Source organism: Thermoflexibacter ruber, assembly GCF_900113045.1.
GTDB classification, from domain to species: Bacteria; Bacteroidota; Bacteroidia; order Cytophagales; family Thermoflexibacteraceae; genus Thermoflexibacter; species Thermoflexibacter ruber.
This window is the reverse complement of record NZ_FONY01000005.1, coordinates 1-57,671: the sequence shown is the minus strand read 5'-3', so window position 1 is coordinate 57,671 and position 57,671 is coordinate 1. Positions and strand designations below refer to the sequence as shown.

Sequence of the window (57,671 nt, the reverse complement as noted above, 5' to 3'; positions counted from 1 at the left end):
TTCAAATCCAGCCTTTGTTTGACCGTAAGGGTCAGTAGCTACTCCTCCTAACTCTACGTCTAATACAACAGGCTTCGTAATATTACGTATGGTCAAATCTCCTTTTAGTATGTATTTACCGTTGCTTTTTTCTAAAGAAGAAGACTTGAAAGTCATTTGAGGGAATTTCTCAGCATTAAAAAAGTCATCAGACTTTAAGTGTGCATCACGTTGTTCATTGTTAGTATCTATGCTATCAATATCCGCAGAAAAAGAAATCTTAGCATCTGTAAAATCTTCTTTCTCCGCTTCTAATTCCGCAGAAAACTTATTAAAAGTTCCTGTAACGGTTGAGATAACCAAGTGCTTTACTTTAAACTGTACTTCCGAGTGATTTGTATCTACTGTCCACTTTGCCATAATTTTAAAAATTTATTGTTTTAACGATTAATGTTTTTACATATATCACGACGCAAAGTTATAAATAAATGTCAAAACAACAAATGTTATAACATTTATTTTTTGTTAAATTTATGTAAATATTTTTGATTTTATATTTTTCAAATGGATTTAGTGATAAGTAATCAGACAAATTGAATATATAATATTTTGTTTTACAAGCACTTAGGTCTGAATAAATATAGTTTTATAACTGCCCCATCCCAACCCTTCTCTCTTGGGAAGGGAGTCAAAATATTGATACTCACAAAGTCTTCCCCCACAAGGGAAAGATTTAGATAGAGGCAAAGGAACATTTTAATTTGTTGAATTACTTATCTAAAATAATTAATTAGTCATATCTATCGTTTTTTTTTAAAAAAACACTTCTTTGCGTATTTTTGCAAGCAATAGCTTAAAACCAATCTGAAATAAAATGATTTATGTTTCATTCCAGATTTCAAATTAATAGATTATAGATTAAAAATAAAACAATGCAAAATCTAAGTGAGCCAGAAATTCAGCGCAGACAAAAGAGAGAGGAACTAATGAAATTGGGCATTGACCCTTATCCTGCTGAACTGTACGAGGTAAACGTAACTGCCAGAGATATTCTCCAAAATTATGAGAGGCGAAAAATAGACTACAAAAACGTATCTATTGCAGGGCGATTGATGGGTTTTCGCATCATGGGTAACGCTTCTTTTGCAGAGTTGCAAGATGCGACAGGGCGTATCCAACTCTACTTTCGTAGAGATGACCTTTGCCCAACTGAAGACAAAACACTCTACAATACCGTTTTCAAGAAGCTCTTGGACATTGGAGATATTATCGGGGCAAAAGGTTTTGTTTTTACTACTCAAACAGGAGAAATTACTATTCATGTAACTGAATTTAAGCTACTTACTAAGTCGTTAAAACCCTTGCCCATAGTAAAGACTGATGAGCAGGGTAATGTATATGATGCTGTTACTGATGTAGAGTTTCGCTATCGCCAACGCTATGCTGACTTGATTATTAACCCACAGACCAAAGATATTTTTATCAAGCGGGCAAAAATTATTTCTACCATGAGGAAAATATTTGACGAAAAAGGCTGGCTCGAGGTAGAAACTCCCATTTTGCAACCTATTCATGGAGGGGCGGCGGCGCGTCCTTTCAAAACGCACCACAATACCTTGGATATGCCTTTGTATATGCGTATTGCTAATGAGCTGTATTTGAAGCGATTAATTGTAGGTGGTTTTGATGGAGTCTATGAATTTGGCAAGATGTTCCGCAACGAAGGCATGGATAGAACACACAACCCTGAGTTTACTGCTTTGGAGTTTTATGTGGCGTACAAGGATTACCATTGGATGATGGGCATTACAGAGGAAATTTTTGAAAAAGTAGCTTTAGCAGTACACGGAACTACGGAGATAAAAGTAGGAGAAAACATCATTAATTTCCATGCGCCTTTTGCCAAACTTTCTATCACAGAGGCAATCGCCAAATATACAGGAGTGGACATAGAGAACTATGATGAAACAGCCTTGCGCCAACTTTGTAGAGAATGGAAAATAGAAGTAGATGAAACGATGGGTAAGGGCAAACTCATAGACGAAATTTTTGGAGAAAAAGTAGAAGCAAACTTGATTCAGCCTACTTTTATCATAGATTATCCTGTGGAAATGTCGCCTCTGACGAAAAAACACAGAAGCAAAGCAGGTTTTGTAGAACGCTTTGAGCTTTTTGTGAATGGAAAAGAAGTAGCCAATGCTTATTCGGAATTAAATGACCCCATAGACCAAAGAGAACGCTTTGAGGAGCAACTCAAATTGGCAGAAAGGGGGGACGAGGAGGCGATGGCAATGGACGAGGATTTCTTGCGTGCTTTGGAGTACGGTATGCCGCCCACTGCGGGTATTGGCATAGGAATAGACCGCCTGACAATGCTCATGACTAACAATTCGTCTATCCAAGAAGTGCTTTTCTTCCCTCAAATGAAACCTGAACAAAAGGTGAAATTGGCTGAGGTACAGGACTATGTAAACATAGGTGTACCAGAGGAAATAATCCCTATTATTCAAAAATTAGGCTTTTTAACCATAGAGGACTTGAAAAAAGCTAACGCCAACAAACTATTCAATGACTTAGGTGGCATGAGAAAGAAAATGAAGTTAGAAGTAAAGCTACCAAGCAAAGAAGAGGTAGAAAAGTGGGTGAGTTAAGTTGTTTTTACGTATTAATAAAAAAATGAATAGCCAATGGAGTTTCTCACTCTCAAAGAAGCCGCAGAGTTTGCAAGCCGATATATCAGCAAAAATGTAACTACTTCCAACATTTCCTACTTGGTAAATTATGGCAGAATACCCAAAGCAGGAAATAATGGAACAGTTCTGATTGACAAACAAGAACTTATTAAATATTACGAAGGCTATTACGGAAGTCGTGAGTTGGATTGGAAAGATAAATTGGGCAGTGATTTGAATTGGGCTTTGAGTTTTGAACACCTGAAAGAAGCCGAAACTACCAAACACGTACACCGCTTGCACCCTTACAAAGGCAAGTATATTCCGCAGTTAGTAGAATACTTTTTAGACGACCATACAGACGAATTTAAAACCCAAACTTTTTTCAAAAAAGGCGATATTGTGCTTGACCCCTTTTGTGGCAGTGGTACAACCTTGGTACAAGCTAATGAGTTGGGCATACACGCCATTGGTGTAGATGTTTCGGCTTTTAATGCTTTGATAGGCAACGTAAAAGTTTCAAAAGTGGATTTGGCAAACCTTTATCAAGAAATAGAACAAATAAGCAAAAATCTAAAAAAATTTGTAGCCAATTCGCCACACCTTGCCTTTGAAAAAGAACTTTCCGACTTTTTAACGGAATACGATAAAAAATATTTCCCCTCACCCGAATTTAAGATTAAGGTAAGAAAAAAAGAAATTGATGAAAAAGCCTACACCGAAATACACGAAAAGGTTATGTTGGAAAAATTTAATGAGTTAGTAGGCAAATATCAAATAAAGATTAAGCAAGACCAACAGCATACTTTTTTAGGCAAGTGGTATTTGCAAACGGTTCGTAACGAAATTGATTTTGTATTTGAACAAATCAAAAACGTACAAAACCCACATACCAAAAAAGTGCTTACCGTGATTTTGAGCCGTACTATTCGCAGTTGCAGGGCAACCACTCACGCAGATTTGGCGACTTTGGTAGAACCCGTAACTACTACTTACTACTGTGCCAAGCACGGAAAAATTTGCAAACCTTTGTTTTCAATAGTTTCTTGGTGGGAAAGGTATTGCAAAGACACTATTCAACGATTTGCAGAATTTTTAAAATTGCGGACTAATACGTTTCAATATTGCCTAAATGGTAATTCGGAAACAATAGACATTTTTGCAGAATTAGAAAACAAATTTCCTGCATTTTACGAATTAGCCCAAAAACAAAAAATAAAAGGTATTTTTTCAAGTCCGCCGTATGTCGGTTTAATTGACTACCACGAACAGCACGCCTACGCCTATGATTTGTTTGGTTTTGAAAGAAAAGACGAGCAAGAGATAGGCTCTATGGCAAAAAAACAAACGAAACAAGCCCAACAAGATTACGCAAAAGGCATTGCCAACGTGCTAAATAACTGCAAAAGATTTTTGGCTGATGATTACGATATTTTTTTAGTGGCAAACGATAAAAATAATCTATATCCACAAATTGCAGAAATGGCAGGTATGCAAATTGTCAATCAATACAAACGTCCTGTTCTGAACAGAACAGAAAAAGATAAAGGAGCGTATTCGGAAATTATTTTTCATTTGAAAGCAAAATGAAATTATGGCACTTAGTAATCTAACAAAACAACAAATTGCTACACAAGTCATCAGAACTTTATATAGTCAGTTTGAGAAATTTCCTGAAGATGTTAGTAGCAACCGAAATGCTCCATTTCACGAGGCATTTGTAAATGCTTTTTCGGACAAATTAGATGGCAAAGTGTCATCTATTCCTACGCTTATTAGTTTGAGCAGTTGGTTACACGGCTTAAACACAAGTTTGGGGCAATCATTCTTTGAAAACACCGCTCAAATTCTTTGTGGAGGCGAAAAAAAAGAATTTACTACTGGTAAAAGAAATAATTTGCACATTGAACAAAGCCAAAAAGATGCTATTTCACAAATCATCACTGATTTAAGCAATGGCAATCAAAATCCATCTTTGCTAAGAGAAAATTACTTAATTTTTCAGAAACCAATTATTAGCAATTTAGTAGAAGGCACAGACTTTACGGCTGATGTGTTTTTTGAAAATAATATAGAGATAGTGTGCATAGAAATAAAAACAGTAAAGCCTAACAAAGGTGTTTTCAAAGTAGAAAAGCAAAAAATTTTAGAGGCAAAAGCTGCATTGAAACTTAAATATCCAAGCAAAGCCATAAAATACTTTTTAGCATTTCCCTTCGACCCTTTGAGTGATACGCCTTGTGGATACGACAAAAAACGTTTTATGGAATACAGTGTGGGTTTTACCAAATATTTTGACGAGGCAGAGATTTTATTGTCAGGCGAATTTTGGGATTTTCTTTCAGGAGTTACAGGCACTATGGAAGTAATCTTAGAAATCATCAATACGATTGCTTCCCCCAATTTTATGAAGGAATATGACTTTTTAAGTGAGCCTCAAAATAGAGTTACCCAAAGGCAAAACTACTTGATTTTGTTAGAAAAATGGTATTTATTTGAAGAATACAATTTTCTCAGTCAAGAGGGGCAACTCAAAGCAAAATTGACAAATAAAAAATTGCAAAATCTATACAATCAGGCTTGTTTTAAAGATGGGGAATATAAATGGCAAAGAGTACAAAGCTTATTGACGTTATTATAGATAAAAAATGCATTGGGAATGAATAAATTGCAATTCATCTGATAACACGTGAAAAGAGGAATATCAGTTATTCATGCTGTTATCACATGAATTACAAAGAAGAAAAAAACATAATTTACTTAACCAATAAACAAAATGTTAGATAAAAACGGTATTGCAAAGCGAATAGCCAAAGAAGTCAAAGACGGCTATTATGTGAATTTAGGTATAGGTATTCCTACCTTAGTGGCTAACTATATTCCTGAGGGCATGAATGTAGTGTTACAATCAGAGAATGGGTTGCTCGGTATGGGACCTTTCCCTACGGAGGAGGAGGTAGATGCTGACCTCATCAATGCGGGCAAGCAGACAATTACCATGACGAAGGGAGCAAGTCTTTTTAGTTCGGCAGACAGTTTTGCCATGATTCGCGGTGGACACATAGACCTCACTATTTTGGGAGCGATGGAAGTATCTGAAAATGGGGACATTGCCAATTGGAAGATTCCCAATAAAATGGTCAAAGGCATGGGTGGGGCAATGGACTTGGTTGCTTCTGCTAAAAATATTATCGTGGCTATGCAACACAAAAGCAAAGATGGGCAGTCCAAACTCTTGAAAAAATGTACCTTGCCTATTACAGGCTTGAACTGTGTAAAAAAAATAGTAACAGACATGGCAGTTTTGGACGTACTGCCCGAAGGAGGTTTTAAACTCTTGGAAAGAGCCAAAGGCGTTTCCGTAGAAGAAATCATTGCTTCTACCGAAGGGAAACTCATCGTAAAAGGCGAAATTCCAGAGATAGAGATATGAGATTACCTATTCTTTCACTATTTTCTTAATCAAACTGTTCTTTTCTGTTTGGATTTCTACCCAGTATATTCCCGTAGCTTGTCCTTTAAGGTTGATTTTGAGTTCTTTGGGCGAAATCATGCTGTATGAATTGCTCATGCTTCGCCCAAGAGCATCATAGATTTTGATGCTAAGGATTTTTTCTTTTTTAGATTGCAGGTAAAAAATCTCTTGCGAAGGATTAGGAAAGAGTACCATGCTATTTTGCAAATCCGTTTCCTCTATACCTGTAATGGTAATGCTCTCATTTCTGGAAATACTGACACAACCTTGTCTATCAGTTACTCTTACAAAGTAAGTACCTGATTCTTTGGCAATAATACTTTTGCTAATTTCATTGGGCAATAAGTTGCCATTTAAAAACCACTCGAAACTGTTTAGAAGTCTATCAGAAATTGCTTCTAATACATCTCCATTTTTGCTGATATTGACGACGTACTCAGGGGAAACGGTAACTATCACTTCATCAGAGGTATAGGTACATCCGTCAGGACTAATGCTTTGCACCCTGTATCTTCCTTCATCTTTGACGGCAAGGCTTGCTTGGTTGGCATTGCCAATTTTAATGCCGTTGAGTAACCATTGGAAAGTTACATTAGCCTCAGTGGTAGAAGCCAAAAGCCGAGTATTAATAGATTCCCTTCCACAAAATAGGGTTGCTCCTTCTATTTGTATTTTGGGCTTGTTGCCTGCGTTTAAAGCACTGCAATCTGCTAATAATACATAGTTTTCACTTTGTAGAATCAAATCAGGCACTAAGTTATTGCGGACTTGTACTGTGTAAATCCCTGCATCAGTTGCTCTTATGCCTTGAATAGAAAAATTGACATTGACCGCATTGGCTATAGAATTATCGTTTTTAAACCATTGATAGCGATTAGCTGTACCAGAGGTTTGTAGAGTGAAAATAACATTTTGACCTATCTGTGTCAAAATTTCCTGAAATGTGCCTATTTTGCCTTGTGGAGCATAGGCAATCTTAATAGGCTTGCTTGTCCACCATATACGCAAGGGTTCTAAACTGCCAAACTCGAGCAGATTATTATAAATACTGAATTGGCGAAGTGCGTCTAAGTTCAGTAAATCCACAGAAAGTGTCTTAATAAAGTTATTATGAGCAAGCAAGATTTCTAAGGCTTTTAAGCTACTGATTCCCAAAGGCATTGCACTTAATTCATTATTGGAAATATCCAAAAATTTTAATTTCTGTAAATTAGCAAACCCATTTGGTAAACTTTTTAAATTATTGTTTTGCAAGTTCAGGATTTCCAAGTTTGTCAAATTGTTTATCTCCTCAGGTAGTTCTGTGAGTTCATTGTCATTTAAAAATAAGTTTTTCAGATTTGTTAAATTACCTATTCCTTTCTCTATTTTATTTAACTTGTTGTAAGAGAGCCACAAAGTAACTAAACTTTTGATATTAAAAATATTGGGATTGAGCGTACCTTCTAATTGATTGCTGCTCAAGTCCAAGTATTCTAACTCAGTAAGCAAAGCCAAAGAAGGAGGCAACAAGCCCGAAATCTGGTTTTGGGAAAGATTCAAAATTCTAAGTTTAGATATGATGTTATTTCCTACTACAAAAACGTCAGGGATACTACCTTTCAAGTTATTGTTTATCAAGTTAATACCCACAACATTCCCTTTTTCAAATACTAATCCTTCCCAAGTAGCTACTTGCTTGGTAAAATCCCATTTTTTTGTCCAATTTTCTATCCCTAAACCTTGTGCAAATTTCACTAAAATTAAAGAGTCGGTAGGATTGACCGCTAAGGGACGTACTGTAAGATTGACAGTTCCACGCCTAAGCGTTAGTAGAGGGGCTTGAGGGTTAGTTATCAAGCAAGTATATGCTCCTTCTGCTTCTAAACCAATTTTAGAAAGTCGCAAATACGAGGTGCTTGCTGTGGGGTTGTTGCCAATAGGTACACCGTCTTTGTACCATTGGTAGCGATTGTTTGCCCCTTCTATTTTACTATCAAAATTTACATTGCTTCTTTCAAGTGCAGTTGTGTCTTTAGTTTCCAATACATCAAACTGGGGAGAATAATTAACGGCAAAAAAGACCCCAAGAGAGAAGAAACGCTCAAAAGATGTAAACTGATAAAAATTGTCTTGAATGAGTAAGAGTGTTAAAAATTTGAGTTTCAAAATGCTTTCAGGAATCCTACCTTTCAAATTTAACCTACTCAAATTGAGTACGGTAACTCTCCCGCCTTTGACGGTAACTCTCTCCCATTTGCTCAAAGGTTTGCTTGGGTCCCAAGGTATGCCTGTTACTTCTCTATACACCTCTGCCAGAGCCAAAGAGTCGTCTGGGTGCAAGCCATAAACTACCTTGATTTTCACTTTTTGGGTAAAAATACTTGTGCATTTACTTGTTGTATTTTGTGCGATGATTTCATAAGTAGCATCTCTGTCAAGTACTTCGGTAGTAAGAGTAAGTGTTCCGCCAGACGAAACGATAGGTTCTTTGATTAAAAGTTGAGAGCTTACATTTCTTAATTGATAGCTTATATTAGGCTGTGAGTTGATAATACCTATACTTGCTGAGGTATTAGGAGAAATCTCAGGCAAATTGATAGAAAGTGAAAGCGTATTGTCGGGCAAAGGCAATTTTTCTAATACACCTGAAAAGCTAAAAGGCGGAGAAACACAACTTAGCAAAGGTAGAGAAATCCTCACTGCATTTCCAACAGCAATACCTCCTTCCAAACCGTCAATGATGATTTGGTTATTGGCATTGATGGGGACAAGCGCGAAGTCAAAAGTACCATCATTATTTATATCTACATTGGCGGCTTGTCCTGCACTGCCTGCAGAAACTGCAATAATGATTTTGCCATCAGGTTTGTCGCAACGTGTGGGGTTCACCAAAGTAACACTTTGAATATCAGGAGGAATGTAAATACCCGTAGTAGGTAAATTGAAAGTAGTCAAGAAGTAATCGGAGGTACAGCCAGAAGTGTGCGTAATAGTAGGGTCATCAACCAAGGTGCCGGGCGGCACTTCTAAGGTCATGATGCCACTTGTCATTGTGCCAGAGGTGGTAAATCCTCCACCTAAGTCCACAGAATAAGTGCCGTCAGGTGCATTGGAGGCAGTGAAACGGACAAAAGCCCTTAAACCTGTACAAGTGGCATAGCTTACATCGGTTACTGAAGTAATGACAGGTTTGCAGTTACCTACTGCTTGAGAAAATTCAGAGGTATTATTAGTGGCTAAGTTAGTAGCTGTAACAGTAATCAAACTTCCCAAAGGTGCAGTAATAGGCACATCAAAATTAGGGCTTGTGAAATTATTGCCTGTAACTGTAACATTGGTAAAACCTAAGTAGTTTTGCCCTTCGCCGTAGCCACTTGGGTCTGCGACAGTATTAGAGAAAAATTCTAAGCGATAGTTGCCGTCTGTGGTATTTAAGCCAAAATTTATAAATCGCAGATTGCTTCCTATGGGGAAAACTTCAACAAAAGTGGGGAAGTTTTGCAAATCGTTTTCCCCTACGTCTAAGTCGTTGGTATCGTTAAAAGTTACGCCATCTGCCCCAAGGTCTATGCCTAACTGTCCATTGTTAAAAATACGATTGCCTAAAATAGGGTTATTGGCACTTCCTGCTCCCGTAATCGCTACTCCATAACCACTTGGGTCAGTGCTATTGGCTAAAATATTTCCTGCCCCTGCTACAGTTCCCCCTATGGTGTTGTTGCTTGCGCCTCCATCTATTCTGACCGCTCCTAAGCTATTTCCCAAGGCGGTTGTCCCATTGGCAGCAATACCAATATAGTTGCCTTGTATGCTATTTCCATTTGCATTTGTTCCTTGCAGTAAAATACCATTAAAAAAGTTGGAAGAAATCACATTTCTTGCACTTGCCAACGTTCCTCCAATCAGGTTATTCGGACTATCTATGTATATCCCTCCTGCTTGGTTGGCGATACCTGCCGAGCCACTGCTATTTGTACCGATATAGTTGCCTTGTATGATGTTATTACTTGCACCAGAAACAAGACGAATCCCAAAATTAAAATTCCCTGAAATAATATTTCTTGCGCCCGCAGTATTGCCTCCTATGATGTTATTGCTTGCAGTTGTGCCTTCAATGTATATGCCTGCCCCTCCATTAGCAAGAGCAGCAGTCCCACTTGCATTTGTGCCTATTAAATTTCCTTGAATGATATTGTTATTGAGTGGGAAAGAACCTCTAATAAGTATGCCAGAAGAACCATTCCCAGAAATTAGGTTTCCTGCCCCTACACTTGTTCCTCCTATTGTATTGCTATTAGCATCATATAAATCAATTCCCAAACCATTAGGCAGACTTGCTGTTCCGTTTCTATTCGTTCCAATATAATTGCCTTGAATGATGCTTCCTGATACTCCAGCACCAACAAGACAGACGACTGCTCCACCATTCCCAGAAATTAGGTTGCGAAACTCAGGAGCAAACCCGCCTACAATAGTATTGTTACCCAGTGCCATTCCGTAGCTATTGGGCTTGCTGGCTAAACCGCTTACATCTGTGCCAATAAAACAGCCTTGCACCGCACAATTTGGACTATTGAATATGATACCATAGCCGTTTGCTAAATTATTAATTACTAAGCCTTTGATAACACTATTAGGTGCATTTAAAGCAAAACCAAAGAAAGCACTTGAATTTGAGAAGTCCACTTCTATTCTCAACTTTGCATTATTTCCTACTGCCAAATTATTAGAAGTAGAACCTACTTGTGAGTAACCGTCAATTACTACTTGGTCGGTGAGAGTAGGCAAGGGAGAGATAGGTTTAATAGAAAAATAATCTCCACTGACTACATAGCCCGCATCAGTATTAGGAATGTCGAACTTGATAGTATCTAAACCTACATTGAAGTTGGCAAACTCCATAGCATTTCGCAAAGAGCCAGCCCCAGAATCATTGGTGTTAGTAACGATATTTTGTGGTGTGTTAGTATTGACGTGCTGAATTTGTGCGGCAAACTCTGAGGTATTGTTAGTAGAAAGATTGGTTGCAGTAGCAGTGATATAGTAGCCATTAGGGACAATTTTGTTGGGAATAGTAATATCAAAAATAGTATCTCCATTGGCATCGGTAGAAAAAGTAGCTGTTCCTAAATAAATTTTGCCTTGCCTTTCATTTACAGGGTTAGCAAAAAACTCCACCGCAAAAGTAGAAGAAGGTGTACTATTGAAAGTGCCTTGAATTTGAGTGTCGAAAGTGCCTATAGGGGCGAAAGAAGCAGAGAGGTTTGGATAGTTTTGTAGGGCATTTGCTCCTGTATCGGTGTCTTGGGGGTCGTTAGGGGTAATGCCGTCTGCACTATCTCCAGCTAAGTCTATTCCAGAGTTTTGGTTAGCAAAAATACTGTTTTGAGCAATGAGATTTCCTGAAAAAACGCTAAGTGCATTTCTTTTAGAAAGATTAATCCCATCGCCTAAGTTGTAAGCAATCACGTTTCCTTCATTAGGAGCGATACCCCCAATGCTATTATTGACAATAGTATTGGCAAGGTTAAAATCACTAATGCTTATACCATTTCCATTATTGGGTAAAGCCAGATTCCCTGAAACATCAGTGCCTATGTAATTTCCTTTGATTGCATTATTGCTGGAGTTTCCACTACTTAGGGCTATAATGCTTATACCTGCTGATTGATTCCCAGAAATAATATTTCGTTCATTGATGGTACTTCCGCCAATGATATTGTTACTGCTATTAGAAATAAAAATGCCTTCTAAAGCATTTCCTAAGGTAGATGTGCCTGTAGCAACCGTTCCGATGTAGTTCCCTTTAACTTGGGTAGCAGAAGTTTGGTTAATAAAGATTCCTCTTTGTGTATTCCCAGAAATTACATTTCCTGCCGCAGCCACTGTTCCGCCAATGGTATTATTAGTTCCCGCTCCATTCAAAAGTATTCCATTGAAACCGTTAGCAAGAGCATTACTTCCTGTAGCATCTGTACCTATATAATTACCTGCGATTTGATTGTTAGAAGTACTTATACTGCTGATACTAATGCCATTCTGTGTATTTCCTGAAATAATATTCCTTGCGCTTGCTACTGTTCCACCAATGAGGTTATTACTTGCTCCATTTTCTATCAAAATACCTGATGAATTGGGGATTGCAGCTGTACCGACTACATTAGTACCAATGTAGTTGCCCTGAATAGTATTATCATTGGAAGTAAATATGCGAATACCGCAGATACTACTCCCTGAAATGATGTTTCCTGCCCCTGCTGTTGTACCTCCTACAGTTGTATTGGAAGATCCATTTAAGGAAATCCCTACAGTAGCACCAGAGATAGCCGCCGTTCCGCTTGCATTTGTACCTATGTAATTTCCTTGAATTAAATTATTCGTAGCATCAGCAGCAAAAATACCTATGTTGGCGTTTGGATTGCCTGAAATGAGATTTCCTGCACCAGCTACAGTACCTCCAATGATATTGTTAGGACTAAAAACAGAAATCCCTGTATTGTTACCAATTGCTGCTGTTCCACTTGCATTTGTACCTATGTAATTTCCTTGAATTTGATTGAGTTGCGTTGCAATATCTTGGATAAAAATACCCGAATTGGAATTTCCTGAAATCAAGTTTCTGTCTGCTGCACTGGTTCCGCCAATGACATTATTGCTTGAGCCTTGCTGAATTAAAATACCTATGTTGTTGGGAATAGAGGCTGTCCCGCTTGCATTTGTTCCCAAATAGTTATTCTTTACTGTGCAGTTTGAGGAGTTTTGTAAGACTAAGGCATTTTGATTTACCCCTCCGATAACGTTTCTTTCTACTGCTGATGTCCCTCCAATAATGCTCCCATTTCCATTACTTATCCAAAGCCCATGCTGGGCAGGGCTAATATCTGCTGTTCCATTTCTATTGATACCAATGTAGTTCCCTTTAATGATATTATCAGTACTTTGTATGCGTATTTCCGCACTTGTGCCATAGCCGCCATTCCCACTGATGATATTTCTTTCTTGAATATCGTTTATGCCATCTCCATTCGTTCCTATTAAGTTGCTGTTGGCATTAGTATTTATCCAAATACCTATTTGGTCATTAGGGACGGAAATAGCTCCTGTAATATCTGTGCCTATATAACAGCCATAAATCCAGTTATTCATATTCGTAGGCACGCTGGCAAAAATACCGATGCCTACATCATTGCCCCCACCGCCACTATTAAAATTATTGATGACTAACCCTCTGATTTCACAATCAGTAGCTTGGATATTTAAACCAAAACTATTACTTAAGTTTACCCCATTTATTTCTATGAGAGGAGTACCACTGAAACCTGTTTGCGACCAGCCGTCTATAATAAGGGTTTCCGTAATCACAGGCAAAAAAGAAAGTGGTCGGATAGACCAATAGGGGGTAGGTGCAGCAAAATAATTAGGGTCGACAATAGGAATGCCAAAAGCAATGGTCTGTGTTCCTGCGAAGGCATTGGCTTCCTCAATAGCAGCTCGAAGCGTACAAGTAATTCCATTTCCACAAATACCATCGCCCAAAACACCTCCAAGTGCTACATCACCTTGGTCGCCTGTGCTATTGACAACAAAAACTGAAGGTACCACATTAACATTAATGGCAAATTCAGAGGTATTATTAGCAGTTAAGTCGGTAGCTGTAGCGGAAATGTATAATCCTGCGGGCAGTACAGCAGGGTGCGTATAATTAAAATTAACTGAACCTGTACCATCAGTAGTTACATTGATAAAGCCTAAATAGTTTTCACCGCCTCCATTTCCAGAGAGATTGGGGGTTACACTTGAAAAAAACTCTATTCTATAATTTCTTGTTGCTTGGCTATTGAGAACGCCTGCAATTATAGTATTGGTCGCCCCTGCAATTGCAGAAGCAAGTGTGGGGAAGTTTTGTCCTTGATTAGGTAAAATACGTGGGTTGGGTCCGTTGGTAGTAACCCCGTCAGCATTTATATCAATGCCAATTCCTGTTCCTGTATTAGCATAAATTAAATTTCCAAGAATTCTATTTCCTATTGAGGCAGGGTTGTTTAAGCTAATACTTGTAAAACAATTAGTTATTTCACACCTATCCGCTAAAGCTATTCCCCCAATAGTGGTGTTAGTCGTTTGTGGGATACTAATACCAATATAACCATTGTCAATAACGCAACTCCGAATCGTAGAGCCTGTGGCATTGCCAAAATCCCCTACCAAAATACCAATATCACCTACTCCCGTTCCCCAGTTGGTTATTCTGATACCTTGAATAGTTGAGTTTGCCGCAGTAGCATCATTTAAAATAAGCCCATGCCCTGTCCCATTGGCATTCAAGATAATAGGTAAAACGGCATTGTTTCCTGTAGTAGAAGTATTAGCCACATAACCTGTTTGCGAAGTACCGTCTAAGTTGATAGGAGTAGTAAAACTTGGCAAAATAGAAGCTAAGGTAATCGTCCAATGTGGGGCTACATAGTTGGGGTCAGCAATAGGAATATTAAAACTAATAGTTTGCGCTCCTCCGTTAAAGTTTGCACTTCGGATAGCTTGCCGAAGCGAGCCAAAGCCGTCATCTTGAGTATTAGTAACTACGGTAGGCAAAACGCCATTAAACTCAAAAGCCCCTGCATCTAACTGCCCTATACGAGATGCTCCTCTTTGGTCGATAGCTGGAGGCAGACTGGGCATATTTACTCCTGCGTTAATCGCTGGACTCCCTCCAAGCAAGGCGTGAGTTTGGACAAAACTACCATTATCAGCCAAAGCAGCGAGCCATACCACAGGAAAACCTGCCAAAACACTCCCTCCTTGGTTGGTAGCCGTACCTGCACCTGCAATATTTGTCCCATTGGCAAATATACAGTTTTGATAGTTCATGACGGGAGTACCTATCCCAAAAGTAAATCCTGCTGTAGCATTATTAGCTATAGTACAGTTTATTAAATTAAGTGTACCTGTTTCCCACAATATTCCATTCACTCCATTTCCACTAATGGTAGAATTTGTAATCGAGCAGTTATCTGTGGCTGTAGTATTAATGCCATTGCCTCCATTGCCAGAGATTGTACTATTATTGATAGTAAAAGTTGCTCCACCTACAGCAAATACTCCACTTCCTGCATTGTTTCTCACAGTGCATCTATTCATTACAAGGGAAGTTCCTGTATTAGTAACCAAAATAGCACTACTATTCACCGCTGATTGATTATTTTCAATAGTGCAAGTATTTAACGTAACTGCACTGCCCGGTATGCCTAAAATAGCCCCACCACCTGTAGCAGTAGCAAAACCATTGGTAATTCTCAAATTATTGGCAGTGAAGTTGGCATTAGCTGCTAGCTCAAAAATACGAAAATTGGGACCTGCACCTCTGCTAATAGTTGCGCCATTGCCGTTGATAGTCAATGTACCATCGAGTAAAATAATAGGAAGCCCATTGTCCCCAGAGGCTCCAGTATTGTTTACAACTGTCAAGGTATAAGTTCCCCCCACTGCTAAGTTGATAATACTATTTCCTCCATCTGTATTAGCTGAGTTGATAGCTGTAATTAGCCCTGCAACATCTCCGTTAGCTACATTGTAGGTTTGTGCCTGAACATTTAGAGAAAGTAATACAACGATAAAAAATAAGCTATATCTAAAAAAAATACGCATAAGTAAGTGAGTAATTATTATTGCTTTAGTGGGTACGATAGAAAGTCTTTTTTTGTTGGGCGATGAACAGTAATTGATTAACAAATTTATGAAAATTCTTTTTTAAAACGAATGATACAGATAACAAAATTTTCAACTTGGTTATTTCTTATTAGGTAAATTCTTTTTTAAGTTTTTTGTGTAGAATGCAACTCTTCTTTTTTTCTTGTGTCTTTCAACCAAAAATTTAAACACATTATTTCAATATGAAAAAACATTTAATCTTATATTTGATGATTGTGCTTAGCATAGCATTAATTAGTCAGTCAGTTTTTGCCCAAAAGACTGAGGAAAGAAAACTTGAAGCTTTCAAAACTGTAAAAATTGGAGGTAGCTTCAATGTAACGCTCCAAGAAGGGAATACTGAAAGTGTAAAAATTACAGCTTCAGGAATTGACTTAGACGACATTATTACTGAAAACGAAGGTAGCACACTCAACATTCGTATTCGCAATGATAAATGGAATTCAAGGAATAATTATAACTATACAGTAGATATAGTACTAACTTACAAGAACTTAGAAAAAATAAACTCGAGTGGTTCTTCTCGCATCAGCACCAAATCCACTATCAAAAGTGAAGATTTTGAATTAGCCCTTTCGGGTTCTGGTAAGTTTAAAGGCGCATTAGCAACACAAAGGTTAAACGTTTCTTTGAGTGGTTCAGGAGATATAGAAATTACAGGAAATACCAAAGAACAAAGTATTAGTATCTCTGGTTCTGGCGATGTGCAAGCAATAGACTTGAAATCTTCTTTCACTAAAATAAATATTTCTGGTTCTGGTAATGCTAAGGTACATGCAAGCGAAGAACTCGATGCCAGAGTTTCTGGCTCTGGGGATATTCGTTTTGCGGGTAATCCACAAAAACAAATCTTTAAAAGCAGTGGCTCTGGCTCTATCAAGAAAGTGAATTAAACTTTGGGTTTAGCTTTCCAAGCCACCAGGTACTTTATTAATAAGAAAATAGATATTCGCTAACTCTTGAATACTAACAAAATAAAAACCTTTGCAAAAAAATTGCAAAGGTTTTTCTACTTGCAGTAGCGAGGGGGGGGCTCGAACCCCCGACCTCAGCATTATGAGTGCTGCGCTCTAGCCAGCTGAGCTACCTCGCCAAGTAAGGCTACTTTTTAAAAACTTTGCCAAAGCTATTCACTTTGGCAGAATTTTTAGCAGAGGGAGAGGGATTCGAACCCCCGGACCTGTTACAGTCAACGGTTTTCAAGACCGCCGCTTTAAACCGCTCAGCCATCCCTCTATGATGTATGTTGATTGGTTAAAATCGTTAATTGCGGTGCAAAGGTAAGTAGTTTTTACGAAATCGCAAAACTATTTTTAAAAAAAATATTCATTTGGATACATAAGAGTTGATGCACCTTTTAGGCTTGATGAGTAAAATATTGATTTACAGTTTTCTTATTTCAAAATACTTTACTTTATTTGCGGTTTAGAAATTTTGTAGCATTGGCAATTTATGGAGTTAGTTGTATTTTACTCATTTGCAGCTTTGGTCTTTTTTTCTGCTATTTTTATTTTATTTACCAAGAATGTAATCTATGCAGCTTTTACGCTCTTGCTTACTTTTGTTGGCATTGCAGGAATTTATGTTTTTCTAATGGCTGATGTAGTAGCAGTTACACAAGTCATGGTTTATGTAGGTGGCATACTGATTTTGCTCATTTTTGGAGTAATGTTTACCAATAAGTTACAAAATGGCAAAATCTTAACCTCTCACCAATATCCTTTGATAGCTGGCTTGCTGGGAGTTGGTGTTTTTGTTTTACTTATCTCATTGATTTTCAAGACTGATTTCCAAAGTTTAGCTTGGATTCAAGAAATTACGCATCAGACACACAAAAATAACCACCCTGCCTCTACCATAGAACCAATAGGGCTGCAATTGATGACTCATCAGGTATTGGCTTTGGAAGTAGTGGGGGTTTTGCTCTTGCTTGCCTTAGTCGGAACTGCCTTAATAGCAGGGAGAAAAGTATGATTTTAACAGATTGGCATAATTTTTAGAAACTTATATTGTATAAATCTCGTTTTTTATTTATCTTGCGTTTGCCCTATAGTTTAATATGAATTCGGTGATGAAAGTAACCCCTTTAGATATTCGCAAAAAGTCTTTTGACAAAGTAACCTTTGGCGGCTACGACAAAGAAGACGTAAATGCTTTTTTACAAGCTATGTCCGTAGCATGGGAGAATATGACTGTCAAAAATGAAGATTTGGAGCGAAGATTAGCCGAAGCCCTCAACGAACTTAATCGCCTTCGCCAAATTGAAGCCTCTTTACTCACTACTTTAAAAGATTTAGAGCAGAGCAACCATGTTTTAAGAGAACAAGCCCAAAAGGAAGCCTATTTGATACTTCAGGAGGGTCAAGTAAAAGCCAATCAGATTATAGAGGAAGCAAAAACACAAGCCAAAATAGTAACTCGCGAAGCCAACCAGTTGGCTTATAATTCTTTGGCTCAGATGAGAGAAGAATTGAGGAAACTGGATTACAGCTACAGGCTGATAGAGAAGCAAAAAGAAAAACTCACTTCACAGATGACGGATTTCTTGAAAGATACGCTTGGGAAAATTACACAAATAGATACCTACAAGCGTACCGTTTTTTACGAAGAAGAAATAAAGAAAGCCAATGAGTTCATGCAAAGAAATAATGAGCAAACCAAGCAAACCCTACAAAATTTAGATAAAAACTATCCCAATTCTCAAAAGAAAACAGAAAGCAACATAAATGAGCTTTCTGAACCTCCTGCCTATGTAAATGGAGTAAATGGCTCTCACTTTGCACAGCAAAGTGCTATCAATATCTCAGAAAATCAAGACTTGGCTTCTTTTTTCGATAGCTTGTAAACTATTTTTCCTTTCTGTACTCTATCGCTTCTTTGACAAAACGCACAAAAAGTGGGTGTGGGTTGGCTACTGTACTTTTTAATTCAGGGTGAAACTGTACCCCTACAAAGTATCGATGATTTTTTAACTCCATAATCTCCACCAATTGGGTAGTGGGGTTGATACCAGAGGCAATCATACCTGCCTGCTCAAATTGAGTTAAATAATTGTTATTGAACTCGTAACGGTGTCTGTGGCGTTCTTGGATTTCTTTTTTCTTGTAAATGCTCCATGCCAAAGAATCTTTTTTTAACTCACAAGGGTACGCACCCAGACGCATCGTTCCACCCTTCATTGTGATTTTCTTTTGGTCTTCCATCATGTCTATTACAGGGTGCGGTGCTTCTTTGTTCATTTCCGTAGAGTTTGCCCCTTCTAAGTGAAGGACATTCCTTGCAAAATCTATCACTGCACATTGCATTCCTAAGCAGATGCCAAAAAATGGAATATTTTTTTCCCTTGCGAAACCTACTGCTCTAATTTTTCCTTCAATTCCTCTATCGCCAAAACCGGGAGCGACCAGTATGCCGTCCATGTCCCCCAATCTGCTATCCACTTCGTCTATGCTAATCAGTTCTTCGGAACGAATAAAACTAAGGTTTACTTTACATTCGTTTTCTGCTCCTGCATGAACAAATGCCTCAGAAATAGACTTATATGCGTCGGGAAGTTCTACATACTTGCCCACTAAGGCAATATTTACCTCATTAGTAGGGTTTTTTAGTTTCCCTAAAAATTGCTTCCAATCCTCTATATTTAACGTTTGATTCTTAGGGAGTTGCAGTTTTTCTAATACTATCTCGTCCAGCCTTTCCCTACGCATTAGCAAAGGGACATCATAAATGCTTTCTGCATCAATAGACTCAATTACTGAATTGATGTCCACATTACAAAATAGAGCTAATTTTCTGCGAATATCATAAGGTAGCGGATACTCAGTGCGGCAAACTAAAATTTGAGGTTGGATTCCCTCTTCCAAGAGTTTTTTTACAGAGTGCTGAGTAGGTTTAGTTTTTAGTTCTCCTGCTTTTTTTAGGTAAGGAATCAAAGTGAGGTGAATCACAATGACATTTTCAGGACCTAAGTCCCAACGAGCCTGACGTACTGCTTCTATGAAAGGCAAAGATTCTATATCGCCCACGCAACCACCTATTTCTGTAATGATGATGTCATATTTTCCTGTTTGCCCAAGAGCAAAAAAGTTGCGTTTAATCTCATCAGTAATATGAGGGATAACCTGCACTGTCTTTCCCAAATATGCACCTTCTCTTTCCTTCATAATCACGTTGTAATAGATTCTCCCTGTGGTTACGTTGTTGGCTTGGGAAGTAGGAATATTGAGAAAACGCTCGTAATGCCCTAAGTCTAAATCAGTTTCTGCACCATCATCGGTTACATAGCACTCTCCATGCTCGTAGGGGTTCAAGGTGCCGGGGTCGACATTGATATAGGGGTCAAACTTTTGGATAGTTACAGAGAAACCTCTTGCTTGCAACAATTTTGCCAAAGAAGCAGAAACAATGCCTTTGCCCAAGGAAGAGGTAACTCCTCCTGTAACGAAAATATATTTAGTATTAGCCACGATTTAGATGCAGTTTAAAGATGCTCAAAAAATTTGGGTGCAAATCTACTTAAAAAAATATGCTTTACAAAGGGTAACAATATTATTTGCCAGAGGATTATACTGAGATAAAAATTGATTTACAAAAAATATTCTTATAAAACTTTGCTAATCAAAATATTAAAACTTGTTTCCTTAGTCAGTATGCTTTATAAGCCCATCAGAGAAAAATCTTTCTGCCTAATTGCATTAAAAATCTGGTAAAAATTTATATTTGCAACGCCAAAATCGTGCATATTTGCTAAACAGTTCATGTAGCATTGAAAAAAACAACATCATGGGTAAAATTATCGCTATTGCCAACCAAAAGGGTGGAGTAGGAAAAACAACAACTGCAATCAACTTGGGCGCAAGTTTAGCCGCCTTAGAATATAAAACCTTAGTGGTAGATGCTGACCCACAAGCAAATTCTACTTCTGGCTTGGGCATGAACCCCAAAGAAGTACGTAAAAGTATTTATGACTGCATGATTAATCAGACCAATGTCAAGGAGGTCATTGTACCAAGCTCTTTTGATTACTTAGATATTATTCCTTCGCATATAGATTTGGTAGGAGCTGAGATAGAGATGATTAACATTAAAAACCGCGAGGAACGCATGAGGGAAGCCCTTGGTACAGTCAAAAACGAATACGATTTTATCTTAGTGGACTGCTCGCCCTCTTTGGGTTTGGTTACGGTCAATGCTTTGACTGCTTCCGATTCGGTAATAGTACCTGTGCAGTGCGAATATTTTGCTTTGGAAGGTTTGGGTAAGTTATTGAATACCATTAAGATTATTCAAAGCAGACTGAATACAGAGTTGGAAATAGAGGGAATTTTACTAACCATGTACGATGCAAGGCTTAGGTTGGCAAACCAAGTAGTAGAGGAAGTAAATACACACTTTAAAGACTTGGTATTCAAGACTATTATCCCAAGAAATATTCGTCTAAGTGAATCTCCAAGTTTCGGACTTCCTGCCATTGCTCATGATGCAGAAAGCAAGGGTACGCAAAGTTACTTGAACTTAGCCCAAGAGATTTTGGACAAAAACGGAATTGCAAAATAAGTAAAAAATAAAAATGGCTGACGAGAAAAAAACACCACAGTTGAAGAAACGTGCTATGGGCAGAGGCTTAGATGCACTTCTAAGCGATAACAGGACAGTACTTACAGAGGAAGGCGTTTCCAAAGAGTTAGAAGAATTGAGGCACTTAGCTACGCAGTTTAGCCTAATTCCTGTGGACAAAATAGAGGTTAATCCTTTTCAGCCTCGTACTAACTTCGATATAGAAGCCTTAAAAGAACTTTCTGAATCTATTAAGGTACAAGGCATTATCCAACCCATTACAGTTAGGCAATTAGACGAAGACACCTACCAACTCATCTCTGGGGAGCGTCGCCTGAAAGCCTCCAAGATGGCAGGTTTGACGGAAATTCCTGCTTATATTCGCACAGGCAACGACCAACAAATGTTGGAAATGGCACTGATTGAAAATATCCAACGCGAAGAACTCAACCCTGTGGAAGTAGCTCTGAGTTATCAAAGACTTATAGCAGAATGCAACTTGAAACAAGAGGAGTTAGGCGATAGGGTAGGGAAGAAGCGTACTACGGTGAATAATTACCTGCGCTTGCTCAAACTCCCTCCCGATATTCAAGCAGGTCTTCGGGACGGCAAAGTAAGCATGGGACACGCTCGCGCGCTTATCAACATAGACAGTGTGGATATCCAACTCTCTATTTATAAGCGAATTATAGAGGAAGACCTCTCTGTAAGAAAGGTGGAAGATTTGGTTAGGGAATTAGCAGATAGAGAGGAGAAAAAGCCCAATTCACAAAAAAAGCCTGCGGACTATGCCCTTTTGCAACTCCAATCTAAGTTGTCAAGTCGCTTTGGTACAAAGGTACAAATTAAAAAAGGCGCGGATAATAAAGGCGAAATCAAAATTCCTTTTGTTTCTGAGGAAGATTTGAATAGAATTTTAGAAATGCTTGCCTAAGTTCATCTTTACTTTTTATGAAAAGATTAACTGATTAAGTGTTTCCACAAAATATCAAACACTGTCGAGGAATTTATATGCCGCTCTGATAACAAGTCATTTCTTTTAGAAATTAAGAGTGGTCTATCTCCCTCATTTTCAGGAATTCTGCCGTGCGAACCCTTGACCAAAGTAGCGTCTAAGGGGATAATGTCCATCAACATTCTGAACCCTAACTTCTTTTTTAGCAATTTCCCTGCTACTACCAAAGGCAGAAGTTTGATTTTAGGGTTAGCAAACATTTCTACGGGGTCATAGCCCGGTTTTTTGTGAATATCTACGATGCGAGCAAAATCAGGGGCTTTTTTATCATCTAACCAATAATAGTAAGTAAACCATGAATCCTTGTCAGCGACTACTACAAAATCGCCTGAACGAGAATGATTTAAGCCAAATTCTGCCTTGCTCTTTTCGCCTAAAATCAGTTCTATCCCTACAGTATTTTCTAAAATGGCTCTGACCTTATTTAGTTCGTTTTTATCATTGACGTAAACATGGGCTATTTGGTGGTCGGCTACGGCAAAGGCTTTGCTTGCTCCTGCATCTAAGAGTTCTAAACCTCTTTCCTGTCTGATAGCCAAATAATTATGCTGTCTTAAAATTCTATTCAAGTGAATAGGGTGGTTCACATCAGTAATGCCGTATTCTGAAAGCACTACGACCTGTGTCGCTCTTTTTTCGTAAAAAGTAATCAAATCTTGGCAAACTTGGTCTATTTCTCTCAAATCTTTTGGGATAGAAGGGTGCTGAGTACCATGTCTTTGGAAATTATAATCTAAGTGAGGGAGGTAAATCAAAGTCAAAGTAGGGCTATGCCATTCTTCTACCAATTTGGAGGCTTCTGCTATCCATTGGCTTGATTTGATAGACGTTCTGGGACCCCAAAAATCAAATAAAGGGAATATACCCAATTTTTCTTGTAATTTATCTCTCAAATCTGCGGGAAAAGAATAACAATCTGGCATTTTTCGTCCGTCTGCCAAGTATTGCGGACGGGGGGTAACGCTATAATCTACCGTAGAGTACATATTGTACCACCAAAATAGGTTAGCACAGGTAAATGACCTATCTATTTTTTTTGCCTTTTCCCAAATTTTTTCTGCTTGAACTAACTTATTAGATTGTCGCCAAAACTTGATTTCACACTCCTCCTCAAAATACCAGCCATTACCCACAATACCATGCTCATTAGGGTATTTGCCCGTGAGATAAGTAGCTTGTAAAGAGCAAGTTACCGCAGGAAGTACAGGGTTGATAGAGGAAAGAGAGCCTTGTTTTGCCCATTGATGGAGGAAGGGAGTATTTTCCCCAATCAGCGAAGGAGTAAGCCCTACGACATTGATAACAACTGTTTTTTTCATAGTTCCTTATTTATGCAAAATTATATTTTCCACTTCATAAAACTTGCAACCTGTTTGTAAGAAATTTTGAAAATATTGGCTCAAAATATGCTTTTAAACAGTAAATTAGTCCGTATTTTTACGAGTTTTCTATTAATCACTTTAACAAGGTAGATAAAACTATGAAACTATTACGTTACGCGCTGTTGCTCTTATTTATTTTTTGCTTGGCGGCTAACATTTTTGCTCAAAAAACTGATGCCAAGAAGGAAAAAGAAGAGCGTAAAAAGTGGAAGGAAAAAAAGAGCAAGGTAGAACCTTTGCAGTACAGAGATATGCTCAAAGAAATAGATGAACTCAAGGCGGAAAATGAAGCCTTGAAACGACAGAATGCAAGTATGCAGGCTGGTTTTGATGACAAAGAAGCACTGAAAGCAAGCCTACAAAAGCAAATAGACGAATTGAAAAAAGGAGGAGCAAATACGACAGTAAAAACAGAACCCAACGAAGTAGATGCTTCTTTCAAATCTAAAGGAGTGATTTTCAGAGTACAAGTAGGAGCATACCGCAAAATAGACCTTTCTCGCTTCAAAGACAATAACCGCAATTTTGGTATCTTACAAGATGGCGATATTTTAAAATACGAGTTAGGCTCTTTTAACAATCCCAAAGAGGCTTATGCTTTTAAAAAGTACTTGATGAAAATAGGCGTGCCAAGTCCTTGGGTAGTAGCTTACAAAGACGGACAACGCATGACTGAGGATATTCGCACCATTCTGAAAAGTGTAGGGATTACCGATGCCGACTTGGAAACAGATTTGTTTAAAGAATAGGCGTTTGAGTTATAAGTAATGAGTTGTTTGAACTAACTATTCAGCTATTTAACTATCAAGCTATTCCAACTATCAAAACCATTTAACTATTTAAGAAACATGAAAACAAAAATATTTTTAATATTAATCTTTATTTTTTGCATCGACTTGGGTGCGTTTGCTCAAAAGAAAAAGCCAAGCGCAGAAGAAAAAGCCGCAGAGAAAGAGTGGAAAAGAAAGCTCAAAGACCTTGACCCCTTGCAATACAGGGACTTGGTGAATGAACTAAATAGATTGCGCGGAGAAAATGCAGGTTTGAAGGGTAAACTTAGAACCGTAGGTAAGGATATGACCGACAAAGATACAGAAATAGCTAAATTGCAAAATGAGTATGATTCTATCAGTAATGCCATAAACCAAGCCAAGAAAAATGAGGCAAACAATGGTACAAACCCTGAGTATGCCAAAGGGACGTGGTACAGAGTGCAAGTAGGTGTAAAAAATAGGATTGATATTTCCGAAGTAGGGGGAGATGCCAAAAATCTTATCATAGAAAAGGATAGCGATAATATTTACAAATATACCTTAGGGCATTTCAAAGATTATTGGGAAGCAGATGAGTTTAAAAAAGCCCTTCGCACTATCATGGGCTTGGACAAAAGGAAAGAAGAAGACCGAGAAATATGGACGGTTATCTACAAGGATAATGAAAGGGCAAGTATGAAAGACCGTTTGGAATTGGAATCTGGCGCACCTAAGGGAGATAATTAGGAATATGAAAAATATTTTTACCAAAATAAAGAGGCTGTCCAAAAAAGACAGCCTCTTTTTCTCATATCATTACTTAGCGGGTTCTCCTTCGCTATTGAGTTCTACCACATCGTACCCCAAAGTACCAAGTCTTTCACCAAATACATTTTTATCTCCCACAATCACAATTACCATTTTGTCAAAAGGCAAATGTTTTTTAGCCAAAGTGTTGATTTCCTCTTTGGTAATCGACTTGACAATAGCATTTTGTTTTTCAGTGTAGTTGTTAGCTAAATCGTACTCGATAATTCTACCTAAGAAAGCAGCTTTTTGGAAACCTGTTTCAAAGTTGCGAGCTTCTGACTGCCCTATAGATTTACGCATGAACTCCAACTCAGCATCGGTAATTCCTTTCTCGGCGTAGTTTTTAATTTCTTTCATAAACTCTACTACTGCACTGTCGCTTGCTGTAACCTTGATACCCCCTGAGGCAGTAAAGCGTGTGTCCATTTTATCTCCTGAGAAACCACTTCTTGCTCCATACGTCCAGCCTTTGTCTTCGCGCAAGTTGAGGTTGATGCGGCTGTTAAATGCCCCGCCTAAGACATAGTTGGTCAATACTGTTTTGTAATATTCTCCTGTAGCATCGTACTTCAGCGTATTATTTACATAACCAATTCTAATTTCTGACTGAGCGGCTTTCTCCTTGTGTACTAAGTAGATTTTAGTTTTTTCTATGGCTTTTGCCGCAGGAATAGTTGGCATTTTTATCTCTTTTTTAGCCCATTTTTCTAAGAAAGAAAGTTTAGGCAAAATTTCTTGTTGAGTAATGTCGCCTACGATTACTACATTGCTCACCGAAGGAGAGAAATAGTTAGTATAAAAACTCTTTACATCATCTAAAGTAATTTGTCCAACAGTCTGTTCCGTTCCTGATAGAGGCATCGCTTTGATATGGTCTTTGCCGTATAATAGCTTGGAATACACCGTATTGGCAATGAAGGTAGGCTGGGTCTGCTGATTTTTAATGCCTGCTATGGCTTGCTTTTTCAATCTTTCAAAATCTGCTTGGTCAAACTTAGGTCTGAACAGTTTTTCTTCCAATAAAGTCAAGGTCTTTTCTAAGTTTTTCTTCAGAGTAAAGACTTGTACACTGATTTCGTCCTCGCCAGCTCCGAAGGAAATATTGCTGCCTAACTTATCCAACTCTGAACTAATGGCTTCAGAAGAATAGTTTTGTGTACTTTCATTGAGCATCTGAGCTGTCATGTTAGCTACTCCTGCTTTAGTCATGTCATTAATGGAGTGCAGATGACCTCCTTTGATGCTCATTCTTAGGGTAACAGTAGGAATCTCATCGTTTTGGGTGCCTATTAACTTCATACCATTAGCAAAGTCTTTTTTCCACATATCTGGTACTTTGACTACAGGATTAGTACCGCTTGCAGGTCTTTTGCTTCTGTCAAAATCATCTTTAGGTTTGTTGTATCTCAACCCTTCATAGCCATAATTAGGGGCTTTGTAGATAGAAGTATCTATGGTGTAGTTGTCCTCTGCGGCCACATCTCGGGCATCTTTGGGATAAATGCTCAAAATCACCGCTCCCTTGCCTTTAATATATTGGTTATACACGCGCAAGACATCTTCTTTTTGCAAGTTTTGCACTTCTGCCAATCTTTTTCCTATTTGGTTCGGAGATTTGAAGAAAGTTTGGAAATAAGCCAACTGAGAAACTTTACCCGATACACTTTGCAAGCCATTGATAATTGAAGACTCTTCGCTTGCCTTGAATCGCTGTAATGCCTCATCAGAAACACCTCTTTTCTCAAATTCTTCAAAAGACTCACGCATTATTTTTTCCAGATCTGCCAACTTTTGTCCGGGGAAAGGTACAAACATTGCTGTAAACTCTCCTGCTAATTCAGAAGTGCTATTAAAAAGATTTGCTTGTGCCGCTTTTTGTGTTTTAGTAAATTTTTCAAAGAAAATAGAGTTGCGTCCTTGCCCAATAATTTCAGCTAAGCAACTTAGTGCAGTAGCGTCAGGGTGAGTAGAAGGCACGGTAGGGAAAACTACTCTCAGCATAGGAAAGCGAATGTAGTTGTCTTGATAAGAAACATAGCGGTCTTTATCCAAAGTTACCCAAGGTAATTTCATGTCTTGTACCTCAGGACCTCTTGGGATAGAGCCAAAGTATTTTTCTACCAATTTAATTACTTCTTTGGGGTTTACATCGCCCCCTACGGTCAGTACGGCGTTGTTAGGTCCATACCAACGCAAGAAAAAATTTTTCAAATCATTTACATCTACTCTGTCTAAGTCCTCCACATAGCCAATAGTTAGCCAAGAATAAGGATGTCCATAAGGATATAAATTTTTTGCAGAGTATTCTCCTGCTAATCCATAAGGACGATTGTCATAGTTTTGTCCTCTCTCATTTTTTACTGTGGCACGCTGTATTTCAAACTTCTTTTGGGTAACAGCATCTAATAAAAAACCCATTCTATCGGCTTCTAACCACAAAGCTACTTCTAATTGGTTAGCTGGCAGCGTTTCAAAGTAATTGGTTCTGTCGCGGTTAGTTGTTCCGTTTAGCGTGCCTCCAGACTCGGTAACAATTTTGAAATGTTCTTCATCAGCCACATTGTCAGAGCCTTGAAACATCATGTGTTCAAAAAAGTGGGCAAAGCCAGATTTTTTAATCTCTTCTCTCGCCGAGCCTACGTGATAGGTTACGTCCACGTGTACGATGGGGTCAGAGTGGTCTTCGTGAATCACTACCGTCAAGCCATTAGATAGTTCATACTTTTCATAAGGAATGACAATTTCATTGCCTTTTTTGCTTACTTTTTCTACTAATTTGCTTTGTGCCAAGGCAACAGACGCAAAGCAACAAGCTAATACAAGAAAGAATAAATTTTTTTTCATATTCAGTGTTGTTTTAAATGAAAAATGTGCGTCAAAGTTAAAAAACTTCAAATAGCAATCATTCTTTTGAACTTGTTAAATTATTTGAAAAGTGATAAGTTCTTAGGTTTTTCATCTATGAAATGTATTCATAGGTTTAATCAGAGATGAATCATTACATTTTACTCAAAATATACTATACATTTTATCAATAAAATTTTAGGTACTTCATCTAATTTTTAGGTAGTTTCGCTTATCTTTGACCGATAAACCTAAAATCCTTCAATGCCTTATGTTACGACAAATCTTATATATTTTTTTTGTTGTTATTCTACTATCTACTTGCTTTTCACCAACTTTTGCGCAAAATGATTACAAACTGCGCCTCCAAACAGGGGAGTGGAGCATCAAAGCTAACTCTATAGAGTTTTTGAAAAGCAAAGCAATCAAAGATAAACAACTGAAAAGCAAGTCTTTGGAAAAAAAATATCCACTTGTAGTTCAGTTTGAAAAACTGCCGACAGAGGCACAAAGGAAAAAAATCAAAGCAAGTGGCGTTGAGTTGATAGACTACCTGCCTGATTATGCCTTTACTGCCCTTGTTCCTACCCAACTTTCTGAAAAGCAAAAGCAAGAATTACAAATCAGGGCTTTTGTAGAGCTACCTCTTAATGCAAAAGTTGCCCCCGAACTCATAGGTAAATTTATTCCTGAGTATGCTAAAATGGGGAAAGATTTAGTAAGCGTAGATATTTCTCTGCTTTCTGCTGAGGGGATAGATGAAGTAGCCGAGGAAATTAAAAAACTCAAAGGAGTAGTTCGAGAAAAAAGTGGATTTTTTAAACTCATTACTGCTTATTTGCCTCAAAGTCAATTGTATAACCTTGCCCAATCACCTTGGGTGCAGTTTATTAGCATGACAGAAAGTCCCTTAGAAATTCATAACAATAGGGTAAGCCGCAACCGACACACTGCCAATATTTTAGGCAATGCTCCGAGAAATCTCTTGGGCAATGGCGTAATTGTAGGGATTTGGGACGGAATTTTAAGACCTCATGTGGACTTGGGAAATAGAGTGGTCAATAAAGAAATTTATACTGACCTCACTGACCCCAACGAAACTGACCATGGCAATCACGTAGCTGGAACATTGGCTGGCTCAGGTTTTATCAATCCTGCCAATCAAGGCATTGCACCCAAAGCTACTTTATATTCTTATAGCTTTGGCGACAATAACCCCAATAGAATCAACTCTAATAGGACGGTAGAAACTGAGGTTTTGAACGCAATAGATGAATTTAACCCTTCTAACGGTGTAGTTATTACACAAAACTCTTTCGGACCCTCTATTAGTGCTTGCGAAGGACTGTCCAATTATCCTGCCAGAGCAAGGAGGAGAGATATGTTAGCAAGAGCCTATCCCTTTCTTACTCAGTGCGTTTCCGCAGGAAATTCTCAATCGGCTTGTGCAGGTGGCTTTACTACGATTACTGATGTTACCAAAAATGCCATTATTGTAGGCAATGTAGATGCTTTAGACAATATTTCCGCTACAAGTAGCTTCGGACCTGCAAGGGACGGAAGAATTAAGCCTGACATTGCCGCCATTGGAGAAAATGTAACTTCTTTAAGTTTTGAAAATCAGTATTCTAACAAAAGTGGGACTTCTATGGCAACACCAAGTGTATCGGGCGTAGCTGCTTTGCTCTATGAAAGGTACAGGCAGTTGCATAGTAATACCAATCCTACTTCAGACCTTGTGAAAGCCTTGCTTTGCAATAATGCAGACGACATAGGCAATGCTCTCCCTGACTACAAAACAGGTTTTGGCAGACTCAACGGCATCAATGCCATAAAAGCCTTAGAGGAAAATCGTTTTGAACAGAGAGCAATTACGCAGGGACAAAGCATTAGCCGTACTATCACTGTGGCACCTAATACGGCAGAATTGAAAATCATGCTTACTTGGATAGACCCCGAAGCCTTGCATAATACCCCTATTGCTTTGGTTAATAACCTGAACTTACAAGTAATAGCCCCTGACGGAACAGTTTTTCACCCTTGGGTATTAAACCCTAACAATCCTAATGCTTTGGCTACAAGGCAGATAGATAATGTCAATAATATAGAACAAGTAACTATTACCAACCCTACAGCAGGAAATTATACCATTACGGTCATAGGGGCAGCTGTACCATTGGGAGCGCAAAACTATGCAATTACTTGGACAGTCAATCCTTTTTATAGAGAAATTACCTATCCGCAAGCGGGTGATATTCTCCGCCCAAATATCACACAAACAGTGTATTGGCAACAAGCGGGAGCAAGCGGGGCGCAGTTAGTGGAATACTCCTTAGATGGTGGGGGAACTTGGACGGCTATTGGAACAGTAAATACTCCTGCTACAGCTATTAACTGGCTCACTCCAAACATCAACCCTAACGACCAAGTTCGCTTACGAGTAAGTGGGGCTTTTTCACCTAATATTGTAGCTGAAACAGGGAATTTTAAGATTGTACGCACACCTGCCACTTTTAATATTACGGGTTGTGGAAATGTTCAGCTTTCTTGGGCGGCAGTACCAGGTGCCACTGCTTATGATGTTTTTGAAATAGATAGTAACAACGGGAATTTGATTCCTTTACCAAACTCCCCTACAAGCAGTACTTTTATTACTGACACGCGAAATCTACAAGTTGGGAAAACGTATTGGTACACAGTCAGAACACGCTCAGGGTCAATCGTTGGCGAGCAGGCGATTGCTTTGAACTATACAGTTACACAAAACACCAACCAAATAGTTACCAATGGCAATGACAGTGGGCAAGGTTCTCTTAGAGAGGCGATTGCAAGGGCTTGTCCTGCTTCTACTATTACTTTTGCTCCTCATGTCAAGGAGGTTTTGTTAAATTCTTCTTTATGGATAGAAAAAGACTTAACGATTGATGGTGGCTCAGGCAGCAATACCGTTGTTATCAAAAGAAATAGCACAGAACCTTTCAGATTGTTTAGAGTTACCAAAGGTACGCAAAACCTTGCTATCAATAATATAGTAGTGAATATGAATAATTTAACCCTCCAAAATGGAGGGGTGGCAGATTTTGGAGGAGCTATTTTGAATACAGGAACGCTAACTTTAAGAAACTGTTTTATTCTGAATAATATCTCAGGAGGTACGGGGGGAGCTATCCAAAATGGCTTTGAAACTCGAGGTGGGACTATGACCTTGATTAATTGTGTATTAGCTTTTAATACCTCCAATCCTGAGAACGGGGCTACTATCCAAAATGGCTTTTTTGTTGCCGCTAATCTTATCCTGCAAAACTGCACAATTACTGATAATACTGCCGCAAGCGATAGGGTTGGTATTAGAAACTTAGCAAGTAATCTGACTCTGCAAAACACCATTATCAATCACGAAGGAAGTATTAGTAATGTTTTTGGTGGAGTAATTACTTCGCAAGGTGGAAATATCACTTTGGGAAATAGCCCTTTTACTATGCAAGCCTCTGATTTACAAAATACTGACCCTCGTTTACTACTTTTTATACCTGCTTATTGTAGCCCTGCGATTAATACAGGGGTCGGAGTTTTTCCTGCCACAGATGCCTTGGGCAGTAGTAGAATAGGCATAGGCGACAGAGGTGCGGTTGAGTTTACAGGGCAAGCACCTGCTACACAAAATTTTATTGTGCAAAACGGCAACGACACTGGGGCAGGTTCGCTAAGAGAGGCTATTACTTGCGCTCCCGAAAATGCTAATATCACTTTTGCTTCTACAGTCAGTAAGGTCATGCTCAATACCGCTGAGCTACCTGTTCGTAGGAGTGTAAATATCTCAGGTTTAGGTCAGGTAAGTATCCAAAGAGAAGCTGAGAGAGATTTTAGGATTTTTAATATAGAAAACAGTAGTATCAACCCTGTTAAAATCAGTGGCTTAACAATTTCCAACGGTTCACTCTCTCCTCTGGCAAACTCTACTTCTAACTCGAGTGGAGGTGGCATTAGGCTTTCAAAAGGCAGACTGACTTTAGAAAATGTGCGTATCCAACAAAATCAAGCTCCTTTAGGTGGTGGAATCGCTGTAGCCGCTAATACCCAATTAGAAATAAACAATTCATTCATTATCAATAATAAATCTAATGCTAACAATGATAATACAACGCGCTTTGGGCAAATAGGAGGCGGACTTTGGATAGAGGGAAATGGGAATACTAATCTAATTAATACGGTGGTAGCGAACAATTTAGCCTCTAATGCAGGAGCAGGAATCTACAATGCAGGAACGCTAAGTTTGACGAATGTAACTCTTGCTAATAATAAAACTAATCCTCAACCTTCTCAGGGTGAGGAGAATAACAATGCCTCTGCCTTGAATTTGGCGATTAATTCTAATACAACTTTGCAGAATACAATTTTAGCGAATCCAGATTTAGCAGGTGGGAATCTTTCTGTGGCAACAAGTTTACTTTTTACAAGTCGTGGGGGCAACCTTAGTAGCGACCGCACAACTATAGATTTTTTGAAAGAAAATACTGACCAAAATCAAAGCAAGCCGCTCTTTATCAATGCGGAAGCCAATAATTTTGAACTGCTTTGCTATGATGGCAGTGGAGCGAATCCTGCAGTAGGCAAGGGGGTAAAAGGGAACAATGCACCCGATATAGACATTTTGGGTAGAAAACGCCAAAAAATAGACATAGGGGCTTATAGCTTACAAGCCTGCCCTATTAATGCTCCTTTCGTTTTTGCACAAGCGGGAAACAAGGAAGTCTTACTCTTATGGCAAAGCAATAAAGAACCTTTGAGTTTTGCGTATGAAATCTATGCTTTTACGGCTGACAAACCTGCTGAACTCATAGGTACTACGCAATATAATTCCGCTCTTGTCAGTAACCTGAAGAATGGAACTACTTATTATTTCTACGTAGTAGCTATCAGCGACTTTGGCAATAGCCCAAGAAGCAATACCGTAACTGCCAGACCTTCTGTGATTTTAGGAGTTGATAATGAAGAATTTAACAAAAAATTATTGATTTTCCCCAATCCTACTAAAGATGAAATTACCCTTGCCTTAGAAGATGAAAATTTAGGGAAAGCAATTACCTTACAACTCACTAATTTGGCAGGTCAAACGGTAATACAAAGAAGCATTGCCATACAAGACAGTTCTCAATTTACAGAAAAACTCAGCCTATCTGCCTTGTCTTCAGGGGTTTATATTTTAAGCATTATGACTGAGAAAGGGATATATGTCAAAAAGATAGAGAAGTGGTAAAATTTGTAAAAAAAGTTTAAAATTTTTGGTTAGAAAATTTCCTTGCTTTCCTCTTAGTTACAAAATTAAAATTTATAAGAGGAAAGCCAATGGAGAAATACCTTACATACCTGACGGAAGATTTCGCCGCAGATGAGTCTTTTCAGCGATGGGTTTTCAAAGAAAGTAAAGACGCAGACATATTTTGGGAAAATTTTTTAGAAAAATACCCTGAAAAACAAACCCAAATTGAGGAAGCTACTGCTTTATTGCGTTCACTTTTACCCAATAAGAATGCTGAGAAATATGCTCAAGAAACCCAAGAGGCGATTGCAAGGCTGCAGATGAGCCTTCGCAAACAAAAGCAACCTATACTTACAATTACAAGAAATACCGAAAAACGCAAAGTCTTTGCCTTATCCTCGCAAGCGAGAAGAATAGCGGCGGGATTACTTGTATTATTTACGCTGAGTGCCTTAGCTTATTTCTTCATTTCCAATTATTTAGGAAATGTAACCTATCAGACTGCTTACGGAGAAACGCAAAGCATTACCCTGCCAGATGGCTCAAAAGTTACGCTAAACAGTAATTCTACTTTGACCTTTGCTAAAAATTGGGAACAGGGAAAAAGTAGAGAGGTTTGGCTTAATGGAGAAGCTTTTTTCGAAGTAGAGAAACAAGCAAATGAGGTAAACAAGGGTTTGGTAAAGTTTACGGTTCACTCTGCCAATGTGGACGTAGAGGTAGTAGGAACGCAATTTAACGTATGGAATCGCCAGAATCAAGTAGCAGTTGTTCTCAACGAGGGAAAAGTAAAACTCAATATCAAAGGAGAGAACAAGCCAACGCAAACCGTAGAAATGCTCCCTAATGAAATCGTAGAAGTGTTTGCTGATAAGCAAACCTTCACTAAGAAAAAAGTGAAAACCGAACTTTATACTTCTTGGAAAGCTCAGGAGTTTGTTTTTGAGAATACCCCTCTTGCGGAGATTGCTCTGAAGATAGAGGAAGTTTATGGCTTAAAGGTCAGGTTCCAAGATAAGAAAATGGCGAAAGAAACCTTAACAGGGGTTATTCCTTGCAAGAACGAAACCCTATTTTTTGAAGTGCTATCTACCGCTTTGGATATAAAAATAGAAAAAAGGGACAAAGAAGTTATTTTTTCTCGGAAAAGATAGCTGTTGAAGTCCTTTTTCTGACTATCACATGATTTTTTAATTATAAACTAAACAGTGTGTAAATATGAAAACGAAATTACTTTACAAAACCAATTGGAGATTTTATTATTTTATCACGGCGTTTGCACTCCTATTGCAGACGAGTTTGCAAGCACAAACCTTGGCACGTCGCCAAGATGACCTTTCTCTCCGCTATCAAGTAGGAGATTTGAAAAAAGAAAACGTACAAAGTCTGAAAAATGTACTTAAAAATTTAGAAAGCAAGTACAATGTTCGCTTTGTTTATGCAGGGACGGTAAAAGCAGATAAACTTACTGTAACGACTATTCCGCAAAGCGATAAAATAGAGCAAGTATTAGAAAACCTGCTTGTGCCTTTGGGCTTGCGTTATCAACAGATGGAAAGCCAACTCTTTATTATTACGCCCGAAAAACCCAAAGAGAACATAAAGGAAATTCCTAATACAGCCTCTTCGGTTTTTACTCCTTTGGAAATAAGCACCTTGCCTTTGCTAAATGCAGGTATAAAGAGGGAGTTATTGAGAATAGAAAAACGTATTACGGGTACAGTAACGTCAGCGGAAGACAATAGCCCTATTCCCGGAGTAAACATTGTTGCCAAAGGAACAAATGTAGGTACTATTACTGATTCCGAAGGTAAATATTCCCTCTCTGTACCTGATAACACGACTACTTTGGTTTTCTCTTATGTGGGTTTTGCTACTCAAGAGGTAGAAATTGGAAATCGCACTACTATTGATGTCAAAATGGCTTTAGATGTGAAAACCTTGCAGGATATAGTAGTCATTGGGTATGGGGAACGAGATAAAAAGGATTTGACGGGAGCAGTATCTGTGGTTGGGGCAGAAGATATAGCTAAAAGTGTAGCGATGCAGCCAGAGTTATCTATGCAAGGGAGAATGGCAGGGGTGTTTGTATCTACACCCGGCGGCAACCCTAATGCACGTCCACAAGTGCGTATTCGTGGAGTAAGTACCTTTGGCTATGCAGAACCCTTGTATGTAGTTGATGGAATTCCTCTTACTGAGTTTGGTGATGGCGTAAGCGGTGGCTTAATAGGAGATATTCGCGGCAATGTGAACGTACTAAACTTGATAAATCCTAACGATATTGAATCTATTTCTGTATTGAAAGATGCTTCTGCTGCCGCTATCTACGGAGTTCGTGCTTCCAATGGAGTAATTTTAATCACTACAAAGCGAGGAAAATCAGGCAGACCTAAAGTAGAATTTAACGCTTCTCGTGGGGTGCAGAATATTCCAAAGAAATTTGATATGCTTGATGTGAACCAATATACTCGCCTATATCAAGAGGCTTATGCCAATAACCCTGATGAAGCTAAGAACCTTCCGCCAGAGTTTAACCCTCAAAGTCCAGCATTTTTAGGCAATAGACCTACAGTAGATTGGCAGACACCACTTATCCAAAGAAATGCCATCACAGAAGACTATAGTGCCAAAGTATATGGAGGCAATGATGCGACGACTTACTATGTATCTGCTGGTTATGGAAGAACCCAAAGCACCTTAGTTCAGAACGACATGGAGCGTTATTCTTTTGCAACCAATGTGAAAAGCAATATTTCTAAAATATTTGAAGTAGGAGCTACCTACCGCTTAGGTTACATTAATGCTTTAGACAATACGCGTACCGATTTAGGATATGTGTCAAGAACTTCGCCTTGGCAGCAAATTTTTGACCCTACTCACCCCACAGGTTTCGCTCCCTCCATTAGCGCAAGGTTTAGACCTAATCCTGAGTTAGGGCAAAATACACAAAGACCTTTGTTCTTACTCCCTATTCCTGCCCAAGTCTTTGATGGTGACCCTACACTACTTTGGGGTGTAGAAACGAACAATAATGTTTTCGCTCAACAAGCACTCAATGATACCCGCTATAATATGTTGAGGAATATGGGAACAGCCTATTTGCAAATGGAGCCTGTAAAAGGATTGAAATTTAGAGGTACATTCAGTGCTGACTGGTATTACAATAAAAGAAACGATTGGAATGACTTTAACAATTATTTGTTCTCGCAAACGCCAGGCAATCCCTACTCTGGTAATGACGGTACATCAAAAGGAGGATATGGAGAAAGACATACAAGAAATACTAATTTTGTGAAAGAGTTTAGTGTTTCTTACAACAAATCTTTTGGAGACCATAGCTTTGATGTGATTTTGAATGCCATGGACCAAGAATATAAGTATGACTTTTTGCAGGCTTCTTCTGGACAGATACCATTTTCTGACCCTCTGTTCAGAAACATCAATAACCTTCCTCCTTTCTCTAATGCAGGCTCTTTCCGCAACATCAATAGGCTACAAGGTTACATGGGTAGAGTTAGCTACAAATATGCCGACAAATACTATGCAGATGTTACTGTACGTAGGGACGGAAGCTCTCGCTTTGCACCAGGGTACAAGTGGGGTACTTTCCCTTCCTTTGCTTTGGCATGGAGAATTAGCCGAGAAGACTTTATGAAAGACCTGACTTTCATCAATGACTTAAAACTAAGAGGGGGTTGGGGGCAGTTAGGAAATCAAGAAACGGCTTCATTTGCTTTCTTGTCCAGTGTTTCCACTACGCCTGACTATGCTACAGGCTCTGGGGCTGGTAATGCAGTAGGAAATTTGCGATTTGGGGTAAGATTGCCTGATTTTCCTGTAGTAGATTTATCTTGGGAGGTGGCAAGCACCACCAATGTAGGGTTTGACGGTGTTTTCTTAAATAATAAGATTACAGCAACCGTTGAATATTACAGTAGATTGACCTCAGGTATCTTGCAAGGCTCACAACTTCCTGCAAGCGTAGGAAATGAAAATCAACCTATTCTTAATATTGCTTCTGTAAGAAATAGCGGGGTAGAGTTACAATTAGGATACAATGGAAAAATTGGTGAAGATTTTACCTTTAACATAGGTGGTAACTTAACTACGGTAAGGAACAGAACTATTAGCGTATTTAGAGACCAGCCCTTTGGTGGTGAAGGCGGAAGGATAGAAGTAGGCTATCCACTGTTTTTCTTATGGGGGTATAAAGTAGGGGGTATCTTCCAAAGCCAAGAAGAAATTAATGCTTGGACAGCAACGAAGCGTGATGCCAATAACGGAAATAACTTTAAGCCTGGTGATATGTACTTCGAGGATGTGCGTAGCGCACCCACCGAACCCGGGAAAACATACAGCGATGAGCCAGACAATGTGGTAAATGCTTTTGATAGAACTTATATAGGAAAAACCATAGCTGGTTATTTCTATGGTATCAATCTAAGTGCAAATTGGAAAAATTTTGATTTGTCTATATTCTTCCAAGGTATTGGCGATGTGCAGAAAATCAATGGAGAACGTTGGGGAGGAGAAAGCATGAGCAGCACGGGAGTAAACCAATGGACTACAGTGTTGAACCGTTGGACTCCGCAAAATCCTTCTACCACTATGCCAAGAGCAGTACGCAACGACCCCGCAGGAAATAACAGATTCTCAAGTCGTTGGGTAGAAAATGCAGGATTTATGCGATTAAAGAACTTCCAATTGGGGTATAGCTTACCCAGAAGTCTAATGAGTAAAACAGGAGTAATAGACAGATGTAGGGTATTTATTAGTGGAACAAACGTATTTACCTTTACCAGATGGACAGGTCCGGACCCAGAAAATGATATACTACCACCTGCACGAACATTTATGCTTGGTTTATCTGCAACATTTTAATTATACAAATTATTTCTTAGGAGTTTGGAATGTTGTTATGCTAATTCCAGATTCCTACTACAAGATTTTAAAAATAAAAACGTATGAAAAATTACAGAATCACTCTCTTTTTGGTTTTTGTGCTTTCTTTTGGCGTTTATACTGCCTGCAATGAAAGCCGTTTGGACTTGCAACCTCTCAATCCTACAGAGGCTTCCTTCTTTACGGAAGAAATTGATTTTGACCGCACTTCTTTGGGCGTTTATGCCAAACTTACGGACTTTTACTGGTTTAATAATAACAATCCTATTCATGGCTTTTGGCAACTACCCGGGGACGATATTACTACCACAGGAACAGATGCCTATGAAGTATTTTTTAACTTGCAACCTGCTGAGGGAAGGTTAAATACTTTCTACAGGGTAGCTTATCAAATAGTAAATAGAGCCAATACTTTATTGGACAAAATCAATACAGTAAAAGATGGAGTATATAGAACACCAGGATTGAAAGAAATACATCGCGGCGAAGCCTTGTTTTTAAGAGGTTATGCTTTCTTTTTGTTGTTTAACTACTATGGTACTTCGCCTGTCATCACTGAGCGTGTCCAATCTACTGACAAAACTACTAACCCAAGTTCCAAAGATACAGAACTCTTAGACCAAGCCATCAAAGATTTTACAGAGGCAGCTAACTTACTTCCTGACCGTTGGGACGTTGCAAATAGAGGACGTGTTACCAAAAACTCAGCTAATGGATTTTTAGGAAAAGCCTTAGTATTCAGAGGCTCTTACAAGAAATCAACAGCTGATTTTACTGCTGCGGTTGCTGCTTTCAATAAGATTTCAGGTTTGTCATTGGTGGCAAACTTTGGGGACAACTTTGCCTTTGACAAAGAAAACAATGAAGAGTCCTTATTTGAATTTCAAGCCAGCCAGCCTTCTTTTGACAATGTATGGCTTTCCAATGACTTTGATAATAATGTGGGTTCTACCTCGGCGTATTGGGGCTATTATGAAAACCATTGGAGTTTGTTTGGACAACCCTACCATTATTCTACGCAAAAATTGAGAAATGCTTTTGAAACAGACGACCCGCGTAGGGCAATTACTCTACAAGGCAATGACATTAGAAAATATGTAGCACGTAACCAATACTCTCAGTCTGGGGTAGCTTCAGTAAACAATCCGCGTATTTTACGCTATGCTGATGTGCTTTTGCTCAAAGCAGAGGCAATTTTGGAGTCTGGAGGCTCTACGGCTGAAGCTATTGGTTTAATCAACCAAGTACGCACCAGAGCGAGAAATATGAACCCTTCTGGCACCGTCCCTGCCAATAGGAATACAGGCGAAGCAGACCGAAATAGAATTATGCAATGGATTATGGACGAGCGATTTATAGAGTTAGCAGGGGAAGAAGGGCATCGTTGGCTTGACTTGAAGCGTTGGCACGCCGCAGGAAAAATCAATTTAGCAAATTGGGACTTTAGCTCTGCTCGGGCTGATGCCAGATTTGATGTAAGCAAAAATTTGCTTTACCCTATTCCATTGAACGAAATAGACTTAAATCCTAATGTAAAGCAGAATCCAGGCTATTAATTCTTTCATCTCTAATCATATCTACGTTAGTTTTCATTCAATTTTGTTTGTTAGATAGCAGTTATCTTTATTAGGTAACTGTTATTCTTTTACAAATCCCCTAACTGAGGTCTAATAATAATTTCCTCTACTACTGAGGAAGCTGACATCGCATAAGCAGTAAAGATAGCCTCTGCCACATCTTCAGGCTTTACCAATCGCTCAGGACTGACTTGGTTCTCGTCCCAACTGGAAGTAAGCGTTGCACCCGGAAGTACAGCTGTAACTTTGATACCATATTCTTTAAGCTCTTCGCGAAAGAGTTTGGTCATGCCATACAAGGCAAACTTAGACACGCTATAACTACCCCCGTTAGGAAAAATTTTAATGCTTGCCACAGAGCAAACATTAAAAATATGTCCTTGCTGTCTTTCTATCATGCTTTCTACCAAACCACGTGTAAGGTGATAGGCACTATATACATTGGTGCGCATCATGGATTCTAAGATGCCTTCGTCTTCTGTATGCAACTGACCAGCTATATAAAACCCTGTATTATTGATGATTGCGTCTATAGGTTCGTCAAAACTGCGAAGATAATTGACAAACATATCTATGTCGCGTCTTTCTGACATATCTACTTCTAAGTAGTGCAGATTGACATTGTATTTGGTTTCTATTTCGCTATGTAGTGCTATAAGTTGGCTTTTAGTGCGTGAGCAAGTTGCCACATTGATACCCTGAGAAGCAAACTTCTCTACGATAGCCTTACCTATTCCTTTGGTACCTCCTGTAACTACAATCATGGTATATTTGTATGATTTAGATTTGTTATTGTAAATTTGTGAAAAAAATCAGTAAATCCAAAAGTTTAAACAATAATCTATCTTGGAAACAGTAAATACTCCTCAACCCAAAAAACAGAAAACACTACTATTTATCACTGTGGCTTTTGTTGCTTTGGTGGCATACTTTACTATTGACATCATGTTACAGACCAATCCCCCTTGGAAAAGAAAAAAGCTTATTCCCGTAGATTCAACTCAAAACAACAACCCTATTGATTCTCTTTATCTTGCTGATTTCAAAGATTCTATCGTTTATTCTTATCGTGTAAGTAAAAATGAAGTCTTGAGTAAAATTGCAGAAAAATTTAATATGAGTATAGACTCAATAAAAGTACTCAATCAACTTGACGACGATAAAATTATTGAAAACCAAAAATTGAAAGTGCGTATTAGAGCATTGCATAGAGTAAAACAAGGCGAAACTATAGAAAAAATAGCTAAGCAATATGGATTACAAAGCCTGCAAGTCATTGAAGCGAACAAAATCAAGAATCCTAAACAACTTTGGGCTGACCAAGTAATTGTGATTCCTATTCCACGTAAAAATTAATTTTATTTAAATTTCTATAAAACCTAATCAAAAAACTATCATGGACATCATTCCTGCCATAGACATCATCAATGGGAAGTGTGTAAGACTCTCACAAGGAGATTTTAACCAACAAAAACAATACAATGAAAATCCACTGGAAGTAGCTCAGCAGTTTGAGAGTGCGGGCTTAAGACGCTTACACTTAGTTGATTTAGACGGCGCAAGGCAAAAAAAAATAGTCAATCATAAAGTTTTAGAAAATATTGCGAAAAATACTAAACTAAAAATTGATTTTGGAGGGGGGGTGCAGTCAGATGACGACATCAAATTGGCTTTTGATAGTGGAGCGGCTCAGGTTACAGGGGGAAGCATTGCTATACGCCAGCCTGCCTTGTTTGAAAAGTGGTTACAACTATATGGAGCTGAGCGTATTATCTTAGGGGCAGATGTCAAAGAAGACAAAATAGCGATAAGTGGCTGGCAGGAAACCTCAGACATCACTGTTACTTCATTTATTAAAGGGTATTTGCAAAAAGGAGTAAAATATGTTATTTGCACAGATGTAAGCAAAGACGGCATGTTAGCAGGCACTTCTATAGAACTTTACAAACACCTTAGACAAAACCTACCTCATGCTTCTTTGATAGCAAGCGGGGGAGTAAGTAACTTGCAAGACCTCATAGACCTCAAAAATATAGGCATGAAAGGAGCGATAGTAGGCAAAGCCCTTTATGAAAATAAAATTAATTTGGAAGAATTAAAAATATTGATTAATTAGTACCCAAATTAGCTTATTCCTATCTACAAATATGAAAAAAACACTTTATCTATTCGTTCCATTTTTTTTCACTTGCTTCATTTGCTATTCCCAGTCTGCCCAAACGCTTTGGTATAAACAAGCAGCACAGTATTTTGAGGAAACTTTGGTCTTAGGCAATGGAAAAATGGGGGCTTCGGTTTTCGGTGGTGTGGCTTCTGACAAAATCTTCCTAAATGACATCACGCTTTGGTCTGGCGAACCTGTCAATCCTAACATGAATCCAGAGGCATACAAAAACGTTCCTGCCATTAGGGAGGCACTTAGAAATGAGGATTACAAATTAGCTGACGAACTCAATAAAAAGCTACAAGGTAAGTTCTCAGAATCTTACGCCCCACTTGGGACTATGTTTATAGATTTTAAACATGAAGGCAACGCCAGCAATTATTATCGGGAACTCAATTTGGGAGAGGCAATTTCAAAAGTAAATTACCAGGTAAATGGCGTTCAGTTTGCTCGTGAATACTTCATTTCTTATCCCGACCAAATCATGCTTATTAGGCTCACAAGTAGCAAAAAAGGCACATTAAATTTTGAGGTGAAGTTTAATAGCTTGCTTAGAAATAAAGTTATTGTAACTGATAAAATCTTGAAAGCTAAGGGCTACGCTCCTATCAAAGCCGAACCCAATTATAGAGGAAATATACCCAATGCCGTAGTTTTCGAAGAAGGTAGAGGTACTCGATTTACTACCTTAATCAAAATCCAACCTACAGACGGTGCAATCGTTAGCACTGATAGCACTTTGGGACTCAAAGACGGAACGGAAGCACTCGTTTTTATTTCTATCGCCACAAGTTTTAATGGTTTTGACAAAAATCCAGCCACCGAAGGAGTAAATGATGAGGCATTAGCAAGCGAAAAAATGGCAAAAGCTTTGAAAAAATCATTTAAACAAATCAAAAAGTCGCATCTACAAGATTATCAGCAGTTTTATAAAAGAGTGAGTTTAGATTTGGGCAGGACTGAAGCCCCTGATTTGCCTACTGACGAACGCCTCAAACGCTATGCAACAGGCAAGGAAGACAAGAATTTAGAGATATTGTACTTTCAGTATGGTCGCTATTTGTTAATTAGCAGTTCTCGTACTCTTGGCGTGCCTGCCAACCTGCAAGGAATTTGGAATCCCTACATTCGCCCTCCTTGGAGCAGTAACTACACCACTAACATCAATGCAGAAGAAAACTATTGGCTGGCTGAGAATACCAATCTTTCTGAAATGCACGCTCCATTTTTAAGTTTTATCAAAAATATAGCCCAAACAGGAAAAATTACAGCGAAAACTTTTTATGGAGTAGGCGGTTGGGCGGCTTGCCACAATTCGGATATATGGGCGATGAGCAATCCCGTAGGTGATTTTGGGAAAGGCGACCCCGTTTGGGCAAATTGGAACATGGGAGGCGCATGGCTCAGTACGCACTTGTGGGAGCATTATATTTTTACCAAAGATGAAAATTTCTTAAAAAATGAAGCCTACGACCTCATGAAAGGAGCATCACAATTCTGCTTAGAGTGGTTAGTAGAAGATAAAAATGGAAATTTGATTACCTCGCCATCAACTTCGCCTGAAAACCGCTACCGCACCCATGACGGCTACGAGGGAGCAACCTTGTATGGGGCTACTTCTGACTTGGCAATGATTAGAGAACTTTTTGACCAGACTATCAAGGCTGCCAAAATTCTGAACACAGATGCCGATTTTCGTCAAAAATTGGAGCAAGCCCTTGCTCGCCTTTATCCTTACCAAATTGGGAAAAAAGGAAACTTGCAAGAATGGTATCATGATTGGGAAGACCCCGAACCCAAACACCGCCACCAATCGCACTTATTTGGGCTTTACCCTGCTCACCATATCAACCCAGAGAAAACGCCTGAATTAGCCGCCGCTTGTCGCAAAACCTTAGAAATCAAAGGAGATGAAACCACAGGCTGGTCAAAAGGCTGGCGCATCAACCTGTGGGCAAGACTTTGGGACGGAAATCGTGCCTACAAAATGTACCGAGAATTACTCAACTACGTAGAACCTGACGGCATAAGACCGAAGTATTCAGGTGGAGGGGGAACATATCCTAATCTTTTTGATGCTCACCCTCCCTTCCAAATAGATGGCAATTTTGGAGGTGCGGCGGCAGTGGCAGAAATGTTAGTGCAATCCAGCGAAAGCGAGATTCGCTTGCTTCCTGCACTGCCAGATGCTTGGGAAAGTGGTTCAGTCAAAGGAATTTGTGCCAGAGGAGGTTTTGAGGTAAGCATGGATTGGGAAAATAGTAAACTTAAAAAAACAACAGTCTATGCTAAAAGAGACGGAACGACTACCCTCATTTATGGCAGCCAAAAAAAGACTATTGCCTTGAAAGCAGGAAAAAAAATGGAAATGGTATGGTAAGAGGCATAAGTAAGTCAGTCAATCCTATCAGCTAATTAACAGAATTAATTAGCTAATAGGATATTCCAAACTTGTAGGTATGTTTGAAAACAGCTAATTTTGTATAAAATACACTTACATTTTAAAAAACAATGATGCCTACTTTTCAAACTGACATAATTGAAGCAAGAAATTTTTTGTATCAACTTCTTGTAAGACAAGTAGATGAAAAAGCTAAAAATTGGATAGAACAGAAAATCCATCTACTTGCTAATAGTTTTTCTACCCAAAACTTCTATATTGCCTTTACCTCTGCACCGCGGTTTGTAGGAAAGCAAAATTTACATCTTAGTCCTATGGAAGAGTCAGAAGCAAACGCTATCCGCAAAGGCTTTACTCTCAAAAATTGGACAATAGACAGAACAACAAGAATACTTTTTGTATTATACTTACCGACAGAAAATGCAGAAAATCACGTATCTATCCTAAGCAAAGTATTCCAAACTGCCGAAGTAAATGAGCTGGTAGCTCTTTACGCCGCTTTGCCACTTTTACCTTTCCCAGAAAAATATATTTATCAATGCACGGAAGGCATCAGAACCAATATGGCTCCCGTGTTTGAGGCGGTAGCCCTTAATAATCCCTTCCCTGCGGAGTTTTTAGATGAAAATGCTTGGAATCAACTATTTTTAAAAGCCATTTTTACAGGGAAAAAAATCTATCAAATCCAAGGCATCAAGCAAAGAGCCAATGCGACTTTAGCCCAAATCTGCTCCGATTTTGCTCATGAGAGATGGGCAGCAGGTCGCAAAGTTACCCCCGAGCTATGGATGCCTGTGGTACATTTTATCAATGATACCATCTTAAAAGACTTAGAAAAACTCAAAGAAAGCAATGATATTTTGCAAAGACAAGCCTTAGTGTTGGTATGCTTGGAAAGCAGTCATGCGCAAGTTAAGGAATTATTGACAGGAATGGAGGATTTGAAAGAAAAAGCCTTAAAAGGAGAGTTTTCTTGGGAAAGTATTTCAGAGCAGTGGCACGAAGCAAACCAATAAAAAGAAAGAACATGCTGAGCAAAGATGTTAATTGTAGTTTTGTATCTTGTCTTACACAACCACAATTAAAAAAATCTCGTAAATAAATGGAAAAGAAATTTGAAAATATATGGCTAAACTCATAAGACAATTCCCTATCTTTCTGATTTTTAATCTTCTTGTCCTTTATTCATTTGCTCAAGTCATGCCAACTGAGCGTTCTATCCAAGCCACTTCCTATTGGTTTAATTTTAATTTTGAGTACTTTTCTAAAAATGGAAGTATGCTTTTTGCAGAAAGTAACCTCAAATACAGCACTTCGCCCTTAGTAGAAAATTTAAGTGTTGCTCCTCTATACTTAATGCAACATACTTTGGGCTACGAGTTTCGCTTTTCTAATCAATGGAACTTAGGAGTTTCAGGTAGATATGTCATGGAAAAACGCTTTGATACTTTTTTTTCCAAAATCTATTTGAATCACTCTGGAAAAATTGGTGAAGTAGAGTTTTTCAAACAATTTGGAGTAGAACAAGTTAGCTATCTATCAAAAACCCTTGAAAATCAAGGTAGATTCTCTGGTTTAGCTGGCTTAGCACATAATTTTGTCTTAGGAAATGGCAATATACTTAGACCGTCTTTGACCTACGAACTCATGACTTGGTTTGACTGGCGCAATCCTTCTGTTCCTCAAAACAAACGCCGCATAGACCAAACTCGCCTCAAGGCAGAGGTAGCGTATTTCTTGAACCCTAAGTGGAGTGTGGGCTTATTTTTTATCCATGAAACAGACTATTTTTTTGCTTTGGCACAGTTTGATAAAGATGGTAAGCAAATAAAACCCGATAGAAAACTTAACATTTTAACACCTACTATCGGGCTAAGGGTACACTTTCTCTTGAAAGCCAAAGACATAGGCGAAGAAATCAGGTTAAGATTTCTTCCTTACTAACTCATTACTTCTATGGCTTTTTTAAGCTCTTTGGCAAAAATATCTACTTCTTCTTTGGTATTATAAACGGCAAAAGAAGCTCTGGCTGTACCGCTAATGCCAAATCTACTCATCAAAGGCATGGTGCAATGATTGCCTGTACGAACCGCAATCCCATTGGCATCGAGCATCATGCCCAAGTCAAAATGATGAATGCCCTCAGCAACAAAGGAAATAACTCCTGCTTTTTCTTTAGCTGTACCTATGATTTTGATTTTAGGAATATCTTGCATCTGTTCGGTAGCATAGGTAAGCAGTTCGTATTCATGCCTTGCAATATTGTCTTTACCAACATTTTCTACAAACTCTAAAGCATATTTCAAGGCAACGGCATCTCCAATATTGGGCGTACCAGCCTCAAACTTATAAGGTAAGTCGTTGTAAGTGGTTTTTTCAAAAGTAACTTCTTTAATCATCTCTCCACCACCCAGATAGGGAGGCATTTTTTCCAAAATTGCCTTTTTGCCGTATAAAATACCAATCCCCGTTGGACCGTAAACCTTATGAGCAGAAAATACAAAAAAGTCTGCATCAAGGTCTTGCACATCTACGTTCAGGTGCGGACTTGCTTGCGCCCCGTCTATGAGGGCTACTGCCTTTGCTTTGTGCGCCAATCTGATAATTTCTTTGACAGGATTAATCGTACCTAAGGCATTAGAAATGTAAACAACAGCTACAATTTTAGTACGTTCATTGAGCATCTTTTCGTAGGCTTCCATGTCCAACTCTCCTGCATCATTGATAGGTATGACTTTTAATTTTGCTCCTTTTTCTTCGCAGAGCATCTGCCAAGGCACGATGTTAGAGTGATGCTCCATAGTGCTAATAATAATCTCATCTCCTTCATCAATAAAAGCCCGACCATAAGCATTAGCTACCAAGTTTATTCCTTCGGTTGTCCCTTTGGTGATAATTACTTCCTCCAAAGAACCTGCATTAATAAATCTGCGCGCCGCTTCCCTGCTTTCCTCGAAAGCATGGGTAGCCTTTTCTGCCAAATGATGTACGCCACGATGCACATTGGAATTGTATCCTTGATAATAGTTGGTCAAAGCCTCAATTACGTGAGCAGGTTTTTGAGAAGTAGCGGCGTTATCAAAATACACTAAGGGTTTGCCATTGACTTCTTGATGTAAAATAGGAAATTGTTTGCGAATTTGATGTATGTCTAACATATATGATGTCTTTGGAATGATTATAAATAACAAACTATTACTTAAAAGGATTTGTTCTCTTCTACATAAAAATACCCTAAGAAAAATAGCGATTGTTTCAGAAAAAGAAAACAATCGCTAAAATACATTGAAAATCAAGTATTTTTACATTTCTTTTTCCATTTCCAATACAGCTTTTTCTATAATATCACAACACTCATGCAGTTCTTCCTCTGTCATGACTAAGGGTGGAGCAAAGCGAATGATGTTACCGTGTGTAGGTTTAGCCAATAAGCCGTAATCTTTCATTTTCAAACACAGATTCCATGCGGTTTGACTGGTAGGTAAGTCATTGATAACAATAGCATTAAGCAAGCCTTTTCCACGTACTAAAACAACTAAATCAGATTTTTCTACCAACTTATTCATTCTTGTCCTGAAAATTTCACCAAGATAGGAAGCATTTTCTGCCAATTTTTCATCTTTTACTACATTCAAAGCCGCCATAGCTACCTCGCAAGCCAAAGGATTACCCCCAAAAGTAGAACCATGCTCTCCCGGACGTAGGGTCAGCATAATCTCATCATTGGCTAAGACCGCAGATACAGGCATAACTCCCCCTGAAAGTGCTTTTCCTAAAATTAAAATATCTGGCTTAACTTCCTCATAATCACAAGCGAGCAACTTTCCTGTGCGTGCAATCCCTGTTTGAACCTCATCAGCTATAAACAATACATCATTAGCCTTGCAGAGTTCGTATGCTTTTCTCAAATATCCTTCGTCTGGTACTACTACCCCCGCTTCTCCCTGAATAGGCTCTAACATGAAGCCTGCTATGTTTTTATCCTCTAAAGCTTTTTCCAAAGCACTCAAATCGTTGTAAGGAATCACCTCAAAACCTGTCATAAAAGGACCGAAATTACGCCTGCTTAATGGGTCTGTAGAGGAGGAAATCGCCGCTAAGGTTCTTCCCCAAAAGTTGCGTTCTGCAAAAATTATTTTTGCTTGGTTAGCAGGAATACCTTTTACTTCATAAGCCCATTTGCGACAAAGTTTGACCGCCGTTTCTCCACCTTCCACCCCAGTATTCATAGGTAAAACACGCTGATAGCCAAAGTATTCGCAAATGAACTGCTCATACCTGCCCAATACATCATTGTGAAAAGCACGCGAAGTTAAAGTAAGTCTTTGGGCTTGCTCAGTTAAAGCGTTGATAATGCGTGGGTGACAATGTCCTTGGTTCACAGCACTATATGCTGATAAAAAGTCAAAATATCTTTTCCCTTCTATGTCCCAAAGATAAACTCCTTTGCCTCTGGAAAGTACTACAGGTAGAGGATGATAATTGAAAGCACCATATTGATGTTCTAATGCGATTGCTTCTTGGCTTGAGGTAACTGTTTGATACATAATGTATTACTTATAAGTGTAAAAAATTTACTAAACACCTCACAAAGTTAGCATTTTTATTTGACAAACATGATTTCAGGTACTTCTTTTCACTATCATTTATTTGCAGATACTATTTTTCTCCTTCGTGCAAATTCGTGTAATTCGTGGCTTTAAAATCCTCTTGGTGCAAATTCATACTTCGCATCGCAAGCAATTTGTGGCTACAACCCTCTTTGTGCAAATTTATACTTCGTATCGAGAGCAATTCGTGGCTAAAACTTAGCTCCTACCACTGCATTTAGCTGTATCCTCTGCACATTCCCTTGCAAATCAAAGAGTTCTATAAAAATAGCATACTGCCCCACCCTTGCTTTTTGGTAGCTATCATCAGTTCCATCCCATTGGACAAAACCACTTGCCGAAATAAGCTGATTTTGGGCTAAGGTCTTGATTCTGCGTCCCTGTGCATCAAAAATGAAGATATTGGCGGTTACATTGGTGGCATTGCAAGTATAATAGATGAACAGCAAATCTTGAAAGCCGTCCCCGTCAGGCGTAAACACCTTATTTTCAAGCGTAAAGCATTCGTTTGCCAAACTGCGGGGTGCATTATCAGGTCTTGCTTGCGAGTTTTTATACGCAGGAGTACCAAAGGTAGGCGAGCCAGCTGAGTGCCAATTTTGGCGGTCATTCGTAGGGGCAGAAAAGCTAATGCGTTCCAAAGAAACACCATTTTTATCGTCTAATAACCTGAAATGAAAGTCTTTATGATAATCAAATCTATCCAACTCCTCGACTAAGTCATTGTATAAAATTGCCGTGCCGCTATCATCATTGTAAGTTGGGAAAGAGGACATTTCTAAAAACAAGCTATCAACTCCTTGTGGATATTGTGATTTGAGTTGCTTTTTATCCTTCGTCAAAGCCAAATAAGTCTTAGGTGGGAAAATATAAATCTCTCTGGAAATCACGTGATTAGTGCTTGCATTGCCCAAACGCCAATTTTGCAGATTGAGGTACTTGTCAGAAATATTGTAAATTTCTACAAAATCTACCCCATAAGTAGGGGGATTAAACAAAATTTCGTTTATCAGCACATCTCCTTTTTGCCCTTGCTCTGGCAAAACAAATTGGGCTTGCGTGCTGTTTATCAAAGCATTACCACTACAATCCCTGATGCTTCTCACAGCAATCGTATAAAGTTTGTTTCGTTCAAAATTTTGCTCAAAAGTCAAGTTTACTTGGTAAGGTAGTAAATAATCAAATTGTATTTTGCTTATTTTCAAATTATTATCTGCTTGGTATTGAGCATTTACAGCACTCAAACTGTCCAACTTTTCATTAAAAATTAAGCGAATTTGAGAGTTGTTCACAGCCTCTACCCTTAGCAAAGCAGGTGGGGTATTGTCTGATACTGTGGTGCTTACAGAGTTTGCTTTGGCAGGAGTGCCTCCATTTAGGTCTTTGCTTGCCTCCCAGTTTACACTTTCCAAACAAGGAGAAGCTAAGTCCCTCATTTCCAAGCTCCAACCACCATCTTTTTTCTCTATATCCTTGTACCAATCGCTGGAATAAGCAAGGTCAAAAACCATTTGCCCACGACTATTCCGCAAGGTCAGTCGCCCACTGTTATTGGGCAAACTCACCCAAGGCGAAAGCCCTATGACCTTTGCAGAAGGAAATCGCCTTTTAAACTCTGCAACCGCACTATTGGGAACTAAAACTGCATATTCTTTGGGAAAAAGCACTTGAAAAGGCAATTTTGTAGAGGTCGTTTGGTTAGTCAAAGCCATGCCTCCTAAACTCAATACTTTTGTAGTAGAATTGTATATTTCCAAGTATTCACTTTCTGGCAAATTGACCACAGGACTTGGGTCAGGCATAAACTCAGTAATGATAATTTCTTGAAAAGCAGGTACACTTCCTAAACCAAAAGACAAAGATAAATTAGTAAGTGTATTCCCACTGCAATCTTTTAATTCTTTGATTTGTAAGCTATACTGTACTTCTACTTGTAAAGGAGTTTCTAAAATCAAATTGATTTCTTTTTCACTCTGCACATCAATCTGCTTAATTTTCAAAGTAGGGGCAAAGTCAAAATTCTCAATTTTAGTCAAATAAAGGCTATCTATTTTTTCGCTCAACCGCAAGGTCAAAATTGTACTATTTTGTACTATCAATTCACTTACCATAGGAGGTGTAAGGTCAGGGTTAGAACCTTTGACAGAGTTTTGCAAGGCGGGTGTTCCTCCCAAAGGATTTTCCGAAGCCGTCCAATTTTCTGCCTCCCCGCAAGGATTGTTCGTATCTATCATTTCCAAAGCCCAGCCACCTTGTTTTTTTACCTCATCTCTGTACCAAGTATCGTTGTAAGTTACTGAAAATAAAATATTTCCATTCCCGTTTCTTAACTCTAATTTTTCCCCTGCATTGGTCAAAGAAGGCAAAGATGACAAACCAATGAAACGCCTGTCTGGGAAAAGTATAGCAAACTCTTTCAACACCGAATTAGCACATAACACTACGTATTCTCTTGGGCGTAAAATACCTGATAATCTGATTCTTGCGCTTTCGTCATGAAAATAGACATCAGCAAGATTTAAAACCGCCTCTGTATTATTATAAATCTCAACGTATTCTCTTTCAGGGAGTTTTACCACAGGCGTAGGGTCTGCCATGATTTCCGTTATCAGCAACTCGTGAAAATTGGGTGCTTTCCCTTTGCCAAAGGTCAAATTACTTTCTTCTATCAAATTCCCGCTACAATCTTTCACATTTTTAACACTCAACGTATAAAGCAAATTGTCCTCTATTTTCTTATCAATCGTAAATCTCACTGTTTTCTCATCAACCAACTCCAACTTTTTAATTGATAATGAATTACTTACTTGGTAATTTTCTAATTGCTTTAAAGTAAGCGTATCCATTTTTTCAGAAAAAATAACTTGCAACTGCTCGTCTGGATTTTGTATTAAACTAAGATTGCTTACTTGGGGAGGCGTAATGTCAGGATTAGAAGCAAATACAGAATTTTGTCGACTTGGTGTGCCTCCCAAAGGGTCTATAGAGGCAGTCCAATTTTCTTCTTCTCCACAAATATTGTGAATATCAATCATTTCCAAAGACCAACCACCCTGCTTTTTTACTGCGTCTTTGTACCAAGTATCTGAATAATTAACAAAATGAATAACCTCTCTATTATCTATTCTGCTGATAGTAAGCAGTTCTCCTGTATTGTTCAAACTTGGAAAACTGCTTACTCCTATCACTTTGGGTTTTGGAATGATGCGTAAAAAGCTATCAATCCGAGTATTACTGCACAAAACAGCATATTCTTGTGGTTGCAAAATTACATTAGGCAAGCGAGCAGTGCTTGTAGCATCACTCAATTGTAAACCATTCAAAGTCAGCGCGCTATTGGAATTATTGAAGATTTCCAAGTATTCTACCAAAGGCAAGCCTACTTGTGGGGTTTCATCTGCAAAAATTTCTGTGATGAGAATTTCATTTTTCAAAGGCAAGCGACCTAAACCAAAAGAAGTGCTGTAAGTCAAGTTATTATCTCCACAATCTTTTAAGCCATTGATTTTCAACTCATAAATCATATTGGCATTAATTTTCTGATGGAGATTTAAAATTACTTTTTGGCGACTTTCTATGGTAATAGTGCTGACCGATAAGCCATTGTTAATGACATAGTTTTGTAAATTTCTCAAACTACTTTCTTCTATCAACTCGCTAAAAGTTAGCACAATTTGATTATCATTTTGAATAGCAAAAGAAGTAACTTGTGGAGGAGTATTATCTTGCACTTTTCCAAGAACAGAATTAGACTTGGCAGGTGTACCTCCTTGGGGGGCAGTGCTTGCTCTCCAATTCGCAGATTCAACGCAAAAGTTTTCTGTATCAATCATTTCCAAAGACCAACCACCTTTTTTCTTCTCCTCGTCTTTGTACCAGGCATCTGTGTAGTTTATGCTGTGAATTACGTTGTTAGCACTACTATCTTTGATGATTAACTCCTCGCCCGTATTGTTCAAGGTGATAAAAGAAGTAACTCCAATCACATTTTTATCATTGAAAAGGCTTGCTTTTGTGGTACTTGTAAGCACCAAGTAGCTTTTGGGCTTGATGAAAGTATTGGGCATTTTGATTTCGGCAGTGGCATCTTTCAAAATCAGATTGCCTAACATAATCAACGAGTTAGTTCGGTTGTAAATTTCCAAATACTCCGCTTGTGGTACTCTTGGCTCAGTAGTGGGCGTAGGCAAGATTTCATTTGCCATGATTTCTGAAATCACCAAATCGTGCAATTTTGCTCTTTTCCCAATGCCAAACCCTACGACTGTGTTTAGCACATTTCCTGCACAATCTTTCACATTTTTGATTTCTAATTGATACAAAGTAGCACTATCTAAGTTATTGAAAAATTGCAAGTTTACAGCATTTTTTGCTTGAAAAATAAGATTAGAGAGGTTGATGTTGGAAACTTGATAATTGTTTTTATTCACCAAAGTCAAGCTATCCAAATTCTGAGAAAAAGTCAATTTTAGTGTTTTCAAATCTATGATTTCCAACTTGCTGATTTCGAGAGTAGTTTTATCAGGATTTTCTTTCCAAACAGAATTTTCTTTGGCAGGCGTTCCCCCCTTTTCGTCTTGGGAAGCTATCCAATTGCTTGACTCATCGCAGGTTGAGTTAGGATTAATGATTTCCAAAGACCAACCTCCTTCTTTTTTTTGATTGTCTTTGTACCAAGTATCTGAGTAGTTTACCTTATAAATCAAGTTATTATCGGGGTCTATGAGTTTGAGTTCTTCTCCTGAGTTGGTCAAACTCATGGAAGAAACCGTAACAACTTTTCCAAAAGGTTCAAAAATAGCTTTTTGACTTGCGGCGCAGAGTATAACAAACTCATTTGGAAGGATTTGCTCTTTACTTATGGGTCTTTGCACGCCGCTATCTTCCAACTTGATTCCGTTGAGTTCAAAAGGAATTTGTGAGTTGTTATACAGTTCCAAATACTCCACTTCTGGCAAGCCAACTTTGGGGGTAGGGTCTGCAAATATCTCAGAAATAATGAGTTCCCCGTATTTAGGTACAGCAGGGCGAGCAAAAAAAAAGTTTTGAGAAATAAGCACATTGCCCAATAAGTCCCTGATGCTTTGCACAGTAAGCGTATAGTTTACATTGATTTGCAAAGGGTTAGCTAATCTTAGCACTACCGTTTTAGTATCGCTACTTTTCAAACTGACGCTTGCAGGCAAGCCAATGCTATTGGAAATCGTATAGTGATTAATCGCTTCTGCGGAGTTCTTTTCTATTGGTTTTGAGAAAGTTACCTCTATTTCTGTAGGAGAATTGAACAAAACGCTAATTACTCTTGGAATACTTGTATCTAAGCTAAAAGTGTGAGTCTGGACAGGTAAGTAATTTCCGCAGTTCAAGGCAAAACCTCCCAATGTAAGTTGATAAGTAGTATTAGGGGCAAAATTTTCTGCAAAAATCAATTTGACTATGTGTTTGTCGCTTTGGTCTAAGACCGCACCCGCCGCTTTTCGCATTGGGTCATTATTTAAAAAGTACAAATTTGTATTGGCGGAAAGCACATCAGGAACGATTTGAGAAAAGATGACATCAAGCAAATTGGCAGACCTTACTACGACTTGGCTGACGAAATTTTGATACGTAAAACTCGTATTGCTCAAATCAATAATATTGCTATTTATATCTTCTATATTTTTGATTTGTAAGGTATTGCTATTTCCTAAGACCATATTTTGTGATAAGGTCAAATGCACTAAGGATAAATCTGTGGCATCAAGATTAGCTAAGGAAGGAGGAATGTTATTGATGAGATAGTTATTCTCTTCCTCTGCTAAAGCAGGGAGTACGGACTCAGAAAAATACAAATCTATCTTGTCTTTGTCCAAAACTTTGATTTTTGCCAATCGTGGTTTTATAGTATTGAAATTAGAAGAAATAGGCATGATAGTATTGTCTAACAAGTCTTTTAAATTGCTGATAGTCAGTGAAAAATCTTTGTCATTGGTCAAAGCAGTAGCAAAGTTGAGGTAGAGAATAGTAGGATTATCTACACAAATCAAGGCAGAAGTAGGCTGAGAAGGCGCAGTCATATCTGTTAAATTACTGATAGAGAAGTTGCTTGCTGTTTCTGCACTGATTTTTTCCAAAGGTTCTGAAAAGCGCAACTCTATCATTTTCAAGTTTTTCCAAACTATTAAATTAAGCAGGTTAGGTGCTTGCACATCAAAAGAAAGGCTGACATTTCTTGTTGTCATAATGTTTCCTGCCAAATCTTTGATTTGGGCAACTCTGAGGTTGTAAGTTTCTCCTTGCTGAAAAGTGTAGGGAAAAGTCAAGCGAACTTGGGAAGAACTAACAAAAGCTGTAGCAGTGGGTAAAAGCACTGAATTTGAAGGAGTTGTAAACTGATAGTTGTTAAAAACAAGAGCAGAAATAGGGTCTAAGGGTTCGGAAAAAGTCAAAATGAGTTGGTTTGTGCCTAAAAACTCTACTAAATCCAAAGTAGGTCTGCGGGTGTCGTATTGGAAAACTTGGGCGATTGGGCTAATTGTATTTCCTGCTAAGTCTTTGATATTGTTGATGTTTAAAGTCCTATTGGAGTTTTCAGGGAAGTTGGTAGAAAAAAACAAATGTACAATATTTTTCTGTATATTATCCAATAAAGCAGTCAAAAGTGGATTACCTGCAATATTGTAATTGGCTAAGGTTTGGGCAGAAGGTTGGTCTAAGTTTTCATTGAAAATCAAATCAATAGAGTTTTGGGAAATAACTTTCAATTGCACTAAAAGAGGAGGGTAAATGTCAGGGTGGACAAAGTTAAAAGTTTCGGAAATAATAGCGTTTCCAGCGTTATCTTGCACATTGGTAACGGTAAGGATATAGTTTTGCAGAATGGTCATACTATTAGCAAAAGTAAGCGTTACTTCACTGTTATCCAATGGATTGCGAACTGCAGAAGTAGGTGAGCCAATGCCTCCATTCAAAAAATAATTGGCTGCATTTTGAGCGGTAGTCAAGTTTACATTTTCAGAAAATTTAACTCGTATCTGATTCAAATTCAATACAGTAACTCCTGTAATAGCTGGGGGAGAAGTATCAGGTACGAAAGTAAAGTTTTGCGTTTGAGGGGTAGCCAAAGGAATTGCAAAATTGCATAAATCTTTGACGTTAATCACTGACAGTGTTTGCATTATGTTGTCAGGAAAGGGAGTAGCAAAGGTCAATTTTACTTTTTTGAAATTACTAACATTTCTCTCTGCTAAGTTGGGATTTTTGGCTGTATTTCCGTTGAGGTAATAGTTAGTGGGGGTTTGGGCAGAGATTTGTTCTACTTCTTCACTAAAAGTCAGTTCAAGATTCTGATTGTCAATAACTTCTAAATTAGTAATAATAGGGTGGGGAGGAGTCAGAGGAATGATACTTCCAAAAACTTTTACGTTATCAATTCGCCAAGTTCCTCCTGCGGCTTCGGAGGCATAACCATAAATTCGGAAGGTAGTATTGGCTGTAATTCTTGTAAAGCACACTAAATTAATAGTTTGAGTGCGAGTAAGGTCATCATCAGGGACATTGAAAACTGCCAAGTCCGTTGCATAAGCATCTTTGCTTGACCTGACTGCTAAGGTGCGAATCCCTGTCAGGCTACGGCGTTCATCAAACTCTATCCGATTGATAATGAGTTGAAAACTTGTATTAGGCTGAATACTAAAAGTAAAATAATCATTTAAATCTATTCCCATAGTAGAAAATGCACTTGCGGAAAAAGTATTTGCTGAGGCAGAGGCAGTCAAACCTGAGCCTCTACTCATATTACTTGCTGTTCCACTGGTAGGCTGATTATCAGGTGGGAAAGTAACTTCATTGCCCGCTGCCCCTGTAAAGGAATAAGTAACGAGTTGGGCGTGAGAGAGATAGGGAAAAAGTAATAAAATACATAACAAGATATATTTTGCAAATAAGCGTATTTGTCTAAGACAATAGGAGGTGCTTCTGAAGATAGGTTTCATAAGATTGTTGCTATAATGAGTTAATACTATTGTGAAACTTAGCACAAAATAGTAAAAATATTTGAGTTTTAGAGTTCATATTTCCCCAAAAGTTTATTTTATAAGTAGCTTAATAGTAAAATTCCTCTGATATGTATTTGAATATCAGAGGAATGATTTTATTAGGTAAAGTAAATCTTATAATTTTATCACTTTTATTATCTTATAGCATTTTTCCGTCTGCACTTCTAAGAAATACACTCCTTCCGAAAGTTTAGGTACAGAGATTTCCTGTTTACCACTGATGCCTACCCATTCCTCTTTTTCCTCTATGGTCTGCCCCAAACTGTTATACAGCCTTATCCTTGCCTTCCCAGAGATAAAATCTTGAAATTCAATAGTAAACTGCTCATTAAACGGATTAGGATACACCTTTATCTCGGGACTTATGAGAGGGGCTGTAATAGCCTCTTTCCATGCTACACTGCTTTCTTCTACTCTTGCTGTACTTGAGGTAGGTTCTTGGATAATCTCAATCGCTGCCACCGAAGGTCTATCTGCCGAAGGGATAAAACTCATGTTGAGCGTACCATCGCTGACATTGACGGTAGTTTCTCTGACGATAGC

At 38.5% G+C, this 57,671-nt stretch carries 30 protein-coding genes and 2 tRNA genes (1 of these 32 running past the window's edge); 20 read left to right on the top strand and 12 right to left on the bottom strand.

Translation table 11 applies throughout. The annotated features are described in order from the left end of the window. Positions 1–399, bottom strand: the 5' portion of a protein-coding gene (locus tag BM141_RS03910) for a YceI family protein (RefSeq protein WP_091540379.1). Its footprint begins 126 nt before the window's first position; the window shows 399 of its 525 coding nt (coding positions 1–399); the start codon lies at positions 397–399; the stop codon falls past the left edge of the window. A gap of 512 nt (positions 400–911) precedes the next feature. Here BM141_RS03910 and lysS point away from each other — a divergent pair. The 4 genes from lysS (at position 912) to BM141_RS03890 (ending at position 6,084) form a co-directional block, all read left to right on the top strand. Continuing rightward, entirely contained in the window at positions 912–2,630 is a 1,719-nt protein-coding gene (gene lysS / locus BM141_RS03905; protein WP_091540376.1) for a lysine--tRNA ligase, read from the top strand. Positions 2,631–2,666: 36 nt separating this feature from the next. Then, a complete protein-coding gene (locus BM141_RS03900; protein ID WP_091540373.1) occupies positions 2,667–4,241 on the top strand; it encodes a DNA methyltransferase in 1,575 nt (524 codons plus the stop codon). 4 nt (positions 4,242–4,245) lie between these two features. After that, the gene (locus BM141_RS03895) at positions 4,246–5,292 is read left to right on the top strand and encodes a TdeIII family type II restriction endonuclease (protein WP_091540370.1); all 1,047 of its coding nucleotides are present in this window, start codon (positions 4,246–4,248) and stop codon (positions 5,290–5,292) included. Between the two features lie 135 nt (positions 5,293–5,427). Beyond that, positions 5,428–6,084: a 3-oxoacid CoA-transferase subunit B gene (locus tag BM141_RS03890; RefSeq protein ID WP_091540366.1), complete on the top strand. Its 657-nt coding sequence runs from the start codon at positions 5,428–5,430 to the stop codon at positions 6,082–6,084. A gap of 6 nt (positions 6,085–6,090) precedes the next feature. Here the strand turns inward: BM141_RS03890 and BM141_RS03885 are convergent, their stop codons facing one another. Beyond that, complete coding sequence (locus tag BM141_RS03885) at positions 6,091–15,753, bottom strand: choice-of-anchor Q domain-containing protein (protein WP_091540364.1); 9,663 nt, start codon at positions 15,751–15,753, stop codon at positions 6,091–6,093. 245 nt (positions 15,754–15,998) lie between these two features. On the opposite strand from BM141_RS03885, the gene BM141_RS03880 reads away from it, so the two are divergent. Next, on the top strand, positions 15,999–16,709 hold the full coding sequence (locus BM141_RS03880) for a head GIN domain-containing protein (RefSeq protein WP_091540360.1): 711 nt from the start codon (positions 15,999–16,001) through the stop codon (positions 16,707–16,709). 126 nt (positions 16,710–16,835) lie between these two features. Here BM141_RS03880 and BM141_RS03875 read toward each other — a convergent pair. Further along, a tRNA-Met gene (locus tag BM141_RS03875) sits at positions 16,836–16,909 on the bottom strand. 58 nt (positions 16,910–16,967) lie between these two features. Next, positions 16,968–17,052, bottom strand: a tRNA-Ser gene (locus tag BM141_RS03870). Between the two features lie 216 nt (positions 17,053–17,268). On the opposite strand from BM141_RS03870, the gene BM141_RS03865 reads away from it, so the two are divergent. Next, the gene (locus BM141_RS03865) at positions 17,269–17,790 is read left to right on the top strand and encodes an NADH-quinone oxidoreductase subunit J family protein (protein WP_091540356.1); all 522 of its coding nucleotides are present in this window, start codon (positions 17,269–17,271) and stop codon (positions 17,788–17,790) included. Between the two features lie 97 nt (positions 17,791–17,887). Beyond that, entirely contained in the window at positions 17,888–18,661 is a 774-nt protein-coding gene (locus tag BM141_RS03860) for a DivIVA domain-containing protein (protein ID WP_177217254.1), read from the top strand. Position 18,662: 1 nt separating this feature from the next. On the opposite strand, the gene BM141_RS03855 is transcribed toward BM141_RS03860, so the two are convergent. Further along, positions 18,663–20,282 (bottom strand): CTP synthase, encoded by a 1,620-nt coding sequence (locus BM141_RS03855; protein ID WP_091540348.1) that lies wholly within the window; start codon positions 20,280–20,282, stop codon positions 18,663–18,665. A gap of 316 nt (positions 20,283–20,598) precedes the next feature. On the opposite strand from BM141_RS03855, the gene BM141_RS03850 reads away from it, so the two are divergent. Together BM141_RS03850 and BM141_RS03845 are read left to right on the top strand one after the other, a co-directional pair. After that, entirely contained in the window at positions 20,599–21,372 is a 774-nt protein-coding gene (locus tag BM141_RS03850) for a ParA family protein (RefSeq protein ID WP_091540345.1), read from the top strand. Between the two features lie 13 nt (positions 21,373–21,385). Continuing rightward, positions 21,386–22,306 carry a ParB/RepB/Spo0J family partition protein gene (locus BM141_RS03845; RefSeq protein WP_091540342.1) on the top strand — a complete coding sequence of 307 codons (921 nt, stop codon included), beginning with the start codon at positions 21,386–21,388 and terminating at the stop codon, positions 22,304–22,306. Positions 22,307–22,332: 26 nt separating this feature from the next. Here the strand turns inward: BM141_RS03845 and BM141_RS03840 are convergent, their stop codons facing one another. Further along, a complete protein-coding gene (locus tag BM141_RS03840; RefSeq protein ID WP_091540338.1) occupies positions 22,333–23,706 on the bottom strand; it encodes an alkaline phosphatase family protein in 1,374 nt (457 codons plus the stop codon). 161 nt (positions 23,707–23,867) lie between these two features. On the opposite strand from BM141_RS03840, the gene BM141_RS03835 reads away from it, so the two are divergent. Both BM141_RS03835 and BM141_RS03830 read left to right on the top strand, forming a co-directional pair. Continuing rightward, on the top strand, positions 23,868–24,518 hold the full coding sequence (locus BM141_RS03835) for a hypothetical protein (protein ID WP_091540334.1): 651 nt from the start codon (positions 23,868–23,870) through the stop codon (positions 24,516–24,518). Between the two features lie 99 nt (positions 24,519–24,617). Next, positions 24,618–25,268 carry an SPOR domain-containing protein gene (locus tag BM141_RS03830; protein ID WP_143090791.1) on the top strand — a complete coding sequence of 217 codons (651 nt, stop codon included), beginning with the start codon at positions 24,618–24,620 and terminating at the stop codon, positions 25,266–25,268. 69 nt (positions 25,269–25,337) lie between these two features. On the opposite strand, the gene BM141_RS03825 is transcribed toward BM141_RS03830, so the two are convergent. After that, on the bottom strand, positions 25,338–28,175 hold the full coding sequence (locus tag BM141_RS03825; protein ID WP_091540326.1) for a M16 family metallopeptidase: 2,838 nt from the start codon (positions 28,173–28,175) through the stop codon (positions 25,338–25,340). A gap of 271 nt (positions 28,176–28,446) precedes the next feature. Here BM141_RS03825 and BM141_RS03820 point away from each other — a divergent pair, with 271 nt between their 5' ends. The 4 genes from BM141_RS03820 (at position 28,447) to BM141_RS03805 (ending at position 39,896) form a co-directional block, all read left to right on the top strand. Then, positions 28,447–33,432: a S8 family serine peptidase gene (locus BM141_RS03820; RefSeq protein ID WP_091540323.1), complete on the top strand. Its 4,986-nt coding sequence runs from the start codon at positions 28,447–28,449 to the stop codon at positions 33,430–33,432. A gap of 89 nt (positions 33,433–33,521) precedes the next feature. Continuing rightward, entirely contained in the window at positions 33,522–34,589 is a 1,068-nt protein-coding gene (locus BM141_RS03815) for a FecR family protein (RefSeq protein WP_091540319.1), read from the top strand. 64 nt (positions 34,590–34,653) lie between these two features. Next, complete coding sequence (locus tag BM141_RS03810; RefSeq protein WP_091540316.1) at positions 34,654–38,319, top strand: SusC/RagA family TonB-linked outer membrane protein; 3,666 nt, start codon at positions 34,654–34,656, stop codon at positions 38,317–38,319. 83 nt (positions 38,320–38,402) lie between these two features. Then, on the top strand, positions 38,403–39,896 hold the full coding sequence (locus tag BM141_RS03805; protein ID WP_091540312.1) for a RagB/SusD family nutrient uptake outer membrane protein: 1,494 nt from the start codon (positions 38,403–38,405) through the stop codon (positions 39,894–39,896). 89 nt (positions 39,897–39,985) lie between these two features. On the opposite strand, the gene BM141_RS03800 is transcribed toward BM141_RS03805, so the two are convergent. After that, positions 39,986–40,681, bottom strand: a complete 696-nt coding sequence (locus BM141_RS03800; protein ID WP_091540309.1) for an SDR family oxidoreductase — start codon at positions 40,679–40,681, stop codon at positions 39,986–39,988. Positions 40,682–40,763: 82 nt separating this feature from the next. On the opposite strand from BM141_RS03800, the gene BM141_RS03795 reads away from it, so the two are divergent. The 5 genes from BM141_RS03795 to BM141_RS03775 all read left to right on the top strand — a co-directional run bounded on the left by BM141_RS03795 (position 40,764) and on the right by BM141_RS03775 (position 46,426). Then, complete coding sequence (locus BM141_RS03795) at positions 40,764–41,273, top strand: LysM peptidoglycan-binding domain-containing protein (RefSeq protein WP_091540307.1); 510 nt, start codon at positions 40,764–40,766, stop codon at positions 41,271–41,273. A gap of 40 nt (positions 41,274–41,313) precedes the next feature. Further along, positions 41,314–42,033: a 1-(5-phosphoribosyl)-5-[(5-phosphoribosylamino)methylideneamino]imidazole-4-carboxamide isomerase gene (hisA, locus tag BM141_RS03790; protein ID WP_177217253.1), complete on the top strand. Its 720-nt coding sequence runs from the start codon at positions 41,314–41,316 to the stop codon at positions 42,031–42,033. 31 nt (positions 42,034–42,064) lie between these two features. Then, entirely contained in the window at positions 42,065–44,461 is a 2,397-nt protein-coding gene (locus BM141_RS03785) for a glycoside hydrolase family 95 protein (protein WP_091540300.1), read from the top strand. A gap of 131 nt (positions 44,462–44,592) precedes the next feature. After that, entirely contained in the window at positions 44,593–45,498 is a 906-nt protein-coding gene (locus tag BM141_RS03780; protein WP_091540297.1) for an EboA domain-containing protein, read from the top strand. Positions 45,499–45,607: 109 nt separating this feature from the next. Then, positions 45,608–46,426: a hypothetical protein gene (locus BM141_RS03775; protein WP_143090790.1), complete on the top strand. Its 819-nt coding sequence runs from the start codon at positions 45,608–45,610 to the stop codon at positions 46,424–46,426. Here the strand turns inward: BM141_RS03775 and BM141_RS03770 are convergent. From BM141_RS03770 to BM141_RS03755, 4 genes are all read right to left on the bottom strand, one after another. Next, entirely contained in the window at positions 46,423–47,640 is a 1,218-nt protein-coding gene (locus BM141_RS03770; RefSeq protein WP_091540291.1) for a cysteine desulfurase, read from the bottom strand. The genes BM141_RS03775 and BM141_RS03770 overlap by 4 nt on opposite strands. Before the next feature lie 144 nt (positions 47,641–47,784). Continuing rightward, positions 47,785–49,029, bottom strand: coding sequence for an ornithine--oxo-acid transaminase (gene rocD / locus BM141_RS03765; RefSeq protein WP_091540288.1), 1,245 nt, complete (start codon positions 49,027–49,029; stop codon positions 47,785–47,787). A gap of 254 nt (positions 49,030–49,283) precedes the next feature. Then, positions 49,284–57,065, bottom strand: coding sequence for a lamin tail domain-containing protein (locus BM141_RS03760; RefSeq protein ID WP_091540286.1), 7,782 nt, complete (start codon positions 57,063–57,065; stop codon positions 49,284–49,286). A 177-nt stretch (positions 57,066–57,242) separates the two neighbouring features. Next, positions 57,243–57,671, bottom strand: a 429-nt coding sequence (locus BM141_RS03755; RefSeq protein WP_143090789.1) for a T9SS type A sorting domain-containing protein, incomplete at its 5' end; no start/stop codon positions are given.

Bases quoted from the DNA above. Each gene is read 5' to 3' on its own strand.
- BM141_RS03825 (WP_091540326.1), bottom strand. From the start codon at position 28,175: ATGAAAAAAAATTTATTCTTTCTTGTATTAGCTTGTTGCTTTGCGTCT.
- BM141_RS03835 (WP_091540334.1), top strand. From the start codon at position 23,868: ATGAAACTATTACGTTACGCGCTGTTGCTCTTATTTATTTTTTGCTTG.
- BM141_RS03775 (WP_143090790.1), top strand. From the start codon at position 45,608: ATGGCTAAACTCATAAGACAATTCCCTATCTTTCTGATTTTTAATCTT.
- rocD (WP_091540288.1), bottom strand. From the start codon at position 49,029: ATGTATCAAACAGTTACCTCAAGCCAAGAAGCAATCGCATTAGAACAT.
- BM141_RS03845 (WP_091540342.1), top strand. From the start codon at position 21,386: ATGGCTGACGAGAAAAAAACACCACAGTTGAAGAAACGTGCTATGGGC.
- BM141_RS03890 (WP_091540366.1), top strand. From the start codon at position 5,428: ATGTTAGATAAAAACGGTATTGCAAAGCGAATAGCCAAAGAAGTCAAA.
- BM141_RS03760 (WP_091540286.1), bottom strand. From the start codon at position 57,065: ATGAAACCTATCTTCAGAAGCACCTCCTATTGTCTTAGACAAATACGC.
- BM141_RS03820 (WP_091540323.1), top strand. From the start codon at position 28,447: ATGTTACGACAAATCTTATATATTTTTTTTGTTGTTATTCTACTATCT.
- BM141_RS03865 (WP_091540356.1), top strand. From the start codon at position 17,269: ATGGAGTTAGTTGTATTTTACTCATTTGCAGCTTTGGTCTTTTTTTCT.
- BM141_RS03850 (WP_091540345.1), top strand. From the start codon at position 20,599: ATGGGTAAAATTATCGCTATTGCCAACCAAAAGGGTGGAGTAGGAAAA.
- BM141_RS03780 (WP_091540297.1), top strand. From the start codon at position 44,593: ATGATGCCTACTTTTCAAACTGACATAATTGAAGCAAGAAATTTTTTG.
- BM141_RS03805 (WP_091540312.1), top strand. From the start codon at position 38,403: ATGAAAAATTACAGAATCACTCTCTTTTTGGTTTTTGTGCTTTCTTTT.
- BM141_RS03810 (WP_091540316.1), top strand. From the start codon at position 34,654: ATGAAAACGAAATTACTTTACAAAACCAATTGGAGATTTTATTATTTT.
- BM141_RS03860 (WP_177217254.1), top strand. From the start codon at position 17,888: ATGAAAGTAACCCCTTTAGATATTCGCAAAAAGTCTTTTGACAAAGTA.
- BM141_RS03815 (WP_091540319.1), top strand. From the start codon at position 33,522: ATGGAGAAATACCTTACATACCTGACGGAAGATTTCGCCGCAGATGAG.
- BM141_RS03785 (WP_091540300.1), top strand. From the start codon at position 42,065: ATGAAAAAAACACTTTATCTATTCGTTCCATTTTTTTTCACTTGCTTC.
- BM141_RS03895 (WP_091540370.1), top strand. From the start codon at position 4,246: ATGGCACTTAGTAATCTAACAAAACAACAAATTGCTACACAAGTCATC.
- hisA (WP_177217253.1), top strand. From the start codon at position 41,314: ATGGACATCATTCCTGCCATAGACATCATCAATGGGAAGTGTGTAAGA.
- lysS (WP_091540376.1), top strand. From the start codon at position 912: ATGCAAAATCTAAGTGAGCCAGAAATTCAGCGCAGACAAAAGAGAGAG.
- BM141_RS03885 (WP_091540364.1), bottom strand. From the start codon at position 15,753: ATGCGTATTTTTTTTAGATATAGCTTATTTTTTATCGTTGTATTACTT.
- BM141_RS03880 (WP_091540360.1), top strand. From the start codon at position 15,999: ATGAAAAAACATTTAATCTTATATTTGATGATTGTGCTTAGCATAGCA.
- BM141_RS03770 (WP_091540291.1), bottom strand. From the start codon at position 47,640: ATGTTAGACATACATCAAATTCGCAAACAATTTCCTATTTTACATCAA.
- BM141_RS03830 (WP_143090791.1), top strand. From the start codon at position 24,618: ATGAAAACAAAAATATTTTTAATATTAATCTTTATTTTTTGCATCGAC.
- BM141_RS03840 (WP_091540338.1), bottom strand. From the start codon at position 23,706: ATGAAAAAAACAGTTGTTATCAATGTCGTAGGGCTTACTCCTTCGCTG.
- BM141_RS03800 (WP_091540309.1), bottom strand. From the start codon at position 40,681: ATGATTGTAGTTACAGGAGGTACCAAAGGAATAGGTAAGGCTATCGTA.
- BM141_RS03900 (WP_091540373.1), top strand. From the start codon at position 2,667: ATGGAGTTTCTCACTCTCAAAGAAGCCGCAGAGTTTGCAAGCCGATAT.